Source organism: Salmonella sp. SAL00672, assembly GCF_046552175.1.
In the GTDB taxonomy this organism is placed as follows: Bacteria; Pseudomonadota; Gammaproteobacteria; order Enterobacterales; family Enterobacteriaceae; genus Salmonella; species Salmonella enterica.
On the sequence record NZ_JBGDUQ010000001.1, the window covers coordinates 340512 to 398182 of the forward strand.

The following is a 57671-nucleotide window of genomic DNA, read 5'->3' on the forward strand; positions in this document are numbered from 1 at the left end:
CCAGGATTTTGCACGCAAAAATTCCGCCAATCAGCGAGAATAGCGGCGGGGAGAGCAGAAATGATTGTACGACGCTATAGCCGTTTCCCCATACCGTGGGCGTGAGTAACGACAGTAATCCGACAATAAGCCCGCCCAGCGCCAGTTGCCAGGGCGGGGACAGTTTTAAGCGTAAGAAACTATTATGGCTGGCCGTCATCAGCCACATCAGCAATGGGCCGCACAGACCGGCGACCAGGCCGGTACTGACTATCATGACGTACTCCCGCGCGTGGAGATCAACGGTCAGATGTACGGTATAGAGTAGTGAATCGCTACCGTTTAATAGATGGGTGGTTAGCAGGGCGACGACGGCGGAAACGACAACCGGGCCGAGGGAAGCCAGCATTAAGGTACCGAACAGGATTTCCGCGATAAACAGGCTGCCCGCCAGCGGCGCATGGTAAGCGCCCGCCATGCCCGCAGCGGCGCCGCTGGCGATCCATAATTTCCATTCCTCACGCGGCGTGAAGCGTCGGGCAAAGCTGGATGCCGCCAGCGCGGCGAGGAGGATCATTGCGCCTTCGCGACCAATTGCGCTGCCGCTGACCACGACCAGCAGCGAGGCCAGCGATTTCACCAGACTGGCGCCAACGTCAAATTGCCCGTCGGTTTGCAATGCTTCCATATAGTCAGTGGGCGCATGGGGGCGCTGTTGGTTCATTTTTTGCCACCCCCACAGCAACAGGCCAGCGGCCAGCCCGCCAAGCGCCGGCGTAATCAGCCGTCGCCAGGGCGAAAGCCCCTCAGCCGCATTCACCAGACTGCCGGTGTTATTACTCAGGAAAATCCACTCCAGCAATTGCATCGCATGACGGAAGGCGGCGACAGCCAGCGCCGCGAGAATACCGATGAGCGTAGCGATCAGCAGGCGACGAAACATCGCGCGCAGATCCGGGTAAGCGTGTAAACGATGCATGAGCGGGTAAACAGGGAGTTTCAGGATAGCCTATTCTGCGGGGAAATGGCGTCAGACGCAAAAGCACTATGTGCGATATAATATTGCGTACAATAATGATACTGCCGGATAGCGAGAGGCCATCCGGCGGCAACGTTAGCTGCTTTCGTGAATATTTAGCGCCCGACGCGTGCGGCCTGAGCTGAGATAATCGGCGATGTAATCCTGAGAGATTTCACCGTTATAGCGTCCGTCTTCATCAACGATCGGCATCCAGCTAGTATTACTTTCGTACAATCTGGACAGCACAATACGCAGGTTATCTTCCGCTTTGCCCGTAATACGGAAAGGATGGGTGATATCGGCGCAGATTCCGCTGGCGTTCCGCGCTTCCCGGCGCTTCACAAATCCCAGTGGCTTACCGTCGTTGTCAATGACGGTAATGGCGCGAATATCGTGATCATCCATAATGCCGAACGCCTCGCTTAACGGCGTGGAAGGCCGCGCGGTAATGGTTGGCTGTTGGTCGGTCACATCGCCTGCGGAGACCAGTAGCAAACGTTTTAACGTTCTGTCCTGACCGACAAACGACCCGACAAACTCGTTAGCCGGTTTGGCCAGCAGTTCATCAGGACTGGCGCACTGTACAATTCGCCCCTGACGGAACACGGCGATACGGTCGCCGAGTTTTAGCGCTTCGTCGATATCATGGCTGACCAGCATCACAGTCTTTTTTAGCTTACGCTGCATATCCAGAAACTGGTTCTGGATCACTTCGCGGTTAATGGGGTCCACCGCGCCGAAGGGCTCATCCATCAGCAGTACCGGCGGATCGGCGGCCAGAGCGCGGATCACGCCAATGCGCTGCTGCTGTCCCCCGGACATCTCCTTTGGATAGCGATGCAGAAATTTTCTGGCATCCAGCGCCACCATGTCCATCAACTCTTCGGCGCGTTGCTTGCAGCGCGCTTTGTCCCAACCCAACATGCGCGGCACAACGGTAATATTTTCTTCAATCGTCATATTAGGAAACAGGCCGATCTGCTGGATAACATACCCAATATTGCGGCGTAGCGTTACCGTATCCATATCGTTGGTATTCTCGCCGTTGATAAGAATATTACCGCTGCTGGGCGCGATCAGCCGGTTGATCATCTTTAACGTGGTGGTTTTGCCGCAGCCGGAGGGGCCAAGTAGTACGCACATTTCGCCTTCCGGCACGTTCAGGTTGACGTTGTCGACGGCTTTTAGCGGCTGACCCTTTTTCTGTACAAATTGTTTGGTGAGATTTTCCAGTTTTATCATTATCGTATCCCCTTAGGTGTCAGTACGACTTGCAGACGATGCAACAGCCAGTCAAGCACAATCGCCAGTAGACAGATCATCAGCGCGCCGGCAATTAACATGCGAATATCGCTGCCGCTAATGCCGTTTAACAGTAGCAGTCCCAGACCGCCGGCGCCGATCACCGCGGCAATCGCCATTACGCCGATATTCATCACTACCGCGGTGCGGATACCCCCGAAAATAACCGGTAGGGCCATTGGGATTTCGACCCAGCGCAGCCGTTGCCAGAAAGTCATACCGATGCCGCGTCCCGCTTCACGCAGACCGGGCGGCAAACTATCAAGCGCAGTATGGGTATTACGCACAATCGGCAGTAAAGAGTAGAGAAAAACGGCCGTCACGGCGGGCAGAACGCCAATACCATGTCCGATCAGCGAAAAGAGCGGGATCATTAATCCAAACAGCGCGATAGACGGAATGGTAAGAAGTAGCGTGGCGGCGCCCAGTACCGGCGTTGCCAGCCATTTGTGGCGTACAATCAAAACGCCTAACGGTACGCCGATGATAATCGCCAGACCGACGGCCAGCGCGACCAGCCAGAGATGCTGAAAGGTAAGGCTGGCGAGATAGCCTGCGTTATCCAGCATATAATGTATCGTATCCATAGGCGCTCCTTACAGCAGACCTTTGTCCTGCAAAAATTGATGGGCTACCTGTTGCGGCGTGCGATGCTCGATATCGACCTGGGCGTTTAGGGTCGATATCACATCGTTATTGAGCAGGCCGGAAAGGGTGTTTAAGGCGTCATCAAGGCCAGGATTGGCCTCCAGCACCTCTTTACGCACCACGGGCGTGACAGCGTAACTTGGAAAGAAGCCTTTATCATCTTCCAGCACTTTCAGATCAAACCCTTTCACCCGTCCGTCGGTGGTATAGACCAGCCCGGCGTCAACCAGCCCATCCCGAACGGCGTTATAGACCAGCCCTGGGTCCATCTGTCGTATTTGCGGGCGATCAAGCTGCATTTGGTAGGCTTGCTGAAGGGGCTTCATCCCGTCGCTGCGCCCGGCAAATTCCAGATCGAGACCGAGCATCCAGTTGTGGTCAGGATCGTTCTGCCGGACCTGTTCGATTTTTGCCACCATTTGCGAGATGGTGGTGATATTTTCCGACTCGGCGCGTTTGCGCTGCATCGCGAACGCGTAAGTATTGTTCATGTCAGCCGGTTTGAGCCATACCAGGCCCAGCTTCGCATCCAGGCGTTTTACCGTGTCGTAGGTTTCCTGTGGACTCATGCGCTTATCGATACGGTTGAAAATAATCAGCGATGTACCGGTGTATTCCCAGGTAATATCAATTTGTTTATTCACCATCGCATTACGTGAAATCACCGCGGCGATATTGGTTTGCGGCTGAACCTGAAAGCCTTTCTTCTGCAAATACTGAACGGTCATAGCGGAAAGAATATGCTGCTCGGTAAAGCTTTTGGTGGCGAGAACCAGCGGCGCGGCCTGCGTCTGGCTACTGAACAACAGCGTTGCGGCAAGCCATCCCAACAGGTGTTTTTTGAATCTCATTTAACGCTCCTTATTGTTATTTATGCGTTCAGACGGTATGAGGGCTAAGGCGTCGCCCAAACCAGGCAAGCAGAGTGTCAAGAATCAGCGCGAATAACGCCGTGGCCGTTGCGCCGAGGATCAACGTCGGAAAATCGTTGAGATAAATTCCCGGGAAAATCAGCTCGCCGTAGCTGCTGGCGCCAATTAGAAAGGCCAGCGGCGCGGTGCCGACATTGATGGCGGTCGCGATGCGAATACCGGACAGAATCACTGGCCACGCATTAGGTAGCTCTACCTGGCGAAGCCGCTGCCATTTTGTCATCCCAATCCCGTTCGCCGCTTCAATCAGTGAGGCGGGAACGGAACAGAGGCCCGCATAGGTATTGCGGACGATAGGCAGAAGGGAGGCCAGAAATAGCGCGACAATGGCGGGCGTATCGCCGATCCCGATAATCACCATCGCTAAGGCCAGGACGGCCAGCGGCGGCAAGGTATTACCAACATTAAAGATTTGCATGACATATTCAGCAAATCCCTTTGCCGCAGGACGGCTGAGTAAAATCCCACTCGGGATACCGACCAGTAAAGCAAAAAACATGGACGTAAATACCAGCATCAAATGCCGTTGTCCGAGATACAGCAGATCGACCTGACGCGCTTTCAGCGTCTCCAGACCGATTCCCCAGATAAACAGCGCCAGTAACAGCAGAATGACGATAGTGAACCCAAGTACGCGTTTTAGGGTGTGGGTGTGCATTGCGGTGTGTCTCCCTGTTTGCATGTGTTATGGCGACGTTAAGAGTCGCGTGTTGTTATGCCATGTTCCGGCAGGGTACTTTGAGCTATAGCAACAGGTTGGGAAGGATTCCAGCGAAGCGTGATGTTTAACACTATTAAACATCTATTAACAATTATGCTTTGCCCTTATGCGGCTTAGGGTGAACATTCACGATAAAGAATTATCTTAAAAATAGAAGCGTGGTGTGACGTTGTCACTTTTTGTAGATAAAAATAGGCCGCAATGAGAGAAAAGGCAGGTAAAATCCTGCCTTTTGTGGGGATTAACGGAATAACGGTTTTACAGCGACGGGAATAATAAGTTGAGCTTGCCATTGCGCCAGAGTCAGACGCGCCAGTTGCCCCAACGCCTGATAAAACGGGTGCCCGGCATGATCGATAAATACGTCCAGAAAGCGGGACGACCACGGAAACAGATGCCAGGCCAGGAGTTGTTCGCATTCATGATGACGATCATTCTCGGCAAGCCAGGCCGCCAGCAGCAACAGCGACCCAAAATGATCTTCTGGCTCGTTTTGCTGCATTTCAAACTGAATTCCGTTTTCGCGCATCCACTGACGTAGCGCCAGCGTAGAATCGCCAAATAATACGCTCTCACGATCCAGCCAGACGGAACCCCACGGCGGAGACGGCAGAGCGTAAGGGCCGATAAACAGACGCTGCCAGGCCTGTGGCAACGACTCTTCGCTGTGGGTCTTAAACATAGCCGCCACAGGCGCAAGCGCCTCGGCATCAAGCGGCCACTGCGCCTGCCAGTCGTCGGTTAATAGCGCCTGAACCAGAGGAGCGGTTTCGTGGCTTTCCGGCGAATAATAAAACAACGCGCCAAGAACACGCGCCGTTACTGAAAAATCATCACGTTGTAAAAAAGTGGTCATTCAAACAATCCCGAAAGGTGCGGGTCGCCCCGCACGCATAAATTAACCTGCGACGGCCATACCTACGGTCATATGCAGGCCATAAAAAAGTCCGCGGCCAATAATTTCGCCTGCCAGCACCAGCACGACACCGAGCAGCAAACCAACGGTATGCGGTTCGCGGCGACGGATTAGCGGACATAGCCAGCAGCCTAATCCGGCAGCAAGCAAGACAATGCGCCAGACCTGTAGCATACCGTAATCCGGTACGAGATGGCTGGCCTGTTGCACGGAACTGTGAATGGTTGAGAGAGACAGTCCTTGTAGTACGATGACCGCCACGCACACCACCAATGCCAGGCCGCTAATACTGGCAAACGTCACGCTGCAAAATGGGACGCGCGCGATGCGTAGCAGTAGCGCCGCAAACACAGGACCGCACAGGAATGCCGTGAGGAAAAAGGCCAGCGTGGTGTAGCCATTATACTAGGTTGGCACGGTATCTATCTGATAAACGAGCGTCATTGCCCAGATGAATGCAACGCCGAGCGCCATACTGACCAGCAGCCACACTTTACCCAGCGCCGGGGGCATTTTACCGAGTACCGCCACCAGCCACCAGATGCCGCCTACGGCAAAGAACACCGATCCTGCGGCGATTTCATTACTCAGTGCGGAAGCGCCTACGCGGTTAAGCGAGTTAAACGCGCGCATCGGCGAGCCGAGATGCATAATCGACGCGAGGAATCCCAGTCCCATAACCAGCCACAGAAAAAACATGCTGCGCACGATGCGCTGACGGGCGATGGTATCGTCTTTTGCCGTCAGCCAGCCCATTCCGCTAACGATTAACGCGCCGACCACGCACTGACCAAAGACCGTGAAGATCATCAACGGCCATTCATGCCATCCACTTCCCATCTTATACCTCCTTCGGATTGGCCAGATAACCGGTGGTGTCCCCGGTCGGGCGGCTGTTGGCGTTGGGTTTAATCACAATATTCGGCTTCGTGAAATGCGCGCGCGGCAGCGGCGCGACGGCAGCCAGCTCACCGTGTTTTTTACGCAGTTCGTCTATCGGGCCGAAATCCAGCGCCCGCAGCGGGCAGGATTCGACGCAAATCGGCTTTTTGCCTTCCGCCACCCGGTCATAACAGCCGTCGCACTTGGTCATATGACCTTTGGCGGCGTTGTATTGCGGCGCGCCGTACGGGCAGGCCATGTGGCAGTAGCGGCAGCCGATACAGACCTCTTCGTTCACCACCACAAAACCGTCATCGCGCTTGTGCATCGCGCCGCTCGGGCAGACTTTGGTACAGGCCGGGTCTTCGCAGTGGTTGCATGAAATGGAGAGATAATAGGCAAACACGTTCTGGTGCCAGACGCCGTTATCCTCCTGCCAGTCACCGCCCGCATACTCATAAATGCGGCGGAAGCTGACATCCGGGGTCAAATCTTTGTAGTCCTTGCAGGCCAGTTCGCAGGTTTTGCAACCGGTGCAACGACTGGAATCAATAAAAAATCCATACTGGGTTGTCATCGGTTACTCCTTACGCCTTTTCAACCTGAACAAGATTACTGTGTGACGGATTACCTTTCGCCAGTGGGGAAGGCCGGTGCGACGTCAGAATGTTAATGGAGCCGCCGCGATCGATTTTGTCGCCAAACATATCGGCATTTAACCAAGCGCCCTGGCCGATAGCGGTGACGCCAGGCAATATGCGCGGCGTGACTTTTGCCGGAATGAGCATCTGTCCGTTCTGGTTAAAGACCCGCACGGTGTCGCCGTGCTGAATGCCGCGCGCTTGCGCATCAATCGGGTTGATCCAGATCTCCTGCGGACACGCCTGTTGCAGGATGTCGATATTGCCGTAGCTGGAGTGGGTACGCGCTTTATAGTGGAAGCCGGTTAGCTGTAGCGGGTAGCGCTGACGAAGCGGATCGTCCCAACCGTCAAAGCCTGGCGTATAGGCGGGTAAAGGATGGATAATCTCATCTTTCTTCAGCTCCCACGTGTTGGCGAGGGTTGCCAGACGCTCGGAATAGATTTCGATTTTACCGGACGGCGTTTTCAGTGGGTTGGCGGCAGGGTCTTCGCGGAAGGCGCGGAAAGCGACGTAGTGCTCCTCCGGGCATTTTTTCTTGAAAATCCCTGTCTGTTTCATCTCTTCGTAATCCGGCATTTCCGGGTTACGCGCTTTGGTTTTTGCGTGCAGGTATTTGACCCACTCATGCTGCGTGCGGCCTTCTGTGAAGGTCTGGTATACGTCCGGACCAAGCCGTTTAGCCACTTCACTGAGCGTCCAGTAAATGGGCTTTCTTTCAAATTTCGGCGAGGTGGCGGGCTGACCAAGAATGACATAGCCCATATTGCCTGCGGATTCGTGGGAAATCAGATCTTCCTGCTCGGTCGGCATTAAATCAGGCAGCAGAATGTCGCAATATTTTGCCGACGCGGTCATAAAGTGCTCGATACCGACGATCATTTCACATTTACTGTCGTCCTGAAGCACCTCGTGGGTGTGGGCGATATCGCCATGCTGATTGATCAGCGTATTACTGGCGTAGCACCACAAAAATTTGATCGGCACGTCGAGCTTGTCTTTTCCCCGCACGCCGTCGCGTGTGGCGGTCATTTCCGCGCCATGATCGATAGCGTCGGTCCAGGTAAAGACCGAAATCTGGGTTTTTACCGGGTTCTCCAGCATAGAAAACCATTCGACGCCCAGATCCCAGGTGCCTTCGCGCACGCCGGAATTACCGCCATTTATGCCGACGTTACCGGTGAGTACAGACAGCATGGCGATTGCGCGTGCGGTCTGCTCCCCGTTAGAGTGGCGTTGCGGTCCCCAGCCCTGGCAAATGTAAGCCGGTTTCGCCGAGCCGATTTCCCGCGCCAGTTGAATGATTTTTTCCGCCGGAATACTGGTAATCTGCGCGGCCCATTGCGGCGTTTTAGCAATACCGTCGTCGCCCTGACCCAAAATATAGGCTTTATAGTGCGCGTTACGCGGGGCCGAGGCGGGCAGAGTGGTTTCGTCGTAGCCGATGCAGTATTTATCCAGAAACGGTTTATCAATAAGATCTTCGGTAATCAGCACCCAGGCGATTGCCGCCGCCAGCGCGCCATCGGTACCAGGGCGAATCGGCAGCCACTCGTCTTCGCGGCCGGCGGCAGTGTCGTTATAACGCGGGTCAATGACGATCATCCGGGCGTTGGAGCGCTCGCGCGCTTGTTCGACATAGTATGTCACGCCGCCGCCGCTCATACGTGTTTCCGCGGGGTTATTGCCAAACATCACCACCAGTTTTGTATTGGCGATATCATCCGGACTATTGCCGTCGTTGCCGCCGAACATATAGCTCATGGCCGCGCTGATTTGGGCGGTGCTGTAGCTACCGTAACGGCTGAGATAGCCGCCGCAGGCGTTCATCAGGCGATACGGTACGTTAGAATTGGTAATATTGCCGCCGTCCACGCCGGTACCGTAAAGGACATGTACCGCTTCGTTGCCGTAGTCCTTGAGGATACGTTTCAGGTTATCGCCGATGGTATCCAACGCTTCATCCCAACTGATACGTTCGAATTTGCCTTCTCCTCGTTTACCAACGCGTTTCATCGGATATTTCAGGCGATCGGGATGATTCATCCGGCGACGAATAGAACGACCGCGGAGGCAGGCGCGTACCTGATGGTTGCCATATTCATCGTTGCCCGTGGTATCCGACTCAACCCAATATACGGTGTCATCTTTTACGTGCAGGCGCAGCAGGCAGCGGCTGCCGCAGTTAACGGTACATGAACTCCAGACCGCTTTTTCTGCCACATTGCCAGATGCGAGGTCTGCTGCGGCGTGGGCGATGCGGGAGAACGGAAGGGTGAAAGCGCTACTGGCAAGCGCAAGGCTACCGATAGCGGAGGTTTTCACCAGGCTTCGTCGGCTGATACTGGCCGCCATTAATGCCTCAGGGTTGGTGATTTTCATAACAGCTCACTATGCTCATCCAAAAAAGAGTTTTAAATGTTGTTGTGTTCGCAAAACGGGGAGCTCCGGGCGCGTAAAAACGTCCCGGAGCAGGCGGCTTAGATTTTTTCGATTTCCACCAGATTTGTATGTTGAGGATTCCCTTTTGCCAGGGGGGAAGGACGCAGCGTCGTGAGCGTATTGATGCAGGCGCCGTGGTCAATTTTATCGCCAGCCATATCCGCATTATGCCATGCGCCCTGACCCATCGCGCTGACGCCCGGCAGAATACGCGGCGTGACTTTGGCGGGTAGACGCACCTCTCCACGATCGTTAAAGACGCGAACCTTATCGCCATTCGCGATACCGCGTTTTTGCGCATCGAGCGGATTTATCCACACCTCCTGGCGACAGGCGGCCTGCAGAACATCAATATTGCCGTAGCTTGAATGGGTACGGGATTTATAGTGAAAGCCAAACAGCTGTAGCGGGAAGGTGCTCCGCTTCGGATCGTCCCATCCTTCAAAAGTAGGGGTATAAATCGGCAGTGGGCTTATCACGTCGCCTTCCGCCAGCTCCCAGGTACTGGCGATGTGAGCGAGTTTGCTTGAGTAGATTTCGATTTTACCGGACGGCGTTTTTAACGGATTGGCCTGCGGATCTTCACGAAATTTTTTATAGGCGACAAAATGGCCGTTGGGATCTTTACGTTTATAGATGCCCATTTTTTTTAGATCGTCATACGCGGGCAATGCCGGATCTCTTGCCTGCATTTTGGCGTACAGATATTGCAGCCATTGCGCCTGGGTACGGCCTTCGGTAAACCGCTGATACACATCGTCGCCGAGGCGTCTGGCGATTTCGCTGAGTACCCAGTAGATGGGCTTGCGCTCGAACTTAGGCGTCGTCGCCGGTTGGATAAAAATCAGATATCCCATATTGCCGGCGTAATCATTGGGGATGATATCTTCCTGTTCGACGGTCATGAGATCCGGCAGTAAAATATCGGCGTACTTCGCGGAAGAGGTCATAAAATTGTCGATGACCACAATCATTTCGCATTTTGCTTCATCCTGAAGAATTTCATGGGTTTTATTAATATCCGAATGCTGATTAATCAGGGTGTTGCCAGCGTAGTTCCATAGAAATTTGATCGGGACATCCAGCTTATCTTTGCCGCGTACGCCGTCGCGCAGGGCGGTCATTTCCGGGCCGCGCGCAATGGCGTCCGTCCAGCTAAAGCAGGAGATAGCGGTTTTAACGGGATTCTCCAGGACCGGCAGACGTTCAATGGTAATGGTGTAAGTGGATTCGCGTGCGCCGCTATTACCGCCATGAATGCCGACGTTGCCGGTCAGAATCGGTAACATGGCGATGGCGCGAGCGGTTTGTTCGCCGTTCGCCTGACGCTGCGGGCCCCAACCCTGACAGATGTAGGCCGGCTTGACGCTGCCTATCTCGCGCGCCAGTTTGATAATCCGATCGGCGGGGATGCCGGTAATGTGTGATGCCCACTGCGGCGTTTTGGCGATACCGTCCTCGCCCTGGCCCAAAATATAAGCCTTATAATGGCCATTGGGGGGCGCGTCAGCCGGAAGGGTCTTTTCATCGTAGCCGATGCAATAGTTGTCGAGAAAAGGCTGGTCAACGAGATTTTCGTTAATTAATACCCAGGCAATTCCCGCCACCAGCGCGGCGTCGGTGCCGGGGCGAATCGGTATCCACTCGTCTTCACGTCCGGCAGCGGTATCGGTATAGCGCGGATCTATCACGATCATGCGCGCATTTGAGCGTTCACGCGCTTGCTCCAGAAACCAGGTAATGCCGCCGCCGCTCATGCGTGTTTCAGCCGGATTATTGCCGAACATGACCACCAGTTTACTGTTTTCGATATCAGATGTGCTGTTGCCGTCGTTGGAACCATAGGTGTAGGGCATGGCGCAAGAAATTTGCGCGGTACTGTATGAGCCGTATTGATTCAACGAACCGCCGTAGCAGTTCATCAAACGCTTCACCGGCGAGGCGGCAGGCGACGAGCGGGTTATGTTGCCGCCTACGATGCCGGATGAATAGTGGATATAAACGGCTTCATTGCCGTAGGTCTCTACGGTCTTTTTCAGGCTGGCGCTAATGGTGTCCAGTGCTTCCTGCCAGCTAATGCGTTCAAATTTGCCTTCGCCGCGGCGGCCAACGCGTTTCATGGGATAGTTAAGGCGATCCGGATGGTTAATACGCCGACGGATTGAACGGCCCCGCAGGCAGGCGCGAACCTGATGATTGCCGTAGACATCGTCGCCAGTGTTATCAGTTTCAACCCACCAGACTTCATTATCTTTTACATGCAGACGCAGGGCGCAGCGACTGCCGCAGTTGACCGAACAGGCGCCCCAGACGATTTTATCTTCTTCGTTGCGCATAGCCTGCTGCACCGCCGCGGCCGCGGTACGCATCCCAAACGGTAAAGATACGCCTCCGGCAGCCAGCGCCAGTGAGCCAAGCGCCGCTGATTTCACTAACGTCCTGCGGCTAACGCCTGTTTGTTGCTTTTCTCCGGGCATCACTCACTCCATTGTCGTTATTATTTCGCTATATATTGATAACTATAACGAAATTATTAACATGCTAATGATGTAATGAGTTTACCCCTTTGGGAGTAAGGATTATTAATCCATGTCAAAGAGCGTTACCCTCCGGACCCGGAGGGCAGGAGGAGGTTATTGCGGTTCGGCGGATGAACCGTCCTGAGCGGGAGAGGTATTGGCTGGCGCATTGCCGCTGCTGGTGCGGGTATAAAGAATTTTATGCGTGTCGTTCGCGCAATGGCCCACCACCTGTGAGTCCGGCTGATCGGCCTGGTCGTTAGGAACGATAGTGAGCGTAAAATTATCCGCCGGCACGCCGTTATTGATGATACGTTGTTCAATATCGCTTTTTACTCTCTCGCACGATCCCGGTGCCGCCATCACCAGCGAGGGGGCGCTAACTAACGCCAGAGCGGCTATTGCAGTTGCGATTTTCATCATGAACTCCTGTGATTAATGACGATGTTCTAAGCTTAGCATTTTTCGTGTAAATAACTGTATTTGCTAATATGATGATAAATATCTTTTCATCCTGGTGACACGTGTGAAGAAACCTCTTTTACTGACGTTATTGTGCATGATACTGGCAGGTTGTGATAACCCGAAATCCCTTGAGTCTTTTACGCCGGAAATGGCCAGTTTTTCGAACGAATTTGATTTTGATCCATTACGTGGTCCGGTAAAGGATTTCAGCCAGACATTGATGAGTGAGAATGGCGAAGTGGCGAAGCAGGTCACCGGTACGCTTTCACAAGAAGGCTGTTTTGATACGCTTGAGTTACACGATCTGGAGAATAATACGGAGCTGGCGCTCGTGCTGGATGCCAATTATTACCGGGATGCTCAGACGCTGGAAAAAAAGGTGCAGTTACAGGGGAAGTGCCAGCTGGCGGCGTTGCCTTCGGCGGGCGTGACCTGGGAAACGGACGACAACGGTTTTGTGGTATCGGCGACGGGCAAAGAGATGAAAGTCGAGTATCGCTATGATAGCGAAGGCTATCCGCTAGGTAAGACAACCATAAACTCGCAGAATACGCTCTCTGTGACGGCAAAACCCTCCGCAGACCCGCGTAAAAAGCTGGATTACACGGCAGTCAGCCGGGTGGATGATCGACAGGTCGGCAACGTCACACAGAGCTGCGAATATGATGCGTACGCGAACCCTGTTGACTGCCGGCTTGTTATCGTCGATGAGAGCGTTAAGCCGGCAGTGTCCCACCATTACACCATTAAAAATCGTATCGATTACTACTAAACCGGGCGCGGTGCGACTCTCCGTGACTACCGCGCCGCGTTTACTGCGCGGTGGGTTTCAGGAGCGTAGAACCGGACGTTTTATGTTCATCCAGATACTGCTGCTGGAAGATACACATGCGGATGGTGTTACGGTATTCGCCGTTAATGAAGAACTCATGAATCAGCTCGCCTTCTACTCTAAACCCGAGTTTACGGTAGATGTGAATCGCTTTTTCATTCTCTTTATCGACGATCAAATACAATTTATAGAGATTGAGTACGGTAAATCCGTAATCCATCGCCAGTTTGGCCGCGCGTGACGCCAGGCCTTTTCCCTGGTACTCCGGCGAGATAATAATCTGAAATTCCGCCCGCCGATGCACATGGTTAATTTCCACCAGTTCTACCAGCCCGGCGTTTTCACCGTCGCATTCGACGACAAAGCGCCGTTCGCTTTGGTCGTGGATGTGTTTGTCGTAGAGATCCGACAGTTCGACAAAAGCCTCATACGGCTCTTCAAACCAGTAACGCATAACGCTGGCATTATTATCAAGCTGGTGGACAAATCGTAAATCTTCACGCTCAAGCGGGCGCAGTCTGACCTTGTAGTCACTTGTCATACTGTATCCTTACACTTCCTTTTAGTTATCCTGCATCAGGGCGTAATAACGCGACCTGTACGACGATCCAGACACCGCAGCGTATTGGGCTCCCAATAGGCGTTGATGTTGGCGCTTTGCTCGCATTTATCGCGGTTATCAAAGGCGGCATCGGCTTTGTCCCACTCTTTTTCTGCGCGGGTATTCACTTTCTGGCGCAGACTGCGAGTGTCGTTCCATTGTTCCTTTTCCATCGCCGCTTCCTGACGACTTTGTGCGCTATCTCCCGATTCAATCACCAGTTTACTGGTTTCAGCGAATGCGGAAGTAGTATATACAACGGCCGCCAACGTAAGCATTGCCGTCAGGCACAGGCGTTTGCTCAGCGTATTGTTCATCACAACATCCTTTCATTAGAGGGGAAAAAGCGGTAAACCACCTGTAAATTCTACACCAATCCTTATGCCTGGCATATACACAAGAATGGCCGGATAACCGTAACGATATTCTGTTGTATTATCACTTATCATTTCGTAACCAAATGAATCTCATGCTAAAGACGACTCTGCTTTTCTTTGTCACCGCCCTCTGTGAAATCATTGGATGTTTTCTTCCCTGGCTATGGCTTAAGCGCGGCGCCAGCGTGTGGTGGCTTCTGCCCGCCGCTGCGTCACTTGCGTTATTCGTCTGGCTTTTGACCTTGCATCCGGCGGCGAGTGGGCGGGTTTATGCGGCTTACGGTGGGGTATATGTCTGTACTGCGCTCCTGTGGTTACGTGTTGTCGATGGCGTCCGGCTCACGGTTTATGACTGGTGCGGCGCGCTGATCGCGCTGTGTGGAATGCTGATTATCGTCGTCGGATGGGGACGTACGTAACATTGCCGCGCGACCAGAACATTTTGTGATCTGGCAGCGCTTTTTACATCAATATACTTGTATGGTAGTAGCTCAGTTGGGTAAATTTCCTGCATCCCATAATGCGATGTAAGGAATAAAAATGAAGATTGTAGGGGCTGAAGTTTTTGTTACGTGTCCAGGGCGTAACTTCGTCACCTTAAAGATAACCACGGAAGACGGGATCACCGGTCTGGGGGATGCCACCCTGAACGGACGCGAGCTCCCGGTGGCCTCGTACCTTACCGATCACCTGTGCCCACAGCTCATCGGGCGGGATGCTCGCCGCATCGAAGATATTTGGCAGTTCTTCTACAAAGGCGCGTACTGGCGCCGTGGCCCTGTCACCATGTCCGCCATTTCCGCGGTTGATATGGCGCTATGGGATATTAAAGCCAAAGCCGCCAATATGCCGTTGTATCAGTTACTCGGCGGCGCTTCGCGTGAAGGCGTCATGGTGTATTGCCATACCACAGGCCACACCATCGACGATGTGCTGGAAGACTACGCGCGTCATAAAGAGCAAGGGTTCAAAGCAATCCGCGTGCAGTGCGGCGTTCCGGGAATGAAAACCACCTACGGCATGGCGAAAGGCAAGGGGCTGGCCTATGAGCCCGCGACAAAAGGCCAGTGGCCGGAAGAACAATTGTGGTCAACGGAAAAGTATCTCGATTTTACGCCAAAGCTGTTTGACGCCGTGCGTAATACGTTCGGGTTTAATGAACATCTTCTGCACGATATGCATCACCGACTGACGCCTATTGAGGCTGCCCGCTTTGGCAAAAGTATTGAAGACTATCGTTTGTTCTGGATGGAAGACCCGACGCCGGCTGAAAATCAGGCGTGCTTCCGCCTCATCCGCCAGCATACGGTCACGCCGATTGCCGTAGGCGAAGTCTTTAACAGTATCTGGGATTGCAAACAGCTCATTGAAGAGCAATTGATTGACTATATCCGCACCACGCTTACCCATGCCGGTGGTATTACCGGGATGCGCCGCATTGCTGATTTTGCCTCGCTCTACCAGGTGCGTACCGGTTCGCATGGGCCGTCCGATCTGTCGCCGGTTTGTATGGCCGCTGCATTACATTTCGACCTGTGGGTGCCTAACTTTGGTGTGCAGGAGTTTATGGGCTACTCCGAACAGATGCTGGAGGTTTTCCCGCATAACTGGACGTTCGAGGGCGGCTATATGCATCCGGGCGACAAGCCAGGACTGGGCATTGAGTTCGATGAAAAACTGGCGGCGAAATATCCGTACGATCCAGCCTATTTGCCGGTGGCCCGCCTGGAAGACGGCACACTGTGGAACTGGTAAGGAACGAAAAATGAAAAGCATCGTAATCGAAAAACCGAATACATTAACTATCGAAACGCGCGCGCTTCCGCAGCCTGCGCCGGGCGAAGTTCGCATTAAAGTGAAACTGGCGGGTATCTGCGGTTCCGACAGTCATATTTATCGGGGACATAATCCCTTTGCAAAATATCCCCGTGTCATAGGCCATGAATTTTTCGGTGTCATCGACGCGGTAGGCGACAACGTCAATCACGATCGGATAGGAGAACGGGTATCCGTCGATCCGGTGATCAGTTGCGGGCATTGTTACCCTTGTTCAGTCGGTAAACCCAATGTGTGTACCTCGCTGGTGGTGCTGGGCGTGCATCGTGACGGCGGTTTCAGCGAGTATGCGGTGGCGCCGGCCCGTAATGCTCATCGCATACCGGACAACATCGCAGATCATCATGCCGTCATGGTTGAGCCGTTTACCATTGCGGCAAATGTGACGGGACAAGTGAATCCGACCGAGCAGGACGTGGCGCTTATCTATGGCGCAGGCCCGATGGGACTGACGACCGTACAGGCGCTGAAGGGGGTTTATCAGGTTAAAACGGTCATAGTCGTTGATCGCATTGAAGAGCGTTTAGCGATGGCGAAGCAGAGCGGCGCTGACTGGACCCTCAATAATGGTCAACATTCACTGGCGGAATTTCTACAGCAGAAGGCGCTAAAGCCGACCTTGATTGTCGATGCCGCCTGTCATCCCGCGATCCTGCAAGAGGCGATTACACTTGCATCGTCTGCGGCACGCATTGTCCTGATGGGATTTTCCAGCGACCCGTGTGAGATTGTACAGCAGGGTATTACCGGAAAAGAGCTGGCTATTTATTCATCGCGTCTTAATGCCAATAAATTCCCGGTCGTGATTGACTGGCTGAATAAAGGGCTTATTGATCCGGATAAGCTGATAACGCATACATTTGATTATCAACATGTCACCGACGCGATTGAGCTTTTCGAGAAAGACCAGCGTCAATGCTGCAAAGTCTTACTCACGTTTGTGAAATAATATAAATAATTGCGAGTAAGTGGTACGCATCTTACCTCTTAGAGATTGCCTATATGACACAAATAAAGCATGAACGATCGACTCAGGATTTAGTGCGCGCTGCCGTATCTGGCTGGTTAGGCACCGCGCTTGAATTTATGGATTTTCAGTTATATTCACTAGGCGCGGCTCTGGTCTTCCATGAGATATTTTTCCCGGAACAGTCTGCCGCGATGGCGCTTATTCTGGCAATGGGCACCTATGGTGCAGGTTATATAGCCAGAATTATCGGCGCCTTTGTTTTTGGTAAAATGGGCGACCGCATCGGACGAAAAAAAGTATTGTTTATTACTATCACCATGATGGGGATCTGCACCACGCTGATTGGCGTACTGCCGACGTATGCGCAAATCGGCATTTTTGCGCCAGTATTACTGGTAACATTGCGAATTATACAGGGGCTGGGCGCCGGGGCGGAAATTTCCGGCGCGGGTACCATGCTGGCCGAGTATGCGCCGAAAGGAAAGCGTGGCATCATTTCCTCGCTGGTCGCGATGGGCACCAATTGCGGTACGTTGAGCGCGACGGCGATCTGGGCGGTGATGTTCTTTGCGCTTGAACGCGAACAACTGATCGCCTGGGGATGGCGTATTCCTTTCCTGGCGAGCGTCGTTGTTATGATATTCGCGATCTGGCTGCGAATGAATCTGAAAGAAAGTCCGGTATTCGAAAAAGTAAGCGAAGGTGAAAAATCGCCAGCGTTAACGCCTGCGTCAGAAAATACATTGGGCGCGATGTTTACCAGCAAATCTTTCTGGCTGGCCACAGGTTTACGTTTTGGACAAGCGGGGAATTCCGGACTTATTCAAACCTTCCTTGCCGGATATTTAGTTCAGACGTTATTATTTAACAAATCTATCCCAACCGATGCGTTAATGATAAGTTCCGTAATTGGTTTTATCACTATCCCACTATTAGGGTGGTTGTCCGATAAATACGGCCGTCGGCTGCCGTATATAATATTGAATATCTCCGCGATTATTCTCGCCTGGCCGATGCTGTCTATTGTGGTAGATAAAACGTATAGCCCTGGCGTTATTATGGCAGCGCTCATTGTTATTCATAACTTTGCCGTGCTGGGATTATTTGCGCTGGAAAACATCACCATGGCGGAAATTTTCGGATCGCGTAATCGCTTCACCCGGATGGCGATTTCAAAAGAGGCTGGGGGGCTGGTGGCGGTTGGCTTTGGCCCCGTCCTCGCAGGGATCTTTTGTAACATGACCGATTCCTGGCTGCCCATCTTAATTATGCTGGTGTTCTACTCGTGTATTGGTCTGATTTCTGCGCTGTTGATGCCGGAGGTCAGAGATCGCGACCTGAGTCTGCCTGAGGATGCGGCGGAAGCGACAGCGGCAGAGAAGTTACGCCACTCCGCAACCCAGACGAGTTAAATCGTGTCGACGGTATGGCCGGAACGCTAATGCGGTTTCGGCCATGCTGTCCGGTCACTTTTGTTTAATCAGTGTAAATCCAAATGCACCAGGGCAGGCGTTACTCTGCGACTGCTCCGCTTTCAGAATATAGAGGTTATAAAATGCAAAACAGGCTTTTATCGGCAAAGGCGACGCTTCCTGATTACGATCGCGCGGCGCTGGCGGCGCGGATGGTCCATCTCGGTTTTGGCGCGTTTCATCGCGCGCATCAGGGGGTTTACACAGATATTCTGGCTGCGGAGCAGCATAGCGACTGGGGCTATTATGAGGTTAATCTTATTGGCGGCGAACAGCAGATTGCCGATCTAAAGCAGCAGGATAACCTCTATACCGTGGCGGAGATGTCGGCGGAAGCCTGGACGGCGCGTGTGGTGGGCGTCGTCAAAGCGGCGTTGCATGTCCAGGTTGATGGTCTAGAACGTGTGCTGGCGGCGATGTGCGAACCGCAAATAGCGATTGTGTCTCTGACCATTACCGAGAAAGGGTATTGTCATTCGCCAGCCACGGGCCAACTTCTGCTGGAACATCCCATGATTGCCGCCGACCTGCAAAATCCGCATCAACCGCTAACGGCACCGGGTATTATTGTCGAAGCGTTAGCGCGTCGTAAAGCCGCAGGCTTACCGGCATTTACCGTGATGTCCTGCGATAACATGCCGGAAAATGGGCATGTGACGCGTCAGGTTGTGACGGCTTACGCCCGGGAGGTGGATGCGGAACTGGCGATATGGATCGAGCAAAACGTGACATTTCCGTCAACGATGGTTGATCGGATTGTCCCTGCGGTCACGCCGGAGACGCTGGATAAAATCGAACAACTGACCGGCGTGCGCGATCCGGCGGGCGTCGCCTGCGAACCGTTTCGTCAGTGGGTGATAGAAGATACGTTTGTGGCGGGTCGTCCGCTGTGGGAAAACGCGGGCGCGACGTTGGTCGCCGACGTGGTTCCGTTTGAAGAGATGAAACTGCGAATGCTTAACGGCAGTCATTCATTCCTGGCTTATCTGGGGTATCTTGCCGGCTATCAGCATATTAATGACTGCATGGCTGACGACAACTATCGTCTGACCGCGCAGGCGTTAATGTTACGCGAGCAGGCGTCCACGCTGAAAGTCCAGGGGGTAGATTTACAGCGTTATGCCGATCAGTTGATTGCGCGTTACCGTAATCCGGCGCTGCGTCATCGTACCTGGCAGATTGCGATGGATGGCAGCCAGAAACTTCCGCAGCGTATGCTGGACTCCGTTCGCTGGCATCTTGCTAATCATAGCGATTTTGATTTGCTGGCGCTGGGCGTAGCGGGGTGGATGCGTTACGTTGGCGGCGTGGATGAACAGGGCAAGGCCATCGACATTAGCGATCCGCTATTGCCGGTTATTCAGCGCGCCGTGGCAAACAGTGAAGAAGGCGCCAGTCGTGTTAAGGCGCTGCTGGGAATGGCTGAAATTTTCGGCAACGATTTGCCGCAGGCGGCGCGGTTTACGCAAAAAGTGCAAGAAGCCTATGACAGTTTACTGACATATGGCGCGAAAGCGAGCGTGGCGAAATATGCCGAGCGGTTGAAGTAGCGCAACAGAGACCCGGTAGCATTATGCTACCGGGAAGGCCGGAGCGGTTCTTAGCGGCCAGTGGTATCAGTTCATGCCAAGACGAATCAGTTCGACCGGCGCGAATTTACCTTCACAACCTTCGACAATCACCGTTTTGCCGCGGCGAATTTGACCTGCATCCAGACCTTCGCTCTCAATGGCTTTGATAATCCCGGTATGACCCGTGCCGCTTATCATGACCCGGCTACCGGTAGTGATTGCGTTACGGTTACGATCGTATGTCATCATGGTGTTTTCTCCTTTCAAACTTACAGCCAAAGCCCGCAGGTTTCCCCGCATGAAGGGCGACATATAAATACGCTTATCGTTGCGAATTTTTTTTGTTTTTGATCAAGCTCACGGCTTTTTAGGCGGGAATGTGCAGGGTGAGAAGGCGTCTCACCCCGACGTTAAAGGGAGTTACTCTTCGCTAAACCAGCCGCTGTTTTCCTGACGAATAAGCTGGACGGATTCGCTAATTTCCTGCAAATGTTGGGTCATTGCGCTCTCAACCGCATTGCCGTCACGATTTTCCAGCGCGGAGAAAATATCATGGTGCTGGCGCAACAACATCTCCGGCGGAGAAACATGATCCAGACTCATATAGCGAACCCGGTCGATTGTCGCTTTGATATTTTCAATGGTATCCCACGCTAACTGGCAATCGGCGATCTGCGCCAGCTTTTGGTGGAAATCGTCATCAAGCTGGAAAAAATCATCAATCTGTTTGCGCTCGATGGCAATATGTTGCAGGTGCAGGTTTTGCGCCAGTTGATAGCACTGGTTGTCGGTGATCATCGCCGCCGCACGGCGGACCACCGCACATTCGATCGCCTGCCGAACAAAGCAGCCATTCTGTACCTGAGAAAGCGAAATCTTATTCACATAACTACCGCGCTGAGGGCGGATCTGAATCAACCCATTTTCCGCCAGCTTTATAAAAGCCTCGCGCACCGGTTGACGCGAAACGTTAAAACGGGTTGAGACCTCTTTTTCTGATAGCGGCGTGCCAGGCGGGATAAGACAATGCACGATATCACGCCGAAGAATACGGTAAATTTGCTGGTTGACAGGCTGTGTAGGGTTAAGCTGCGTTTCGACGGTCATTCATTCTTACTTTTTAGGCGGTTGACCCGGATACTCTACCACTTTTCCGTGGTGGTCTATACCGATCATGTTTCTGGTTGCAGATACGTTTGCCAGGGATTACCCGGCCCGCAGACCGGGTATAACCCCTTAGCTACGGTGGACGCTGAGCCCTGCGAAGGATTGGGTAACAGGCATCATTTCAACGGTATTAATATTCACATGCGCGGGGAGTGTGGCCACCCACCATACCGCTTCGGTAATGTCTTCTGGCGTGAGCGCGGTGGTATTTTCGTAGGTTTTACCCGCTTTCTCATCGTCGCCTTTGAAACGGACGCTGGAAAACTCGGTACCGCCAACCAGACCCGGTTCAATGTCGGTCACGCGAACCGCCGTGCCGTGTAAATCCGTGCGCAAATTCAGGCTAAACTGGCGCACAAAGGCTTTCGTCGCGCCATAGACGTTGCCACCAGCATAAGGCCAACTGCCGGCGGTTGAACCGATGTTAATGATATGACCGCGATTACGTTCGACCATTCCTGGCAGCACGGCGCGGGTCATATAAATTAAGCCTTTATTATTAGTATCGATCATAGTTTCCCAGTCTTCTACGCTGGCTTTATGCGCCGGTTCAAGACCCAGCGCCAGACCGGCGTTATTGACCAGCACATCAATATCGCGCCACTGCGCAGGCAGAGAGGCCATCATCTCTTCGATGGCCGCGCGGTTGCGCACGTCCAGTTGGGCGGTCAATACGTTCTCGCCAAGCTCATCTTTTAACGCTTGCAGGCGTTCATGACGACGTCCCGTGGCAATGACTTTATGTCCATTCTCAACAAAACGGCGTGCAATGCACTCGCCAAACCCTGCGGTTGCTCCAGTTACTAAAACGATCATCACACAGTTCCTCAACGCTTTTTGTGTTGTATTACCATAGCACGCGGCGTTTATGAAAGGGTAATCCTGGTTAACACGGTTGCGGTCAGCCTAGGGGGAAGCTTACTCTTATGATCAACCTATTTTCAGGAGTGAAAAATGTCGACGAATCCTTTGTTAGACCAGAGTATGTTGCCCTATCAGGCACCGCGTTTTGATCGGATCAAAGATTGCCATTATCGTCCTGCTTTTGATGAGGGCGTGCGGCAAAAACGCGTGGAAATCGAGGCCATCGTCAATCATCCGGCGGCCCCTGATTTTACGAATACGCTTCTGGCGCTGGAGCAAAGCGGGGCGCTTCTGTCACGCGTCACCAGCGTTTTTTTCGCGATGACGGCCGCGCACACTAACGATGAACTCCAGCGGTTGGATGAGGCCTTTTCTGCCGAGCTGGCGGCGCTCTCCAACGATATTTATCTGAATAGCGCGTTATTCGCTCGCGTGGATGCCGTCTGGCAACAGCGTCACTCACTGGGGCTGGATGATGAGTCGCTACGGTTGGTCGATGTTATCCATCAGCGTTTTGTGTTGGCAGGCGCGCAGCTTGCCGAAGAGGATAAAGCGCGACTGAAAGTATTGAATACTGAATCCGCGACCCTAATGAGTCAGTTTAATCAGCGTCTGCTGGCGGCAAGTAAAGCGGGCGGGCTGGCGGTCGATGACGCGCATTGCCTGGCAGGATTAAGCCCGGAAGAAATGACCGTCGCTGCTGAAGCGGCGCGTGAAAAAGGCCTGGAGGAGCGTTGGTTCATTCCGCTCCTTAATACGACGCAACAGCCTGCGCTTGCTACGCTGCGCGATCGCCAGACCCGCGAAAATTTATTCGCAGCGTCATGGACTCGGGCGGAAAAAGGAGATGCCCACGATACCCGCGCTATCGTTCAGCGTCTGGTAGAGATTCGTCGCTGTCAGGCAAAACTGCTGGGTTTCCCCAATTATGCCGCATGGAAAATGGCCGATCAGATGGCGAAAACGCCGCAAGCCGCACTGAGCTTTATGCGTGGCATTGTGCCGCCAGCGCGTCAGCGTGTACTCAATGAACAGGCGGAAATTCAGAACGTCATTGATGGTGAGCAGGGCGGCTACACCGTTCAGGCCTGGGACTGGATGTTCTATGCCGAACAGGTACGGCGGGAAAAATATGCGTTAGATGAAGCGCAACTGAAGCCCTATTTTGCCTTAAATACGGTGTTGCAAGAGGGGGTTTTCTGGACCGCCAACCAGCTATTCGGCATCACCTTCGTCGAGCGTTTTGACATTCCGGTGTATCACCCTGATGTTCGGGTGTGGGAGATTTTCGACTCCGATGGTGTCGGCATGGCGTTATTTTATGGCGACTTCTTCGCGCGGGACTCGAAAAGCGGCGGCGCGTGGATGGGGAATTTTGTTGAGCAATCCACACTCAATGAAACCCGGCCCGTTATATACAATGTATGTAACTATCAGAAACCGGTTGATGGGCAGCCTGCATTACTGCTTTGGGACGACGTTATTACGCTCTTCCATGAGTTTGGTCATACGTTACATGGTTTGTTTGCCGTCCAGCGCTATGCCACGCTTTCAGGTACCAATACGCCCCGCGACTTTGTCGAGTTTCCCTCCCAGATTAATGAGCATTGGGCGAGCCATCCACGTGTGTTCGAACGCTACGCGCGTCATGTCGACAGCGGTGAAAAAATGCCTGCTGATTTACAGGAAAAAATGCGCAAGGCGAGTTTATTTAATAAAGGTTACGATATGACTGAATTGCTCGGCGCCGCATTGCTGGATATGCGCTGGCATATGCTGGAGGAGAGCGTAGCAGAGCAGTCTGTCGCTGAGTTCGAGCAGCAGGCGCTGGCCGCCGAGCATCTTGATTTACCGGCGGTGCCGCCCCGCTATCGCAGCAGTTATTTTGCCCATATCTTCGGCGGCGGCTACGCAGCGGGATACTACGCCTATCTTTGGACGCAAATGTTAGCGGATGACGGTTATCAATGGTTTGTAGAGCAGGGCGGCCTGACGCGTGAAAACGGGCAGCGTTTTCGTGATGCTATCCTTTCCCGGGGGAATAGTACTGATTTAGAAACGCTTTATTCAGACTGGCGTGGACATGAACCGCATATTGACCCCATGTTGCAATATCGTGGGCTCGATCGCTAAGCTGATACGGTTGTTCGGCACTGTCGAACAACCGCCTGAAAATGAATCCTGCACTTCTGATGACAGCCAGTTAAATTTATGGGGTTAAATTGTCTGAATATAACAAGGGTGTGCATTCGGATTTTTCTACTTATTTTCTCGTGGTGGCTTGATTGCCAAAGATTTATTACCGCTTCGCTGTTGATGTTTTCAAAAAATATATTTTCCGCCATGTGGTGGTATTATGTAAATAATGCAGAAATGAATTTGACACTGCGCACAGGGCGACTAGATTTAGAACTGTATCACATGATATGAGAAGACATATCATATTTAAAACGCAACATCATCATGAGGATTATATTATGGCAGAACATCGCGGCGGTTCCGGTAATTTTGCAGAAGATAAAGAGAAAGCCTCAGAAGCAGGTCGTAAAGGCGGCCAGCATAGTGGTGGGAACTTTAAAAACGACCCACAACGTGCATCTGAAGCGGGTAAAAAAGGTGGCCAGAATAGCCACAGTGGCGGACGGAAATCCGGCAATTAATTTTACTCCTGATATTTCGTAAATATATTCTGAAATATTGCACATACGATGCGGGCCATAGGCTCGCATTTTTTTATTCTGACCGGGAGTTGTTCTGACCGGTCAGATGAAATTATTGTTTATGCTTTCTTCGTTAACAGAAAAAGCAATTCAGCGAGGGCGAAGCGTACGCATTTTTCCAATACTTCCTGACAATCTCCGTTGAAATGTTGTCGGCTTGTAAAAGTTGTATTGTTAATATTCCAGGCAAACCAAACTGTGCCCGCCGGCGTGCCATCTTCGCCGCCTTCCGGACCGCCATAGCCGCTGATTGCTATGCTGATATTGACCTCAGCCTGATCCTTAGCGCCCTGTGCCATTTCAGTAACGACCGCTTCGCTGACGGCGGTATGTTCGGCAAGACTGTGGCGTTGTACGCGTAAGATTTTTGCTTTGGCTTCATCAGTAAAGGTGACATAACCCACACCGTAAAATGAGGGCGTATCTTCTGCTGCGCACAATGCTGAAGCCAGTTTCCCGCCAGTGCAGGATTCTGCAGTGGTCAGACGGAGTTTCTGGTTAACCAGTAAATCACCAAGTTTTTTTGTCAGGCTATCGACGGATTCGGCTTCATCAAGGGTGACAATATCGTGCTGTTCTAATCTCATCGTTTATTTTTCCGTTACAGAGACAAATGAAATATGTTCGTTCTTCTCAAGTATGGCATATTTATTTTATGACATTGGCAGTGAATGATTATTTTATCCAGTTACCAACAAACCCGCTGTTCCATAACTTGCTTACTTTCTTACGGCGATGACTGTCATTGATTATGCGTAAGGCCATTATCCTCAAAAAATAAAGCCGATTATTCTGAATTGCTATCCAGACGTTGATGCATATGACTTCAGCTATGTGGCAAGTTAACTATTACGCCGTTACGCTTTCGCGCTCACCGGCGCTGATATCGGTTGCATATTAATCCGGATGGGTTGATTTTATTGCTTAATATTCTGCGGGTAAATTCATGTTTGTAAAAACTAAAAATAGCGGCCAGACTTAATACGTCAAATAGACGTTATTAAGGAGAGAGCATGAAACTACAGGTGGCTGCATTTTTAAGTTTTCTGATAATGCCTTACGCGCTAGCGGATGATCAAGGGGGATTAAAAAAAGACGTGGCACCGCCGCCGCCTCATGCTATTGAGGATGGTTATCGCGGTACGGATGATGCAGAAAAAATGACCATCGAACAGGCAAAAACCCTGCATGATGGCGCGACCGTTTCGCTGCGCGGCAACCTTATTGATCATAAAGGCGACGATCGCTATGTATTTCGTGATAAATCCGGCGAGATTAACGTGATAATTCCTTCCGCCGTATTTGATGGGCGGGAAGTTCAGCCGGATCAAATGATCAACATTAACGGTAGTCTGGACAAGAAAGCGAAGGAACCGCTTGTTCGCGTGAACCGACTGCAAAAATAACGCGCGCTAACCGGCAATCTCCAGGTCAGCCATACGGGGCATGCGGCTGGCCTGATACCATGGGTCTTGTAAAAGCGCCTGGGGGACAAAAGGTCCCATAATGTCTTATTCAGGTCTGGTTGCGTATCGTTTAAGCTTCATTGATATTGACGGTGCTACAGTCGTTAGCGATCCGTTATCCTCGCAAGAATTTGCCCGGTAGCGTATAAGCAAAACACAAATCTATCCATGCAAGCATTTACCGCTGGTGAACCGGCGGTTTTTTTTGCCTGCCATCCAGACAAAAGCGGCCCCTTGCGCAACGATGCAGCAAGGGGCCGGCTCTGCGAGGGATTATCTCCGTTCATTAATCATCCCATTTGTGACTGAACCAGGCGGCCAGAAATCCGGAAAATAAAATAATTCCTAATACAACGATAAAAAGGTTAATACTGCCTAACATCTCGTTTCTCCTTATTTTAGTGTGCATCCTCTTTTTTAAAAAACCTCGTACAGACTATAGTACTAATTTATACTTAAGCAAAGTCTGAATTGCGTATTTATTTTACTGGAAGGGTAAAGCATTAGAATATTTTCGTCAGCGCCCAGGAATATTCCTGAATTACCGCAATGACAGCAGATAATTAGCCTGCAATATATAGGGTTAACCCAGTGCGCCAGAAACTGCGCACATCACTGGCTGCAGATAATTAACAGGTGATAGCCTGCTGCGTAGGGGTAATCCGCATTCCTTTTAACATCAGTGCCCAGGCGAACACAATGGCGATTATCAGGACAACGAAAAGCGACCAGGCGGGAAGCGTCGTCAGGATGACGCCGCTGGCCAGCGGGTTTACCGCCGCACCCAGCCAGCCCAGCGATTGCGCTGAAAAATAGCTGGCTTTCATCCCGGCAGGCGCAATGTTGTCAATTAACATATATTCGCCGGGGGCATAAATAATTTCGCCAATCGTGAATACTGCCGCTGAAAGCCCCCAAAAAAACAGATTGTCGCCTGAAAAAATAAATCCGATGAGCCCGGCGATAAAAAAGACGGTGCCGGTCGTCATCATTGGTCGAATATTGACGGCGGTAAGTCGACGGCCCACGGCGTATTGCAAACTGACCACAATAACCGCATTAACCGGCAGGACGACGGCTACCACTTTTTCCGCGAAGCCGCTATCGGCAACGACCATAACGTACTGTGAAATACAGGACGCAAAGGCGCCCCCCACAAAGGATGCCAGAAATGCCGAAAGCGTAAACCACAATAATGCTTTGTCGCGCAGCAGAACGGAGGGAGACCAGATAGCGGCATTTTTCCCCTCGCTGGCGGCAACCGAACGTGTCACCCATACCTGAATAAAGACCAGCGGAAATGCGGAGCAGATGGCGGCAAGCCAGAAGGGTAAATTGATGCTTTGCATCACCAGCAGCGTGCCGAGCGGCGGGCCAACCGTCCAGCCGATATTGAGTACGGTATAGTTGAGCGAAAAAATCCGTGTTTTTGTTGTCGCGGTGAGATTATCGGCGAACCAGGCCTTCAGGACGGTAGAAAAAACCGAATAGGCGCAGTTAATAAGCGCAAAAAGCAGGACAACCAGTACGACATTATGCACCATTGGGATGGCGATAAATCCGCAGGCGAAGGCGATAATCGCGAGTAACATGTAGCGCTTTTTATCAAACTTGTCCGCCAGAATCCCAAAGCCAAGACTAAAGACGACGCCAATCGTTAACGCGCTGGTCAGCGCGTAGCCAATCAGATCCACGCCTAAACCGTACTGACGGTTAAGATAGATGGTCATAAAGGGGAGCGTGGCGCCGCGTCCAATTGTCAATAACAGCGATGAGGCGAGTAGAGCCAACGTCGAACGTCTCAATCCTGGATTCATTTTTCCTGCCTGAAATGGAGGTTACGTATCGGGACGTTTTAATCTACCGTGCCCGCAAAAGCATGATGTCTATACGCTATAGCGTAGTCTTAACATACCATAACGCAGGATTTTGCCCATCGTGTGTTGTTCAATGCCATGCTCACGGTAAAAAGAAAAGTCCTGTTATGGCGCACTGATTTCCGATAACTTACCTTTTTACAAAATTTTAATAATGACAGGGGCCGATGATGTCGCGTAAAGACGGTTTTTTGGCGTTACTGGTGGTTGTCGTATGGGGGCTCAATTTTGTTGTCATCAAAGTCGGCCTGCACCATATGCCGCCATTATTGCTGGCAGGATTACGGTTTTTACTGGTGGCGTTTCCGGCAATTTTCTTTGTCGCCCGGCCTAAAGTCCCGCTTACGCTGTTGCTGGGCTATGGCCTGACGATAAGCTTTGGGCAGTTCGCCTTTCTCTTTTGCGCGATAAAGTTTGGTATGCCCGCAGGACTGGCGTCGTTGGTATTACAGGCGCAGGCCTTTTTTACCATGGCGTTAGGGGCGTTTGTTTTTAGCGAGCGGTTACAACGTAAGCAGTTGGCGGGGATCGCCCTGGCGATTATAGGTGTACTGGTATTGATTGAAGCCAGTCTCAACGGACAGCATATAGCGATTTCGGGATTTATGCTGACTCTGGCGGCGGCATTTAGCTGGGCCTGCGGCAATATCTTTAATAAAAAAATTATGCAACATAGTCCGCGCCCGGCGGTGATGTCGCTGGTGGTCTGGAGCGCGCTGATCCCGATCCTGCCGTTCCTGCTGTCATCGCTGCTACTGGAGGGGGCGGATCACATTACGCAAAGCCTTATTACCATCGATATGACGACGATATTGTCGCTGCTTTATCTGGCTTTTGTCGCCACTATACTTGGCTACGGCATCTGGGGCGCGTTACTGGGGCGTTATGAGACCTGGCGCGTGGCGCCGTTATCATTGCTGGTGCCGGTAGTCGGGCTGGCGAGCGCCGCGGTGTTACTCGGGGAAACGTTGACCGGGATGCAGCTTGCGGGCGCAGTACTGATTATGGCTGGACTCTATATCAATGTATTTGGATTTCGTGTGCGCCGTACTGCGCGTGTCAGGGGATGAGGCATTATGTTACTAAGAAGACAAACGCTAATTTCAGACCATGCCGCGGGGTAATAGCGGCGGACTTGTCATAGCCAGACGGTACTAAAAAAATGCCCCGCAAAACGGGGCAAAGAGGTTAAAGGTGTTGGTCGTTATAATAGGGCACGCCTAATTCATCTGACTTATCGCTGTTCACGCTCACGGGGTGAAGGTCATTTGGCGGATCGCCTACACAGGGCAGAAGCATCACATCGCGGCTATTTTGCGCCACAGGTAACAAAGTTTGTTCTGCAATGCCATATCCGGAGGCGATAAGTAACAGACCCGGCAGGGCGGGAAACAGCATTTTCATGGTGCTCTTCGCGTGGCGCATAAACAAACTAGTAGTTGCCATGGTTCAGTGGCAGCATATACCGTGATTCGCCATGCATATTGGTGATCCGGTATTTGTGTGGCGGCACATCAAAGTAGTTTTTGAACGTCCGGGTCAATGTTTGCTGTGACTCAAAGCCATAGCGTTCCGCCAGATAGAGAATGGGCTCGTTGCTCTCTTTTAATTTTTGCGCGATTTCCGTCATTTTACGGCTGCGGATGTATTGGCCTAATGAATGACCGGTCTCTTTTTTAAACATCCGTTGCAGGTGCCATTTGGAATATCCTGAACGCTCAGACACTTTTTCCAGTGAGAGCGGCGACTCCAGGTTATCCTCGATCCAGTCCAAAATGCTATGAATAGTAATAGCGTCAGTGTTGCGTCTGGACATCGTCATACCTCTTTTTTGTCTACGGCAGAATTTTCTTGAGCAAATACTCAAGCGTTGCCACTTCGTCCGCCGTTAAGTTTTTTGTTAATTCCTGATGCAGGTCTTGCCCTGGTCGTTGATGACATTGCTCACAAATTGCCGCGCCGTCCGGCGTTAGCTTCACCAGTACGCCGCGTTTGTCATTAGGATTCGGCAGTCTTTCGATCCAGCCTTTGCACAGCAGGCGGTCGAGCATCCGCGTCAATGCGCCGAGATCGACAGACAGCACTTTTTTAAGTTCAACCGGGGTAATACATCCCGCGCAGCGTATCGAGCACAGCACTTTAAACTGTGTTGCGGTGATATCCAGCGGGGATAAATAGTTATTTAACAGGCGATCTTTTTTTTGATTTACCATGTAGATCAAGCGACCCAGCGGAATGATTTCATTGAACAGATCACTGGTGCTTTTCAAAATGGTTGCCCCGGCAAGTAATTAATTTCGTCAGATACTATTGCCCAGGCAAATATAAGTCAACTAAATGAATTGGCCGATGCCACGATTTGCTAAAAGGCGTCCGGGGTATTGTGCTGTGATAACTTGTAACTAATTGATAATTACAGGTTATAGGTTGTAGAGGATATTAACTTGCACACTGGCGAAATGGCGCGCCTGGGCAATTTCACTTTATACTTCCGGTTCATGAAACGCTGATGGGTAAGAGATAGTATTATGATGGATTTGTTTAAAGCGATTGGATTGGGGCTGGTCGTACTGCTCCCGTTAGCCAATCCGCTAACCACCGTGGCGCTGTTTCTTGGCCTTGCGGGCAATATGAATAGTGCGGAACGCAACCGGCAGTCCTATATGGCTTCGGTTTATGTCTTCGCTATTATGATGGTGGCGTACTACGCCGGGCAGTTAGTTATGAACACCTTCGGTATTTCGATTCCAGGGTTACGGATCGCCGGGGGGTTAATCGTGGCGTTTATCGGCTTCAGAATGCTTTTCCCGCAGCAGAAGGCGCATGAGTCGCCGGAAGCGAAAAGCAAATCGGAGGAGCTGGCAGACGAACCGACGGCCAATATTGCGTTTGTTCCACTGGCTATGCCAAGCACCGCAGGACCGGGGACCATCGCAATGATCATCAGTTCCGCTTCCACGGTGCGTCATGGCGGCGAGTTTCCCGACTGGGTCATTATGGTCGCGCCGCCGATTATTTTTCTTGCCGTGGCGGTGATCCTGTGGGGATGCTTACGCAGTTCTGGCGCTATTATGCGGCTGGTGGGTAAAGGGGGGATTGAAGCGATCTCCCGCTTAATGGGATTCCTGCTGGTGTGTATGGGCGTGCAATTTATTATCAACGGCGTGTTGGAAATTATTAAAACGTACCACTAAGGCGCATTGTCGTCTGCCGAAAACCTGTTCCCGGCAGACGAATGTCTTAATGCGGTTGTTCTTCCAGCGTCACTGGCCATTTGCGGAATATGAGCACAGCCCATACCAGCGCGGCACAGGCGGGTATGGCGCCAATATAGCCGATGGCCGACATTGACCAGTGCAAACTCACCTGATTGCCTACCAGCGCGCCAGCGCCAATACCAATATTAAAGATGCCTGAAAATAGCGCCATTGCGACATCGGTCGCGTCCGGGGCCAGCGCCAGTACTTTCACCTGCATACCGAGCCCTATCACCATAATCGCGATGCCCCAGAAAATGCTCAGTATGGCCAGATGCGCTTCGCTCTCCGCCGCGGGCAGCAGCAGAAGCAGACAGACAACCAGCAGGGCAATAGCGATACTGACGAGCGACGAGGCATGACGATTACCCAGTTTACCAAACACAAGGCTGCCGATGATCCCGGCGCCGCCGAGGATCAGTAACAGGACGGTAGCAAAATTCGCACTGAGCCCGGCGACATTCTGAACGAACGGTTCAATATAGCTATAAGCTGTGTAATGCGCAGTCACCACAACGACGGTTAGTACATAGAGGCTCATTAGCGCCGGGCGTCGGAATAGCAAAGGTAAACTTTTTAGTGAGCCGGAATGCTCGCTCGGCAATTTCGGTAGAAGCTTAATCAGACATAGCAGCGTAATTAATGCGCCCATGCCGATGGCAAAAAAGGTGGTGCGCCAGCCAAAATACTGACCAACAACGCGACCTATGGGCAGCCCAAGCACCATGGCCAACGCGGTGCCGGTCGCTATCAGACTTAATGCCTGCGCGCGTTTCCCGGCAGGGGCCAGGCGGATCGCCAGCGAGGCGGTTATCGACCAGAAAATAGCGTGGGCGAAAGCGATACCAATACGGCTAATGACCAGCACGGTAAAGTTCCATGCCAGAAAGGAGAGCACATGGCTGGCAATAAACAAAACAAACAGATAAATGAGTAGCTTACGGCGCTCCATTTGACTGGTAAGAAGCATAAAAGGCAGCGACATGACGGCAACTACCCAGGCGTAAATGGTTAGCATGATGCCGACCTGCGCGGTTTGCATATGAAAGCTTTCAGCAATGTCTGATAGCAAACCAACTGGCACAAATTCTGTGGTATTGAAAATAAAAGCGGCAATAGCAAGCGTAACTACCCGTAGCCACGCGACCTTGCGGGAAACTGGATTGATTGTCATAAAAATATTTCGGGTTAGTTGCGAGAAGGTGAGACCGCGATCTTAAAACGTTTACTGGCGAAAAGACAATCATTTTGTGACCTGCTTCTCATTTACTTCGCAGGCCGTTTCGTCTTCAGTCGGTGCTCGCCAGTTGGGCGTTAAGTAACTCAATAAAGGCCTCAAGCTGACGCGTCATCGCCCCGCGCCGCCACATTAGCCATGTGTTAAGCCAGCGCCACTTCTCCGCCAACGGCCAGGCTTCCACCTGATGATGTCCTGGCATACTGTTGAGCATACTTGCTGGCATCAGCGCAATACCTGCGCCGGCAATTACGCACGCCAACATTCCATGATATGACTCCATTTCGTGAATCGTACCGGGGGTCGCGCCATCGGCATGAAACCAGCTTTCGAAATGCCGTCGGTAAGAACAGTTGGCGCGAAAAGCATAGATGTTATAACCATTCACCTCGCTGGCCCGCGAAACGACGGAATGGCCGTGTGGCGCGACGATCATCATCTCTTCCTGGTAAGCCGGTATACCTTCCAGCCCCGGATGCATTAGCGGGCCATCAATAAAGGCGGCGTTCAGCTTTCCTTCGAGCACGCCATCCAGCATGGCGCCGGAAGGACCGGTCGTTAACGCGAACTGAATTTTAGGGTAACGCTGGTTATAACCCGCCAGCAGCGCGGGGATACGTACGGCGGCAGTACTTTCTAACGCGCCGAGTGAAAACAGTCCTTGCGGTTCCTCTCCGGCAACCACCATGCGGGCTTCATCGACCAGCGCCAGGATCTGCTGGCTGTAACGTAAAAAGTTATGCCCGGCTGGTGACAGCCTGAGTCGCTGGTTTTCGCGAATAAACAGAGAGACGCCCAGGTCGGCTTCAAGCTGGCGGATACGCGTGGTCAGGTTGGACGGAACGCGGTGTACTTTTGCCGCCGCCTGCGTAATGCTGCCCGTCAGAGCGACAGCGTTAAACATTTCCAGTTGCGTCAGGTCCATGGTTTTCTCAGTTCGTGAATAGTCTGGTTAATATTATTCATTTTTCAGAAAGGGTAAAGGGCGTCATGATGGTACAACTCCCCTGATAACGAGAGAAAGAACATGACCATGATGACTGCAACACAGGCGTTATCCGTGAATCCTGCGACCGGCCAGACGCTGGCGGCAATGCCCTGGGCTAACGCGCAAGAGATTGAACATGCGCTGAATCTGGCGGCGAGCGGTTTCAAAAAGTGGAAATTGACATCGGTAGCGCAACGGGCGCAAACATTACGCGATATTGGTCAGGCGCTTCGCGCTCATGCAGAAGAGATGGCGCAATGTATTACGCGTGAAATGGGTAAACCCATAAAGCAGGCGCGTGCGGAAGTGACGAAATCCGCCGCGTTATGCGACTGGTATGCGGAACATGGCCCGGCAATGCTGAATCCTGAGCCTACGCTGGTAGAAAATCAGCAGGCGGTGATTGAATACCGTCCGCTGGGCGTCATCCTGGCGATAATGCCGTGGAATTTTCCTTTATGGCAGGTGTTACGCGGGGCAGTGCCGATACTGTTGGCGGGGAATAGCTACTTGTTAAAACATGCGCCCAATGTCACGGGTTGCGCGCAGATGATAGCCCGAATCTTGACGGAAGCCGGTACTCCCGCTGGCGTCTATGGATGGGTGAACGCCAATAATGAGGGCGTGAGTCAGATGATTAACGATCCGCGAATCGCGGCGGTGACGGTGACCGGTAGCGTGCGCGCCGGCGCGGCGATTGGCGCTCAGGCTGGGGCGGCGCTGAAAAAGTGCGTACTGGAACTGGGTGGCTCGGATCCGTTTATTGTACTCAATGATGCCGATCTCGAGCTGGCGGTAAAAGCCGCGGTTGCCGGACGCTATCAAAACACCGGACAAGTCTGCGCCGCCGCCAAACGTTTTATTGTCGAAGAGGGCATTGCGCAGGCGTTTACCGATCGCTTTGTGGCGGCTGCCGCAGCATTAAAGATAGGTGATCCTCTGGTTGAAGAGAATGACCTGGGGCCGATGGCGCGCTTTGATTTGCGTGATGAACTCCATCAACAGGTGCAGGCTTCCGTCGCCGAAGGCGCACGGCTACTGTTGGGCGGGGAGAAAATCGCCGGGGAGGGCAACTATTATGCCGCGACCGTTCTGGCGGATGTCACACCTGACATGACTGCATTTCGTCAGGAGCTTTTTGGGCCTGTTGCCGCCATTACCGTTGCAAAAGATGCGGCGCACGCCCTCGTGCTGGCGAATGACAGTGAGTTTGGCCTGTCGGCGACGATCTTTACCGCCGACGATACGCTGGCCGCGGAGATGGCGGCGCGTCTTGAGTGCGGTGGGGTATTCATTAATGGTTACAGCGCCAGCGATGCGCGTGTGGCATTCGGCGGGGTGAAGAAAAGCGGCTTCGGTCGCGAGCTTTCGCACTTTGGTTTACACGAATTTTGTAATGTGCAGACCGTCTGGAAGAACCGCGTCTAATCGCCCTGACGTCGCGTGGCGCCCTCTGCTATACTCGCAGGCCTTTTCAGACCTGCGAGCAAGGAGCATGTTGTGGCCAGGGCCATGGATAATGCAATTTTAGAGACGATTTTACAGCGCGTTCGCCCCCTCATTGGCCAGGGCAAAGTCGCTGACTATATTCCGGCATTAGCGTCCGTCGAGGGTTCAAAGCTGGGGATAGCGATTTGTACCGTGGACGGGCAGCATTATCAGGCGGGCGATGCGCACGAACGCTTCTCTATTCAGTCTATTTCGAAAGTGCTCAGTCTGGTGGTGGCGATGCGTCATTATCCGGAAGAGGAGATCTGGCAGCGCGTCGGAAAAGATCCTTCCGGCTCGCCGTTCAATTCGTTGGTTCAGTTAGAGATGGAACAAGGCATCCCGCGTAATCCATTTATTAATGCGGGCGCGCTGGTGGTATGCGACATGTTGCAAGGCCGGCTTAGCGCGCCGCGTCAGCGGATGCTGGAAGTTGTGCGCGCGCTTTGCGGCGTATCGGATATTACGTATGACGCTACGGTCGCGCGCTCTGAATTTGAGCATTCCGCCCGTAACGCCGCTATTGCCTGGCTGATGAAATCATTCGGTAATTTTCATCATGATGTGCCTACCGTGTTGCAAAATTACTTCCACTATTGTGCGTTGAAAATGAGCTGCATGGAACTGGCGAGGACGTTTGTCTTTCTGGCGAATCAGGGCGAGGCGTTTCATCTCGACGAGCCGGTAGTGACCCCCATGCAGGCCCGGCAAATTAATGCGCTAATGGCGACCAGCGGGATGTATCAGAATGCCGGAGAGTTTGCCTGGCGGGTGGGATTGCCCGCTAAATCCGGCGTGGGCGGCGGTATTGTCGCCATTGTGCCGCATGAAATGGCGATTGCCGTCTGGAGTCCGGAGCTGGATCCTGCGGGAAACTCTCTGGCAGGTATCGCCGCGCTTGAACAATTAACACAAACGTTAGGACGTTCGGTATACTGATGAATGCGCTTGAACCGCTCTTTGCCCGCCTGGCGCGATCGACATTTCGTTCGCGTTTTCGTCTCGGGATAAAAGAAAGACAATATTGCTGGGATAAAGGCGCGGAGGTGATTGATAAACACGCCGCCGATTTTATCGCCCAGCGACTGGCGCCAGCTCACCCGGCGAATGATGGTAAGCAAACGCCGATGCGGGGCCATCCGGTATTTATCGCGCAACATGCGACGGCAACCTGCTGTCGCGGGTGCCTGGCGAAGTGGCACCAGATACCTCAGGGAGAACCGCTGAGTAAAGCGCAGCAACAGTATATTGTCAGCGTTATCCATTACTGGCTGGTCATACAAATGAATCAGCGGTAGAGCAGCGCGTCGTTGCTGACGCTTTCCCTGATAAATTACCCTCATACCACTGATAGCAGCCGTTGACCGTCATATATCTCATGCGCTGAAGCGCATATTTAGTTACAACATACAGTTAGTTGTTTTTTTTCAACGCCTGTCAGCACTGTGCAAAAAAATGTTCTACAGGGCAGGGAACCCGTGTATCGCCAGAAGCTTGCAACCTTGATCTGGATCACGTTTAATGACAGTGCTTTTTCACCTGCTGAAGATAATCATGATCGTTAGACCACAACAGCACTGGATTCGCCTGATATTTGTCTGGCATGGTTCCGTGTTATCTAAAATCTTTTCACGACTGCTCCTTAACTTTCTTCTTTCTATCGCCGTTATTATCATGCTGCCCTGGTACACAATGCTGGGTATTAAGTTTACCCTTGCGCCGTTTAGCATACTGGGCGTCGCTATCGCCATTTTTCTTGGGTTTCGCAATAATGCCTGTTATGCGCGTTACGTCGAAGCGCGACATTTGTGGGGGCAGTTGATGATCGCTTCACGCTCAATACTGCGAGAGGTGAAAACAACCTTGCCTGATGAACGCGGTATCGAGGATTTTGTTCGGTTACAAATCGCTTTTGCCCACTGTTTGCGTATGACATTGCGTCGACAGCCTCAAACGCAAGTTCTGGGCAACTATCTTGACCAGGAGGCGTTACAGAAAGTTGTCGCTTCCCATTCCCCCGCTAACCGTATCTTATTGCTGATGGGAGAGTGGCTGGCGATTCGCCGCCGCAGCGGAAAGCTTTCCGATATTTTATTTCATAGCCTCAACAACCGTTTAAATGATATGTCGTCAGTGTTGGCCGGCTGTGAACGCATCGCCAACACGCCGGTGCCTTTTGCCTATACGTTAATTTTGCATCGTACGGTTTATCTTTTCTGCATTATGTTGCCATTTGCACTGGTGGTTGATCTGCACTATATGACGCCGTTTATTTCGGTACTTATTTCTTATACGTTTATCGCGCTGGATGCGTTAGCGGAAGAGTTGGAAGATCCGTTCGGTACTGAAAATAATGATTTACCGCTGGATGCGATATGCAATGCGATAGAAATCGATTTACTGCAAATGAATGATGAAAGGGATATTCCGGCAAAACGGATACCGGATAAGCACTATCAACTGACCTGAGATCGTCTTAACTGGCGCAGAATGTTCATCTGCGCCATAACCTGAAGAGCAAAGCTTAATAGCCTTCTCCAACGCCGGTTTTGGCTGGACCGGAGTAGTGGACATGAACGATTCGCCATCCTGTGTTTGGTATCTTCGCCCACACCTGGCTTTCGCGGCCTGTCGTGTGTTGAGTCTGCCCATTATCACGGCGTACCGCGGTAAAATGCCAGTCGAACTCTGCAACGGCGGCATTGCCATACACATGAATAGCAGGGGGAGCGTCCAGTTTTAACGTGCGTTTACTGAAAGTTTTACCCATAGTGGTGCCATAAAAATTTTCAGCGATCTGCGACCATCCGCGTTCGTGACCGCGTGGATGAATAAAACTGGTTTCCGGTGAAACATAAAAGAGCTGCTTGCCTAACGTTGGGTCTGCCTTATCTATTGAATAAAGGTAACGGTTAATGCCTTCTGTAATTTCTTGTTTAACGGTCGACGTAGCTTCATTTTGTGCGGCGGTTGGCGTTGCCGCTGATGCCGATGACACCATCAGAGTTAACGTTATCGCGGCGGCCGAAAACAATAGTGACGTTTTTTGCATAATAGTTATACCCATATGGTCTGTTTTTGAGACGCTTTATCTTTCCTGTTACGTTCACTTTTATACTAAAGGAGCATGGCTCACGAACAATAAAAAACATCCTTCTATAAAACTACCCCGAAAAGGGAGTAGTGCAATTAAGAATATCGTATTTGTTTGTAACGACATGACTCAAAATATCAACATTTAGAGTTTCAGTATTGTTGTTGTCCATTGACTTACTTTTATGTTTATTACCGCTGGTAAATAGTTAATCTTATGAATAGTGATACACAAATGACCGTTTGCGCTATGTGATAATTAACCATAGTAAAAATACACGAAGCGAAGAAGTGCTATTTCAGTAGTACTGATATTTTCATAACGCTAATTTAAAAATAAATGTAAACGTAACAAATTATACACAAAAATAAGGAGGGCTATGACCTCAACTTTCTTGATTATGATTCCGTCTTAACGAATGTCAGCAGAGTGTTCAGTGCCATTCTCACCTCGGCATCCCCGACCATAAGCCAGTTCTCTACTGGTAACCCCCTTGTTATTACAGCAGAAAACAGGGCACACCATTGATGTAGCCATGCTTAACTTGCATTTTAACATCACTAATACATAGCAAGCTAATATTACACTTTGAAACTTAACGCACGGTAATTGTTAGTGATATTGTCCTGGACAGTTCCGCGAGCAGGTTTTGCGGAAAGTCCAAAAATAAGACAAATAAGGCATATAAAATGAAAAAAGTAGTGGTGTTATCTGCGGTAGCCGCAGCCGTAATGATGGCTGGAGCCGCCAACGCAGCAGAAATCTATAACAAGGATGGCAATAAGCTGGATTTGTATGGCAAGGTCGACGGCCTGCATTATTTTTCCAGTAATCATAGTACGGATGGCGATCAATCTTATATCCGTATGGGTATTAAAGGCGAGACTCAAATTACCGATCAACTAACCGGTTTTGGACAGTGGGAGTATCAGGTCAACGCCAATCGTCCGGAAGATGGTGACTCCAGCGGTTCCCCGCAAAGCTGGACGCGTCTCGGTTTTGCTGGTTTGGCATTTGCCGATATGGGGTCTGTTGATTATGGTCGTAACTATGGCGTGTTATACGACATTGGTTCATGGACTGACGTACTGCCTGAATTTGGTAATGATTCGTATGAAGCTTCCGATAATTTTATGACCGGACGCGCGAATGGCGTTCTGACTTATCGCAATAATGATTTCTTTGGTCTGGTTGATGGTCTGAATATTGCGTTGCAGTATCAGGGTAAAAATGACGGCCTGTCGAAAGAAGGCGATCCTTTAAGTAATAATGCCAGAAAAAGTATCGCGTACCAGAATGGCGATGGTTTCGGGGCATCAGCGACATATGATTTGGGCATGGGGGTGAGCCTGGGGGCAGCCTATACCAGTTCCAAACGCACGCTTGATCAGATGACGCAAGATAAATACGACAATGGCGACCGCGCTGAAGCCTGGACTGGCGGCGTGAAGTATGATGCCAATAATATTTACCTGGCGGCAAACTACACCCGTACTTATGATATGACCTATATGGGCGATACATTGGGCGGCTTTGCACATAAAACCGATAACTGGGAAATGGTAGGGCAATATCAATTTGATAATGGCTTACGCCCGTCACTGGCGTTCCTGCAATCCAGAGCCAATGATGTTGATGGACTGGGTTCGTTCGACCTTGTGAAATATATTGATGTGGGTTCCTATTACTACTTCAATAAAAATATGTCCGCGTATGTTGACTACAAAATCAATCTGCTAAAAGATGGCAACCCATCGAATCCTAATACAGACAACACCGTGGCGCTCGGCTTAGTCTACGAGTTTTGATAAAACTTGCTGATTAAGACAGTTTAGGGATACCCTCCTTTTCCCAAAACTGTGTCACTGCTTAACCTTTATTATTGTTAATTTATTCTTTTATTATTTCAGGACGCTTCTGGCGTCCTTTTTTATTGACTATTCGTTGACTATTCGACTTCGATCTCGCGAATGCGCATTCTGCTACTGTCATCTATCTGCACTTTGCCTGAATGACAAAAGGGACAACAGAGTGTGGATGTTTGAGAGGTGAAGGGTTGATTACAGGACAGACACCAACCTTGCGCCGGTGCGATAGTAATGTGGAAACTCGCATTGTCAGCAAGGGTATGACGAGAGGCGACGTCCAGGCCAAAATGCAGCGCCGGCACCTCAACACAGGCCATAACGCCAATCTCCAGCCAGACTTGCTTTACCTTGCTGAACTGGTGATTTACTGCCTGTTCCTCCAGCAATTCGATAATATTTTGCGCCAGGGCTAATTCATGCATGGGCCAGCTCCTTCATTCAACAATATTTACGGCGACACAAGGATCAATTACCTGTAACTGTTGCGACCACAATGAGAGTGGAATAGTGGCCAGTTCGCGAGCAATGACGCCGTCAGATTGGGCGTGACGTGTGGTAGGCGAGATAATACGGTAATCAAGAATATTGCCTGACGTCGTCAGTCTGGCCTGATGAACTAACCATCCTCGCGCGGTTTCCACTACCGCTATTTTCCATTCGCCATCATCAAAACGATTCCAGCGCAGGGTAGGAAGGGCGCTCAAACTTCGGGCGAGCGTAATGCAGCGGGCCAGCAGACGTAGCGCAGTCGTTTTTCCGCTAAGACAACAGGCTGACAGTAGCGGATATTCGATAGCCAGAGGCGAGACATCCAGGGGACCATGGGTTATTAACGTATGGTCCGGGGACGATGCCATCGGTAGTGTAGGTGTAATGATATTCTGTACTGCCGCCAGCCAGCGGGCGGTTTCAGAACGCTCTTGCAAAAACCAGGCTTCCCAGCCCTTTACGCCAGCGGCAAGCCAGGTCTGAGGATCATCGTCAAAAAAGATTGTGCTTGCCAGCGGGGATAACTCTCCGCAACGTAACAACGCCCATTCTTCAGCGGTTGCCTGTCGGTGGCTAAACAGGGGGAGCCAGTCGGTCAACGCGCGACGGAGTGTTTCTCGCGCCAGCTCTTGTTGTGCGGCCTGCATATCTGGCTTCTCTTCAGGAAACAACAGTAAAGCCGCCGCCGCGCTGTGCGCCTGAGCGCACAACGTAAACAAACGTGAAATAAGCGTTTTTGCGTATACCGGCGTTGCGCCCTGTAACAAACGACCGATCGGCGCCTCCTGCCAGATAATCCGTAGCGGGTGAGAATAGACGGTCAATCTTTGCACGAACTATTACCTTCATCGATCACCATAAACCCGGACTTACTGGTTTCGCAAACCGGACAGCACCAGTAATCAGGTAACTGGCTGAAGGGCACGCCGGGTGGAATTTGCCATACATCATCGCCCAGCGCAGGGTCGTAAACCCACCAACATACTTTGCACTCCATGCGCACCACTGGCTCATTTTCTGTAACCGGGTATTCTTTCAACCATTCCAACGTATTTTTTAGCCCCGCGTAGGCATCTTCGATATCATCGATGCCTGCAACGGCGATATCAGGAATGTCCGCTATCTCAATCATATCTTGCAGTAATGTGTTCATGTCATTGAAATAATTGACCCGCCATACGCCGGGAAAATGCGTGCTTACAATCCGGCATTTACCATATCCGCGTGAAAAAATAGCGCTACAGCCTTCGCCTAAAAAATGATCCAGATACTCGCGATCGGCATCGTTTACTGGCAACAGCGTTAAGTTAATGATATGCGGCTCTTTTACCGGCTGTTTTACGCGCTCGGCTATTTCATGCGCGATAAAGGCGCCATTCATCAATCCCGCCGGTTGTGGCGGCAATTCTGGCGTAATCGGCGGCTGCGGATGCGTCTGCCTGATGCTCTCCGGGATCGGGCCAATGATAATTTCATCGGCAACCCGTTGCTGGTCAGCGTTATATTCACGCACACGCCAGACGCCCGTAAAAACCGTCTCCTGAATACGCTGTTCTTTTCCATCGGATAATAGTACCCGGGCGGAGATTTCACCTTCGCCGAGCAGTTGATCCAATAAACCGCTATTCTGTTGCTCAGTGGCATTCAGCTTATAGCTCAGGGGAAAGGGGAGCGTTGCCACTGGGTTATCCATATCGCGAATAAGCGTAGTCAGGATGTGTCTGGCAACACGGAGCTCAGCGGGCAGCGCCTGTTCCGGTAAAACCGGCGTCAGCGGGAGATTAATGCCGGCGGGGATAGGAAGAAAGTTAAAGTCTTCCTCTTCTGGCTGCGAGCCTGGTCCGGCAATATTAACGACTGGAATAGTTCTGGAATGATTCACGTGTGTTACCTTTCATTCTATTGCGTGATAACGGGAATATCCTGACGATAGCCCGGTGTGGTCAGCAATGCGGCCACCCGCTGAGAGTATTCTTGCCAGCTATATAATCCCGCCAGACTGCCGACAAAACGGTGCTGGCGAAAGAAAAGCAGCGCCGGATATTTCAGAATGCGATACTCCCGGGCGATCAGTTCACTCTGTTCGCTATCCGCAAATGCCGCGGTATAAGACGTCGCCGGAAATTGCTTGAGGATCTCCGGGATGATGACCCAACTGTCGGCGACTTCCGGATGTTTGTTGGGGTCGCTTTGCAGCAAAACCAGCAGAGTCGGATGCGCATTAATCAACGACGGGAGCGTTTGCGCATCGGTAACCAGAAAGCCTTTATCCGCCAGTGGACAAACAGGATTTTGGGGTGAGATAGTCATTTTTTTAAATGCTCCGGTAATTCAGGCGTGCGAGACAATAAATCGGCAAAACCGGTCAGCGGATCGCTTTGCGTGAGCATGGCCTGTTCCAGTGAGTCCAGCGCCGCCAGTACCTCAGCGGCTTCCGCTTCGTCCATTTCTCGTCGTGCTGCGCCGCCAAATGTCAGCAGCCATGCGCCTGCTAAGGGGGGAGCCACAAGCCGAATATCAACGTCGATAAGCTCGCCGTGTCGGTCGCGGCATTTGGCGAACCACTGACCGGGTGAAATAACCTGCACAGGAACGCCGATACACATTATGATTTCTCTCTCTGTAGCACCCGAATATCGCCGACCCGGCAAGCGCTTTGCGCATCTGGGCGTTCATCTTCGTAGCGTTCCATACACAGGCTGTAATGATTGAGTCTTTCAGTGGGCAAGGCCGCTGAAGAGGCGGTGATACCCCATTGCGCCAGCACTTCCTGCGCGAGATAGACCGCAGGCATCAGTTGCGCCTTTACCTGCGGCGTAAGACTCCCGCCATAGTCATCCAGACATTCCGGCTGCACGCCAATCAGCACAATCTCCGATAACTGGCCGCCGGTTAATTGCAGCAATGCCAGCACTTCAGAAAAACTGGTCTGATGTAAACTGAGTTTTTTCGCCGTCAGATAGGCGGGAACCTGTTCATCACGAAACATCGCCAGCGAACCTGGCGCCATACCAAAATCGATAGCATCCATGATTAACAGTTTTTCGGTCTGTTGCAGCCAGGGCAGCAGCGCCAGCCCCTGCGTACCGCCATCAACAACGTCAACTTTCTCGTTATCGGCATACTGTTCAAACAGCTTTTCCGCCGCTCTGACGCCGAACCCTTCATCTGCCCAAAGCAGGTTGCCAAGCCCTAAGATTGTTACTTCTGCCATTGTTATCACCTGAACCAGCGCCAGCCGCTTATCATGACGGAAATCACGCTTTGTCGGCTCATAATGTCTTCGCGGATAGCGGTATAAACATGCGCAATGACGAAGGCGATAATGAACCACATGCCCAGCCGGTGCCAGAAATGCAGCGCGAGGCTATCGTTGCCAGTCAGGCGAATCATCCAGCCAAACCATTGATACGCCCAACTGTCTGTTCCAAGCCCTTCGCCATAGAGCGCAAAGCCGCTACACACCATCAGTACGGACATCCAGAAATAGAACATTACCGCCAGTCCCGCTACCGGATTATGTCCATAGTAACGATGGGCCTCTTTTTCGAGGAAAAAATACCAGCGGATTTCGCTGATAACGCCTTTACGCCAGGCGCGGCGCCAGAACGGAACCAGAAACATCTCCCTGGCGTACTCATTGCCGACACATGCCCAGTAAATACGAAACAGCAGCGCGACAGTAAAAATATACGCCGTGGTAAAATGGATCAGTCGTATCCAGCCCATCCAAAACATAAAGGTCGCTTCACCTTGAATCGATGGCAGGGGGCGGCCAATGAAATATCCTGTAACAGCCAGGACGACAATGGATAACGCCGTGATCCAGTGCCATAAACGGACCGGCGCTTCATAGATATAGTACCCCTGGCTGGTTATTTCTTTGAGATGCATTGAGACCTCCGAATCGTCGTCATCGTACCTGAACCCTGACCAGCTCCCCTCCATGATTATCAATAACATGGGTGGAGCAGGCCAGGCAGGGATCGAAGCTGTGCAGAGTACGTAAAATCTCCAATGGTTGATCGGGAACGGCGAGTTTAGTCCCCATTAACGCCGCTTCGTACGCGCCAATTTGACCTTTATCGTCACGTGGCCCGGCATTCCAGGTTGTCGGTACCACACACTGATAGCTGTCGATTTTCTGATTTTCAATTTTTATCCAGTGCCCCAGCGCGCCACGCGGCGCCTCGCTGAAACCAACGCCTTTTGCCGATGTAGGCCAGGTATCGGGTTCCCAGAGCGTGACGTTTGCCGTCGCCGTATCGCCGGACTTGAGGTTACGCATCAGACGATCGAAGAAATATTGCAGCGTATTGCCTGCCCATACGGATTCCAGCGCACGCGCGGCAGTACGTCCTAATGTAGAAAAGAGCGCTTCTTTAGGCAGCTTTAATACACTAAGCAGTTGATCCACGGGTTCTTTAAATTCCGGTTTATTTTGATGATATCCAATCAGATAACGCGCCAGCGGACCTACCTCCATCGCATGTCCCTTCCAGCGCGGCGATTTAATCCATGAATATTTAGCGGACTCATCCACCTGTTCGATAAAGGTTTTTGTGCCTTTATAGTGTTCGCCCATGACCAGTTGCGGTTCGGTCAGACCATCCCACGGATGCAGGCCCTTATCGTTATTGCCGTTACCATAGGTATACCAGGAGTGAGTGACAAACTCCTGAATCTCATCGGGGGCGGTTAAATCGACAGGATGAATTTCGTCGAAACGACCGTTAATGATAGCCCCACGCGGAAGCAGAAGATTACTGGCGGAATAATCGTTAGGGTTATCCGGAAACTCGCCATAAGCCAGCAGGTTCATGCTCGATAACCCGCCGCCGATTTTTGCCCAGTCTTTGTAATAACTGGCAATCAGCAAGACGTCCGGAAGATAAACCTGTTCGCAGAACTGGCGAGCTTTTTGGATGATGGAACTGACAAGGTTCAGGCGTTCCATATTCACTGCGCCGACCGCGCCCGTTTCGTCAAGGTTGATGGCGCAAGGAACGCCGCCCACCAGCCAGTTAGGATGCGGGTTTTTACCACCGAAAACGGTGTGAATTTTTACGATCTCTTTTTGAAAATCGAGCGCTTCAAGATAGTGGGCGACCGCCAGCAAATTGGCTTCCGGCGGAAGTTTCATCGCCGGATGTCCCCAGTAGCCATTACGGAAAGGGCCAAGTTGACCGGACTCGATAAACCGCTTCAGTCGATTTTGCAAATCGCGGAAATATCCCGGCGAGGATAGCGGCCATGCGGAAAGGCTTTGCGCGATGGCGGAGGTCTGATGCGGGTCGGCTTTCAGGGCGGCAACCACATCAACCCAGTCCAGCGCGTGCAGATGATAAAAATGCACCAAGTGATCGTGAACGTGTAGCGTAGCCTGCATCATATTACGGATACAGTTTGCGTTGTCCGGAATCGCGATTCCCAGCGCATTTTCTACGGCACGGATTGAGGTCAGAGCGTGTGTACCGGTGCAGACGCCGCAAATGCGTTCAACAAATGCCCAGGCGTCTCGCGGATCGCGACCTTTCAGGATAACCTCCAGGCCGCGCCACATGGTGCCGGTCGACACGGCGTTAGTAATAACATTATTACTGTCGATATTCACTTCGCAACGCATATGCCCTTCGATGCGAGTAACCGGATCGACCACAATTCGCCGTCCGCTATTGTCCAGCGTAAAACCCTGAGTCTGATAAGGATATGCCATAATTATTTTTTCTCTTCCGGAGCGTTTTCTGATGACGTGTTGTTTTTATTGCGGGCATGTTTTATGGCGCTCACCGTGGCGTGAGCGATGGCGGCAGCGCCCGCGACGCCAGCAACGCCCAGTCCGATTTTATCGGCGGTAGCCTCAATGCCGGTTTGCGGAATGCCCGTTGCCCGGCTGTAAAAAGAACCGTAATCCCAGAATCCATCTTCCGAGCATCCGAGGCATCCATGACCCGACTGGATAGGAAAAGACACGCCATCATTCCAGCGAACGGTTGAACAGGCGTTATAGGTGGTCGGGCCTTTACAGCCCATCTTGTACAGGCAATACCCTTTTCTGGCGCCTTCGTCATCCCACGCTTCCACAAACTGACCGGCATCGAAATGCGCGCGTCGGTAGCATTTGTCATGAATTCGCTGGCCATAAAACATTTTTGGTCGTCCAAGACGATCAAGGGGAGGGATGCGATCAAATGCCAGCATATAGGTGATAACGGCGGACATCACTTCAGGTATAGGCGGGCAGCCTGGCACTTTAATAATGGGTTTATCGGTAATTAATTTGTGAACCGGCGTGGCTTTAGTTGGGTTGGGACGGGCTGCCTGCACGCAGCCCCATGATGCGCAGGACCCCCAAGCGATAATCGCTTTAGCATCCGCGCTGACGCGTTTTAACTTCTCCAGGAACGGCTCGCCAGCCAGTATGCAAAACATCCCATCTTCATTCAGCGGCGCGTTACCTTCCACGGCAACGATATAATTTCCTTTGTACTCACGCATCACATCCGCCAACGCCTGCTCAGCTTGTTGCCCTGCGGCGGCCATAATGGTGTCGTCATAATCCAGGGAAATGAGCGACAAAATGGCATCTTTTGCCAACGGGTGCGCAGAGCGAATGAAAGATTCGGTACAGCAGGTACATTCAAGACCATGCAGCCATATCACTGGCGTACGCGGTTTATTCTCCAGGGCATAAGCTATCTGAGGAATCATCGAACTGCTCAGGCCTAAAGACGTTGCGGTAAGGCTGCAAAACTTGAGGAAGCTACGCCTTGTCACGCCGTGTCTACGCATAACTTGATAAAATGTATCTTGTGTTTGCATAACGTTTATCCCAAACCACTATAGTTAGTGTGGGCATCATATGTTGCATTTCTTGTCTTTCTCAACGTGTTTTAGTAGCAATTATGTTTCTAATTCGTAACAACTGATTACATGTGTGCTACTCACATTACTCAAAAACATAAATTAATTTAATGTTATTGGTGATGTTGAGTAAATATAGCGTTGTGATGGCATCTCTTAATGTTGATAAGAAACCGTGTTTTTTATTTATAACATGATGGGATTTTTTTAAATGGTCACACGGATAACGCGTTTCATATTAGTTCGCTGTGTTTAACTCTCCTTTAAACCCGTCAGTTAAATTTATTAGCTTGTAAAATAAGATCACAATTAATTACGTGCTGCATAACCATTGATAGGTTTAATTTAACATATTCATCCAATCCATTTTACAAACAAGGAGAGCATGATGAAAAAAAGTAAAGCAATGTTATTTATCGCTCCGGCGCTGTTTTCATACGCCCTGGCGGCACAGGCCTGCACAACCCTTGCTATTCAGGATAAACAAGGCGATATTTTTCATGGGCGTACGCTGGAATATATGCAGGATTTACCCTCATGGTTAACGTATTACCCGGCGGGAACACAGTTTGATAAAAAAACGCCGGATGGCAGCCAGGGGATAAGCTATCAGGCGAAGTATCCGATACTGGCCATTACTTCCACCATTACTGATGGCGATAGCAGAGACATACTTGAAGGCATGAATAGCGCGGGATTGTCATTTAGTGAAAACATGATCATGAATGCGCAGTTGCCGCCATTGCCCGCGAGTGAATATAAACAGGCAATTCCTGTCACCTCGTTGGGAGAATGGGCGCTGGCCCGTTTTGCTACTGTCGGCGAGGTAAAACAGGCAATAAAAGAGGGCAAATTCTGGTCACCGGAGCTGCATCGGTTTGGCGATCTGAAATCGCCATTTCATTACGCGTTTTACGACAAGAAAGGAGGAAGCATTGTCGTTGAAGTGGAAAATGGCAAATTCCATGTCTATGACAATCCCACTCGCGTGATGACAAATGGTCCCGCATTCCCCTGGCATCTGACAAATCTGAATAATTATACGCAATTAACCAATGTGGACCGCTCTTCAGGCACATTGGGCGGGATAAAAGTGATGCAGCCTGATAGCGGGATTGCTATTGCAGACTTGCCATCGTCCGATACGTCGGTTTCCCGTTTTATACGCGGCGTTTATTACACCACATATGCGCCGCAAGCGACATCCGCCCACGATGCAATGAATACGCTTGCGCATATTATGAGCCGTTTCGATCGTCCGAAAAATATTACGGTTGATTATATGGGGAGTGAAGGGGAAGGCAACGCCACCCGCAAACCGGTCTCAGAATATACGGTCTGGACAACGCTGTCTGACTTGACGCACGGTGAGATGATGGTGCGCGGCTACAATGATATCAACTATAAAACCTGGTCCCTTTCTCAGTTTAAGAACGCGACTGCGCCCGTGTTCGAGAAAATCAACGTCAAAGGATAAACCGCTCGTCTCTGTTTAGTTTCCCCGGTAGTCTCGGCGAAGGTAATGGAGGCTACCGGCGGTTGCTTCTCTTTATCATGCACGGTAATTAATTATCACGATCACCAGCGCCAGGATGGTATGCTAAATCCATTCAAAATCCCCTGGATATGGATTGGAGGGCGCATGGTTATACCTGAGGTCAGGCAGGAGAGGCTCTATCAGAAGATAGCCAACCTCATCATTAAGCTGATCAATGATAATATTTTTCCACCGGGAACTTTTTTACCGCCAGAACGCGAACTGGCAAAACAGCTTGGCGTGAGCCGCGCCTCCTTGCGAGAAGCCCTTATTGTACTGGAGATCTCGGGATGGATCGTGATTCAGTCCGGTAATGGGGTTATCGTTTCAGATAAAAAACACCTTGCCAGCGACTATACCATTGAAGAAATTCTCTCTACTCGCGAGCTGGTCGATAGCCATTGTGCGCGCTTAGCCGCACAAAACGATAACGTTGACGTCATCAACCAAATAGAGGCGATTTATCATCGTATGGATCAAGCCATTAACGATAATAACGTCCACGGCTTTTACTCGCTGGATAAAGAGTTTCACCTTGCGATCTCTGAGGCCAGCCGTAACCGGGTGTTGTTCGATATGTCCCGTATGTTATGGGAACAACGGATTAATATCCCTTATGCCGGGCTTGATGAGCAGTCTGGAGACAGAAATGTTTTACTTAATCTCAACAAACAACATAAAGCGATAGTGGATGCGATGCGCCAGTCTGATGCTGACAGCGCCTATGAGGGATCTCTGGAACATTTACGCTATGTGAGAAAGATTGTCGGCGGCTAAGTTTGTCGGTAAATAACACCGCATGGCGGATATGCCATGCGGTGGAGCTTGCCGTAAATCAATGGAAAACAGCATTAATCTTTAAGTAGCGCTCCGGATAGCGATCAAGTTCTTTAACTGCATCAGGGATCTCATCAAGATTGACGACCTTACTGACAACATCTTGCGGATTAATCTCCAGCGTTGACAGCATGCGTAATGCCTCATCAAATTCACCGGCACTGGTGCGGGAACCGCGTAAATCCAGTTCTTTGTAGGTGATCAGGTTCGTCGGCAGCGACGTTTCCTGTTTTGGCCATCCGGTAAACGAAATACGACCAGCAAACGATGCTAAATCAAGCGTATTTCGAATAGCGCTATTTGCGCCGGAGGCTTCTATCACGACCTGCGCCATGGTGCCGTGGGTGATATTTTTAATAGCGTCGATAACCTGATCGTCAGCGGCGTTCAGCACATAGGGAACGCCAAGCTTTTGCGCATAGCGTAGCCTTTCTTCCACAATATCGATCAGAATAGGCGTTGCCTTGTAATGACGCGCGCTTAATGCCGCCATAAGACCAATGGCCCCCGCGCCGATGATGGCAACATATTCCCCAGCCTTAACGTTTGCCCGATGCAGCGCGTGCAGAGCGATAGTCAGCGGTTCTGCCAGCGGCGCCATTTCAGAAGGCACATTATCTGGTATTTTATGAATTAAATGTGCGGGATGAGTAACCACCTCCTGCATTGCGCCATCGACATGCACGCCAATGACGTTTAAATTTTCACAACAGTTAGTTCTGCCGACAGAGCAAGGGTAGCAGTGACCACAATAAATATAGGGGTCAACAATCACGCGGTCGCCTTTTTTAATATTGTCCGGCATTCCGGTACCTTCCTGAAGAACAATTCCGGTCACTTCATGCCCAATAATTCTTGGGTAAGTAACCAGTGGGTTCGTTCCACGAAAAGCCCCGATATCCGATCCGCAAATGCCTGCAGCATCAACCTTAATTAATACTTCATTTTCTTTCTTATGGGGATAATCCACCCAGCGGGTTTCAACTTCACCAGGCTTATTAATGAACACAGCTTTGACTTTCATTGGCTTTGAATCCTTTACTTTTTACAAACACGAAGACCAACAGGCTTGAAACGATAGCGATAGCACCAGCCAGATAGAACGCATAGTCATATTTACCGCTAAATTGAACGATAAAACCGGTGACAAGCGGACCGATAATACCGGATATATTAGCCAGGCCATGCATGGCTCCGCCGACGCTCCCTACCTTATCTTTATGAACAACATCCTGAATAACCGCCCAATAAATTGGGCCTGTTAAATAGAGCAGGAAGAGTGAAACTGACATGAGCGTAATTGCGCTACCAATAGTGCTAACAGTACCGGAAACGGCAACACATACCGCCGCGCCTGCCAGACATACGCCCAGAATAAGTCGACGTGAGAGCAGAGCATTACCGGTAATCCGATAAATTACATCAGAACAGACGCCGCCGAGCACCATACCAATGGCACCGATGACCCAGGGAATTACCGTGGCGATACTAATTTCTTTAATATCGAGATGTAACGAATGGTTCAGGTAACTTGGGAACCAGGTCAGGAAGAAAAAAAGAATATAGTTGTAGCTGAAAAAAGCCAGAGTTGTCGCCCATACCATTGGTTGTTTCATGTAATAGCCGAGTGAAGGTGTAGCCCGGCCATCATCAGATAAAATAACGTCCTCATGATTTTCAAAATCAATGCGTTCTTCCGGCGCCAGGCGTTTACTCATTGTTGGTTTATCGCTAACGATAAAGTACCACAGCAGTACCCAGACCAGGCCAAATAAGAAAATAATGCCAAATGCGGGGCGCCAGCCTAAGGATAACGCCAACAGGCCCACAATCGGCCCGGACACCGCGCCGCCGAGCGGGGAACCGGCGCTAAAAATTCCGATCGCCGTGGCAGACTCCTTTCGGGAAATCCAGTTATTGATGATTTTATTTCCGGCAGCGCTGACCGGTCCTTCAGCCATACCGAAAAGAACGCGCACGATAAGCATTGTCCACAATCCGGTGACCAAACCAGTTAAGCCACAAAATACAGACCATAGTAACGCTGCGATGAGAAAAACCGTTTTTGGCCCAACTTTATCGCTGGCCCAGCCACCAATAAAATTAAACAGGGCGTATCCGATAAAAAATGCGCTGAAGATCATTCCCATCTCCGCGGCGTTAAATCCTAACTCCTTTTCGATCAAGGGGGCAGTTATCGACAATGCTGAACGATCCATATAGTTGAGCATGTAAACTATAAATAGAAGAAAAACGATAAGCCATCCCATTGTTTTTCTTTTCATGATTAATCCTCTTATTGTGGTCTAGCGGCCTGACCACAATATTTTAAGGTTATTTTCAAATCACCTCTCTTGTGGTTAGAACGTGATCAATATAACAAAAATTTATCGCAGAGGATTTTTATCCATCGCAAGCGTGATGGATAAAGTTCTTTAAAATCAGACAATTACTTGAAAATTCAATCGAGACTATCGTTTTCCCCTAATCCACGCCCCGGTAACGTTTGACATGCAGCGTTAACAGAAGGTGGCGCTGTCTGTGGGTATTTTTCATCGGGCGTAATATAAACCTGACTCGTGGCGACATAGCCATCATTAAAAGTGGCTTCGATATAGGTAGCTTCCCAACCTGTCTTCGGTTCATTTAACGTAATACTGATCTTATTGTTGGCGGGGATATCTATTGTAAGTGGCTGATAGCGGATGCCACAGGCATAACGAAAATCACGCGCATTTGGATTGTTGGCTATCCAGCGAACGACTTTTACCGGCGCTTCTGAGAAATAGACCGTAAGAAGATGGTGGTGAATAAGGCCGATCAACTGTGGTAATGTTTTTTTACTTTGAAACCTATTAATAAAAGGAACGAGGCTTTCTTCAGCGAACTGGTTAATTGAGTAGTGGTTCATATTAGGCACTATACGTAATGATTTTACGCCAGGAAGTTTGCTATAATAAAAGCGAGTATTGTCTGGTACGAAAAAATCATCGCCGCTTGCATTAATAATATATTTCGGTATTGCAAGGCGGGGTTGATAAATAGTGTTGAGATATCTTAGCGGATCTATTATTTGCCTTAGCTGGGTAAATGTGGGGGATTTTATTTTCTCATCTATGCCTTGCTGGTAGTAGGGGTAGAATGTAATGGGCCAATTTCCACCGTATGATTGATAAATATGCTCAAGTGAAGCATCAATATCAAGTAGATCAATGGCGAAGGGAACAATTGCTTCAACATCAGGATCGGCAATAGCTGACAACCAGGTGGTCCACCCACGCTTTGAAATACCTGTAATGATAAAGGAATTTATATTCCATTGCGTTAACTCCTTTTTTGCTAATCTCATCGCTTGCGATAGGGCAGTGACCATAGGAATATTTAAAGGCATTAACTTACGTTGCTCCGGCGCTTCCATAAATAATGCCCAGCTTCGGGAAACGCTTTCGTCCTCTTTCAGTGGTTTTTTATCATCCTGAAAGGTTAAATATTGGTTAGGTATATCACTCACTGATATTACGATGGTATTCGTATCACGGGAGATGCTTGCCAGTGTTTCCTGGGGGAGATCACCGGGTTTACCAGTGATTTGTACGCCTTTATCATAATTAATTCCGTTGTTTACAACCACCAAAGCATGGTGCTCTTTTGCCGTTTCAGGGATATAAATATCAACGTTATGTCGCCATTGCGCAGGGGTTACCATGTCATCTGGCGACCAGTGTTGCGATAATAATTCATAGTGTCTGACTACCACCTGTGCTAATGGAGCTGTATTAATCAAGGTATATTTTAGCGGTGTGCCTGAAATCTGCTCCCGGTAGTCGGGGAGAACATGAGACAAATCACACTCCGGGCTGTTTCGACAAAAGAAGATGTTGTTATGAAGTAGTGTATAAACTTTTGTAGAAATGAAAAACAGTACGATAACAACGAGATATGTTTTTTTCATGCTTTCCCCGCGCTTTACAAGGGCAAATGCCAGCCAGCATAATTTCCATAAATACCTCTTAAACATTCAATATAAGTACAATACTTTTGATAAATAAGGGAAGAAGGGAACAATAATGTTTGTGACGTTGTCACATTATTCTGTTTCTGGTTTCACTATTAGCACTGAACTTTTTGAAAGGTAAATCATTGCCGTCACCAGACCAATAATGGCGACAGAGATAGCTATACCGATCCAGACGCCATACAGAGCATAACCCAGGACAAATCCGCCCAATACGGGGGATATAAAATCAGCGATTGCGATTAATGCCTGCGCCGTTCCGATGACGATACCTTGTCGGGCAGGCGATACATGGACGGACAAGGCGGCAAGATAAGTGGGTTTGGCTAGCGCATCAGCGATGCTAATACAAACGATAGCAAAAACAAGCACAGGTATGGTCGTGGCGATACCCGCAGTGAGAAATCCAGTACAAAGAAGGGCGAAGATGAGGATAATTAGCTTTCGCTCCGAAAAATATTGGCTCACCCAACCTAACAGAAATAGCTGAACGAAAATATTAATAACCCCGTCCGCCATTAACAGATAGCTTAACGCTTTTGGCCCAAAGGGAAGCCCATTCCAGATGAAGGTGTCAGAAAGAAAAACAGGTAATTGTGAAGAGTACATGCCATAGGCGAAGAAATGACAAAGCATTACGATGATTAAGACGCGAAGGACTGGCATCTTTAAAATAGCGCGGGCAGAGAACGACGCTATTTTATCTGTGGTACGTGATGTTGTGGAAGGGTCTTTTAACCCCCAAATCGCGACCAGGGCAGACCCAAGGACAAGTATAAAGGCGGCGTAGATCGGCGCGCCCAGACTGATACGCGATAGCCACCCGGAAACGCCTGCCCCGACAATACCGCCTAAACCAATGCAGCCTGTGAGGATACCGATTGCCTGACGCCGATTTCTGACGTGCGTACAATCGGCAATATAGGCTGCGGCGGCTGACAAATTCCCGGCGCTAATGCCAAAAAGCGTGCGGGCGAGCAGGATAAACAGGATACATTGCGCGTTGGCGAGTAATAGTAAACTTATCGCCGCAATAGCCAGCGTGACAATCAGTATTCGCTTGCGGCCAACGCGATCGGAAAGGTGGCCAATCAGGGGCGCCGCACAAAATTGGCTAAAAGCTTCAGTGGCGATGATGATTCCAATGATAAGCGGCGAACCGCCCATCTCGCGGATATAAAAAGGCAGTACCGACATTACAGCCGCTGTACTGGCGGCATAAAGGCCGACAAGCAGGAAAACAGGCAAAATACGCCGCTTGTTGAGCGGGGTGATAGTTTCGCTGTCGGTGTTCTCATAGACATTAGTATTCATCTTTAATCCCTATGGCAAAACGAGAGAGATAATTTTCAATATCGTTGCTCTGTTTGCCGTGAAAGAATGCGCCGACATAGCCATCGGGTCGGATCAGCACGCATTGACCCGGCGCCAGTTGATAGGACTCCCGGAAGTGCCCCAGGGTATCGATGAGCTCGTCCTGCTCGCCAATGTGATGAATACGCAGTCCTCGCCGCGCATTGATGACCTTACCGTGGGTTTCGTAGGCCAACAGATTCCAGTCCGGACCTTGTAGTAACTGAAATAATCGTAATGATTGGCCGCCGGCGCCCAAAAGAGGAGCATCCGGAGCTCTTTCTCCCGCTTGTAACCCATGCTGACGTTCGGGCAACGTGTGGGCTAAGGGGGAGTCGGTATACTGGATGTCAAGTTGTTGAACGTCGCGTTCTCGTTTGATGCCACCCTGTTTTTGAGAGTCAAGTAATCGGGTCGAAAGGTGGAGCAGTGATTCGGCTACCGGGCGGCGTTCCTGTTCATAGCTATCGAGAAGCTCTTCTCCTGCGCCCCGCAGCGAGGCTGCCATTTTCCACCCCAGGTTATAGGCATCCTGGATGCTGGTATTTAATCCTTGCCCACCCGTCGGCGGATGCACATGAGCGGCATCACCGGCTAAAAATACCTTACCCACACGGTAATGTTCCGCTATGCGCGCATTCATCTGGTACTTCGATACCCAGGGAATCGAATGGATGCGAACATCCGTCCGCCCGATTCGTTCAGTAAGAAAAGCCGTGAGCACGTCGGCTGAGAAATTCTGCGAGTCGTCCGGGGCCAACAACGCCTGGATTTGAAAGAGCTGCGTGCCGGCGAGAGGGCAAATCGTTATCATCCGCGTCATATCGCCATCGTTAAAATGGTGCCATACATCCCGGTTCAGACCGGAAAGTGAAGCGTCAGCCACAAGCGCATGGATTCCCAACATACGACCGGGGAAGCTGACGCCTAATTTTTTTCTGACAAAGCTTCCGCCGCCATCCGCACCTATCAAATAATGCGCGATGATGACCTCTTCTCCAGCCGGCCCGGCAACATACGCGGTGACTGTGCGTGGGGTTTGCGCAAAATGTCGTAACTCGCAGCCGAACTCCACCCGATGTCCCCATGCTTTTAATTGCTCTCGCATAATCGTTTCTGTCACGTTCTGTGGAACCATCAATGGCAGATGGTAGGGTTCGGCGTGGGTCGGTTTTGTATGATGCGCAATATCTGAATCTACGTAGCTTCCGTCATGACGGTAGGTTCGTAGTCGGGGATAGAGCCCGCCGGCGGCGACCACTTTATTGAGTATTCCAAGATCCTCGAAGATTTCTTGCGTTCGCGGCTGAATACCTTTACCGCGGGAGCCGATAAAAGGCGTCGTTCTTTTCTCAATCAGGCGAAATGAGACCCCGTGACGCGCCAGTTCGATGGCTAAAGTAAGCCCGGTAACGCCAGCGCCGCAGATCAGTACATCTGTAGTGGTGTATCTTGTCATCGTCTCTCCGATATGTGTATTATGCACATAAGAGGAGACATGCTATGTCAGAAAATAAAAATGTGCAAGATACACACATTTCCGAGCAAATGAAGGCGCTTCACGGTGCGTTGATTCGCGTGGTGAGCGCGCTTAACCGGCCTCGTAATGATGAGAAATTAATTGCAGAGGCGGGGATACAACTCGATCGTGCGCTATTTTCGATCCTTATTAGTATCGAACGTTTAGGGCCGATTGGCGTTGTTGAGTTAGCCGAACGTGCCGGTCGTGATTATACGACGGTAAGCCGACAGGTCGCCAAACTGGAGAAGCTGGGGTTGATAATACGGCAGCATAATGCCATCGATCGTCGTATACGCGAGGCCGTTATCTCCCGTACAGGAAAGGCGATGACGGAGCGTATAGACGCTGCGCGAGAGCAAATGGGCAAAGTTGTTTTTAAAGACTGGCCTCAGGATGAACTTGATGTCTTTGTTCGGCTAATGCAAAAGTTTGCCGATGCAATGGATAGCGATGCTTCAATGCCGGAATAAGCAAAAGAAAAGGGCGGTCAAATCCGATCGTCCAGGCTAATATCGGTATCTGACATTGATTAAATAGCCAGCAAAGTAAATATAACAACAACATTTATCGAGTTAATTTTCACCCTTTGAAAGGCCAACGTATACTGCAGAATACGGCTATATAACAATCGCCGTATCAATGGTTTTTCAAAGGGTAAATATATGCTTACCGAAAAATATGATTTTCGCATTACCGATCAGATGACTATCCCACTCAGACCTCATTGGATAGCCAATGATTCATACAGGGAAAAGTGTAAAATGCTTGTCCTCAACCGGAGTAAAGGGGAAATTCATAAGGTAGACTTTAGTAAAGTAACAGATTATATCAAAGAAGGTGATGTAATCTGTTTTAACGACAGTACTATAATAAACCATATGTTTATCTGTAAAACAAGACA

At 50.8% G+C, this 57671-nt stretch carries 58 protein-coding genes and 1 pseudogene (2 of these 59 cut by a window edge); 20 read left to right on the forward strand and 39 right to left on the reverse strand.

The features are described from left to right. From clcB to ACLJTG_RS01850, 11 genes and pseudogenes are all read right to left on the reverse strand, one after another. Positions 1-958 carry the 5' portion of a voltage-gated ClC-type chloride channel ClcB gene (gene clcB, locus ACLJTG_RS01800; protein ID WP_079951574.1) on the reverse strand. It extends 332 nt beyond the left edge of the window, so only the first 958 of its 1290 coding nucleotides appear in the window; the start codon lies at positions 956-958; the stop codon falls past the left edge of the window. A gap of 135 nt (positions 959-1093) precedes the next feature. Continuing rightward, positions 1094-2242, reverse strand: coding sequence for an osmoprotectant ABC transporter ATP-binding protein OsmV (gene osmV / locus ACLJTG_RS01805; RefSeq protein ID WP_000593093.1), 1149 nt, complete (start codon positions 2240-2242; stop codon positions 1094-1096). Beyond that, entirely contained in the window at positions 2242-2889 is a 648-nt protein-coding gene (osmW, locus tag ACLJTG_RS01810; protein WP_000379677.1) for an osmoprotectant ABC transporter permease OsmW, read from the reverse strand. Before osmW ends, osmV begins: the two co-directional genes overlap by 1 nt. A 9-nt stretch (positions 2890-2898) precedes the next feature. Beyond that, positions 2899-3801, reverse strand: coding sequence for an osmoprotectant ABC transporter substrate-binding protein OsmX (gene osmX / locus ACLJTG_RS01815; protein ID WP_001211193.1), 903 nt, complete (start codon positions 3799-3801; stop codon positions 2899-2901). Positions 3802-3829: 28 nt separating this feature from the next. Then, a complete protein-coding gene (gene osmY / locus ACLJTG_RS01820; protein ID WP_021000321.1) occupies positions 3830-4540 on the reverse strand; it encodes an osmoprotectant ABC transporter permease OsmY in 711 nt (236 codons plus the stop codon). Between the two features lie 304 nt (positions 4541-4844). Next, entirely contained in the window at positions 4845-5459 is a 615-nt protein-coding gene (dmsD, locus tag ACLJTG_RS01825) for a Tat proofreading chaperone DmsD (protein ID WP_000206571.1), read from the reverse strand. Between the two features lie 42 nt (positions 5460-5501). Next, positions 5502-6359: pseudogene (locus ACLJTG_RS01830) on the reverse strand (dimethyl sulfoxide reductase anchor subunit family protein). Between the two features lies 1 nt (position 6360). Next, entirely contained in the window at positions 6361-6978 is a 618-nt protein-coding gene (dmsB, locus tag ACLJTG_RS01835; protein WP_000213069.1) for a dimethylsulfoxide reductase iron-sulfur subunit DmsB, read from the reverse strand. Positions 6979-6988: 10 nt separating this feature from the next. Next, positions 6989-9424: a selenate/tellurate reductase subunit YnfF gene (gene ynfF, locus ACLJTG_RS01840; RefSeq protein ID WP_021000324.1), complete on the reverse strand. Its 2436-nt coding sequence runs from the start codon at positions 9422-9424 to the stop codon at positions 6989-6991. A 98-nt stretch (positions 9425-9522) separates the two neighbouring features. Further along, complete coding sequence (gene ynfE, locus ACLJTG_RS01845; RefSeq protein WP_001117604.1) at positions 9523-11961, reverse strand: selenate/tellurate reductase subunit YnfE; 2439 nt, start codon at positions 11959-11961, stop codon at positions 9523-9525. A 156-nt stretch (positions 11962-12117) separates the two neighbouring features. After that, positions 12118-12426, reverse strand: a complete 309-nt coding sequence (locus tag ACLJTG_RS01850) for a DUF1161 domain-containing protein (RefSeq protein WP_000975516.1) — start codon at positions 12424-12426, stop codon at positions 12118-12120. A 103-nt stretch (positions 12427-12529) separates the two neighbouring features. On the opposite strand from ACLJTG_RS01850, the gene ACLJTG_RS01855 reads away from it, so the two are divergent. Further along, positions 12530-13240: a YnfC family lipoprotein gene (locus ACLJTG_RS01855; protein ID WP_011264284.1), complete on the forward strand. Its 711-nt coding sequence runs from the start codon at positions 12530-12532 to the stop codon at positions 13238-13240. A 40-nt stretch (positions 13241-13280) separates the two neighbouring features. On the opposite strand, the gene speG is transcribed toward ACLJTG_RS01855, so the two are convergent. Both speG and ACLJTG_RS01865 read right to left on the reverse strand, forming a co-directional pair. Further along, positions 13281-13841 carry a spermidine N1-acetyltransferase gene (gene speG, locus ACLJTG_RS01860; RefSeq protein ID WP_000199997.1) on the reverse strand — a complete coding sequence of 187 codons (561 nt, stop codon included), beginning with the start codon at positions 13839-13841 and terminating at the stop codon, positions 13281-13283. Between the two features lie 35 nt (positions 13842-13876). Beyond that, entirely contained in the window at positions 13877-14218 is a 342-nt protein-coding gene (locus ACLJTG_RS01865) for a DUF1283 family protein (protein WP_001066440.1), read from the reverse strand. Between the two features lie 152 nt (positions 14219-14370). Here ACLJTG_RS01865 and ACLJTG_RS01870 point away from each other — a divergent pair, with 152 nt between their 5' ends. The 5 genes from ACLJTG_RS01870 (at position 14371) to ACLJTG_RS01890 (ending at position 20106) form a co-directional block, all read left to right on the forward strand. Continuing rightward, positions 14371-14697: a YnfA family protein gene (locus tag ACLJTG_RS01870; RefSeq protein WP_000921389.1), complete on the forward strand. Its 327-nt coding sequence runs from the start codon at positions 14371-14373 to the stop codon at positions 14695-14697. A 121-nt stretch (positions 14698-14818) separates the two neighbouring features. Next, entirely contained in the window at positions 14819-16033 is a 1215-nt protein-coding gene (gene rspA, locus ACLJTG_RS01875) for a starvation-sensing protein RspA (RefSeq protein ID WP_000706269.1), read from the forward strand. A 10-nt stretch (positions 16034-16043) separates the two neighbouring features. Then, the gene (locus ACLJTG_RS01880; RefSeq protein ID WP_079951433.1) at positions 16044-17063 is read left to right on the forward strand and encodes a Zn-dependent oxidoreductase; all 1020 of its coding nucleotides are present in this window, start codon (positions 16044-16046) and stop codon (positions 17061-17063) included. Between the two features lie 53 nt (positions 17064-17116). After that, positions 17117-18496: an MFS transporter gene (locus tag ACLJTG_RS01885; protein WP_023237916.1), complete on the forward strand. Its 1380-nt coding sequence runs from the start codon at positions 17117-17119 to the stop codon at positions 18494-18496. A 143-nt stretch (positions 18497-18639) separates the two neighbouring features. Further along, positions 18640-20106: a mannitol dehydrogenase family protein gene (locus tag ACLJTG_RS01890; protein ID WP_079951432.1), complete on the forward strand. Its 1467-nt coding sequence runs from the start codon at positions 18640-18642 to the stop codon at positions 20104-20106. Positions 20107-20172: 66 nt separating this feature from the next. On the opposite strand, the gene ydfZ is transcribed toward ACLJTG_RS01890, so the two are convergent. From ydfZ to ydfG, 3 genes are all read right to left on the reverse strand, one after another. Further along, on the reverse strand, positions 20173-20376 hold the full coding sequence (gene ydfZ / locus ACLJTG_RS01895; protein WP_000989267.1) for a putative selenium delivery protein YdfZ: 204 nt from the start codon (positions 20374-20376) through the stop codon (positions 20173-20175). A gap of 171 nt (positions 20377-20547) precedes the next feature. Next, positions 20548-21234: a GntR family transcriptional regulator gene (locus ACLJTG_RS01900; protein ID WP_000215563.1), complete on the reverse strand. Its 687-nt coding sequence runs from the start codon at positions 21232-21234 to the stop codon at positions 20548-20550. A 129-nt stretch (positions 21235-21363) separates the two neighbouring features. Further along, positions 21364-22110: a bifunctional NADP-dependent 3-hydroxy acid dehydrogenase/3-hydroxypropionate dehydrogenase YdfG gene (ydfG, locus tag ACLJTG_RS01905; protein WP_000636564.1), complete on the reverse strand. Its 747-nt coding sequence runs from the start codon at positions 22108-22110 to the stop codon at positions 21364-21366. Positions 22111-22248: 138 nt separating this feature from the next. On the opposite strand from ydfG, the gene dcp reads away from it, so the two are divergent. Beyond that, positions 22249-24291, forward strand: a complete 2043-nt coding sequence (dcp, locus tag ACLJTG_RS01910; protein ID WP_000106262.1) for a peptidyl-dipeptidase Dcp — start codon at positions 22249-22251, stop codon at positions 24289-24291. Between the two features lie 344 nt (positions 24292-24635). Then, positions 24636-24818: a general stress protein gene (locus ACLJTG_RS01915; protein WP_000807642.1), complete on the forward strand. Its 183-nt coding sequence runs from the start codon at positions 24636-24638 to the stop codon at positions 24816-24818. A 119-nt stretch (positions 24819-24937) separates the two neighbouring features. Here ACLJTG_RS01915 and ACLJTG_RS01920 read toward each other — a convergent pair whose 3' ends face one another. Beyond that, the gene (locus tag ACLJTG_RS01920) at positions 24938-25465 is read right to left on the reverse strand and encodes a 2-oxo-tetronate isomerase (RefSeq protein ID WP_001235357.1); all 528 of its coding nucleotides are present in this window, start codon (positions 25463-25465) and stop codon (positions 24938-24940) included. Between the two features lie 426 nt (positions 25466-25891). On the opposite strand from ACLJTG_RS01920, the gene ACLJTG_RS01925 reads away from it, so the two are divergent. Beyond that, a complete protein-coding gene (locus ACLJTG_RS01925) occupies positions 25892-26284 on the forward strand; it encodes a YdeI family stress tolerance OB fold protein (RefSeq protein WP_000776348.1) in 393 nt (130 codons plus the stop codon). 346 nt (positions 26285-26630) lie between these two features. Here ACLJTG_RS01925 and mgtS read toward each other — a convergent pair whose 3' ends face one another. Next, on the reverse strand, positions 26631-26726 hold the full coding sequence (mgtS, locus tag ACLJTG_RS01930; RefSeq protein WP_000901531.1) for a protein MgtS: 96 nt from the start codon (positions 26724-26726) through the stop codon (positions 26631-26633). Between the two features lie 247 nt (positions 26727-26973). Beyond that, on the reverse strand, positions 26974-28161 hold the full coding sequence (gene ydeE, locus ACLJTG_RS01935) for an efflux MFS transporter YdeE (RefSeq protein WP_001068056.1): 1188 nt from the start codon (positions 28159-28161) through the stop codon (positions 26974-26976). Positions 28162-28388: 227 nt separating this feature from the next. On the opposite strand from ydeE, the gene eamA reads away from it, so the two are divergent. Further along, the gene (gene eamA, locus ACLJTG_RS01940; protein WP_000987749.1) at positions 28389-29291 is read left to right on the forward strand and encodes an O-acetylserine/cysteine exporter; all 903 of its coding nucleotides are present in this window, start codon (positions 28389-28391) and stop codon (positions 29289-29291) included. A 118-nt stretch (positions 29292-29409) separates the two neighbouring features. Here eamA and marB read toward each other — a convergent pair whose 3' ends face one another. From marB to marR, 3 genes are read right to left on the reverse strand one after another with little or no spacing between them, the layout of a single operon-like run. Further along, the gene (gene marB / locus ACLJTG_RS01945; RefSeq protein WP_000783049.1) at positions 29410-29625 is read right to left on the reverse strand and encodes a multiple antibiotic resistance protein MarB; all 216 of its coding nucleotides are present in this window, start codon (positions 29623-29625) and stop codon (positions 29410-29412) included. A 28-nt stretch (positions 29626-29653) separates the two neighbouring features. After that, positions 29654-30037, reverse strand: coding sequence for an MDR efflux pump AcrAB transcriptional activator MarA (marA, locus tag ACLJTG_RS01950; RefSeq protein ID WP_000091194.1), 384 nt, complete (start codon positions 30035-30037; stop codon positions 29654-29656). Between the two features lie 19 nt (positions 30038-30056). After that, positions 30057-30491, reverse strand: coding sequence for a multiple antibiotic resistance transcriptional regulator MarR (marR, locus tag ACLJTG_RS01955; protein ID WP_000843434.1), 435 nt, complete (start codon positions 30489-30491; stop codon positions 30057-30059). Between the two features lie 258 nt (positions 30492-30749). On the opposite strand from marR, the gene ACLJTG_RS01960 reads away from it, so the two are divergent. After that, complete coding sequence (locus tag ACLJTG_RS01960) at positions 30750-31415, forward strand: MarC family NAAT transporter (RefSeq protein ID WP_000968968.1); 666 nt, start codon at positions 30750-30752, stop codon at positions 31413-31415. 46 nt (positions 31416-31461) lie between these two features. Here ACLJTG_RS01960 and ACLJTG_RS01965 read toward each other — a convergent pair whose 3' ends face one another. Next, a complete protein-coding gene (locus ACLJTG_RS01965) occupies positions 31462-32652 on the reverse strand; it encodes a sugar transporter (RefSeq protein ID WP_000154625.1) in 1191 nt (396 codons plus the stop codon). A gap of 115 nt (positions 32653-32767) precedes the next feature. Then, on the reverse strand, positions 32768-33640 hold the full coding sequence (gene ptrR, locus ACLJTG_RS01970) for a putrescine utilization regulator PtrR (RefSeq protein WP_000366538.1): 873 nt from the start codon (positions 33638-33640) through the stop codon (positions 32768-32770). Positions 33641-33742: 102 nt separating this feature from the next. Here ptrR and sad point away from each other — a divergent pair, with 102 nt between their 5' ends. From sad to ACLJTG_RS01990, 4 genes are all read left to right on the forward strand, one after another. After that, positions 33743-35131, forward strand: a complete 1389-nt coding sequence (gene sad, locus ACLJTG_RS01975) for a succinate-semialdehyde dehydrogenase (RefSeq protein ID WP_023239619.1) — start codon at positions 33743-33745, stop codon at positions 35129-35131. A gap of 72 nt (positions 35132-35203) precedes the next feature. Next, a complete protein-coding gene (glsB, locus tag ACLJTG_RS01980) occupies positions 35204-36130 on the forward strand; it encodes a glutaminase B (protein WP_000090081.1) in 927 nt (308 codons plus the stop codon). Further along, on the forward strand, positions 36130-36489 hold the full coding sequence (locus ACLJTG_RS01985; RefSeq protein ID WP_000992451.1) for a DUF4186 domain-containing protein: 360 nt from the start codon (positions 36130-36132) through the stop codon (positions 36487-36489). Before glsB ends, ACLJTG_RS01985 begins: the two co-directional genes overlap by 1 nt. A gap of 256 nt (positions 36490-36745) precedes the next feature. Then, the gene (locus ACLJTG_RS01990; RefSeq protein ID WP_001562768.1) at positions 36746-37660 is read left to right on the forward strand and encodes a bestrophin family protein; all 915 of its coding nucleotides are present in this window, start codon (positions 36746-36748) and stop codon (positions 37658-37660) included. A 55-nt stretch (positions 37661-37715) separates the two neighbouring features. Here ACLJTG_RS01990 and ACLJTG_RS01995 read toward each other — a convergent pair whose 3' ends face one another. Then, positions 37716-38258 carry a YybH family protein gene (locus tag ACLJTG_RS01995; RefSeq protein ID WP_000513126.1) on the reverse strand — a complete coding sequence of 181 codons (543 nt, stop codon included), beginning with the start codon at positions 38256-38258 and terminating at the stop codon, positions 37716-37718. Between the two features lie 716 nt (positions 38259-38974). Here ACLJTG_RS01995 and ompC point away from each other — a divergent pair. Further along, positions 38975-40093 carry a porin OmpC gene (gene ompC, locus ACLJTG_RS02000; RefSeq protein ID WP_000758335.1) on the forward strand — a complete coding sequence of 373 codons (1119 nt, stop codon included), beginning with the start codon at positions 38975-38977 and terminating at the stop codon, positions 40091-40093. 140 nt (positions 40094-40233) lie between these two features. Here ompC and hypA read toward each other — a convergent pair whose 3' ends face one another. Genes hypA through ACLJTG_RS02045 form a run of 9 tightly spaced genes read right to left on the reverse strand, consistent with a single transcriptional unit; the run spans position 40234 to position 47464 of the window. Further along, on the reverse strand, positions 40234-40575 hold the full coding sequence (hypA, locus tag ACLJTG_RS02005) for a hydrogenase maturation nickel metallochaperone HypA (RefSeq protein ID WP_000544778.1): 342 nt from the start codon (positions 40573-40575) through the stop codon (positions 40234-40236). A gap of 12 nt (positions 40576-40587) precedes the next feature. Beyond that, positions 40588-41475, reverse strand: a complete 888-nt coding sequence (locus ACLJTG_RS02010; RefSeq protein ID WP_001189390.1) for a hypothetical protein — start codon at positions 41473-41475, stop codon at positions 40588-40590. Then, entirely contained in the window at positions 41463-42524 is a 1062-nt protein-coding gene (locus tag ACLJTG_RS02015) for a hydrogenase expression/formation C-terminal domain-containing protein (RefSeq protein ID WP_001016741.1), read from the reverse strand. The genes ACLJTG_RS02010 and ACLJTG_RS02015 overlap by 13 nt, the downstream gene beginning before the upstream one ends. A gap of 17 nt (positions 42525-42541) precedes the next feature. Beyond that, positions 42542-42952, reverse strand: coding sequence for a hydrogenase (locus ACLJTG_RS02020; RefSeq protein ID WP_000155978.1), 411 nt, complete (start codon positions 42950-42952; stop codon positions 42542-42544). Then, positions 42949-43248, reverse strand: coding sequence for a HypC/HybG/HupF family hydrogenase formation chaperone (gene hypC / locus ACLJTG_RS02025; protein ID WP_000334904.1), 300 nt, complete (start codon positions 43246-43248; stop codon positions 42949-42951). The genes ACLJTG_RS02020 and hypC overlap by 4 nt, the downstream gene beginning before the upstream one ends. After that, entirely contained in the window at positions 43248-43856 is a 609-nt protein-coding gene (gene hybD, locus ACLJTG_RS02030; RefSeq protein WP_000852664.1) for a HyaD/HybD family hydrogenase maturation endopeptidase, read from the reverse strand. The genes hypC and hybD overlap by 1 nt, the downstream gene beginning before the upstream one ends. 5 nt (positions 43857-43861) lie before the next feature. Then, a complete protein-coding gene (gene cybH, locus ACLJTG_RS02035; protein WP_000924456.1) occupies positions 43862-44605 on the reverse strand; it encodes a Ni/Fe-hydrogenase, b-type cytochrome subunit in 744 nt (247 codons plus the stop codon). After that, a complete protein-coding gene (locus ACLJTG_RS02040) occupies positions 44556-46358 on the reverse strand; it encodes a nickel-dependent hydrogenase large subunit (protein WP_000331200.1) in 1803 nt (600 codons plus the stop codon). Before ACLJTG_RS02040 ends, cybH begins: the two co-directional genes overlap by 50 nt. 2 nt (positions 46359-46360) lie before the next feature. After that, positions 46361-47464, reverse strand: a complete 1104-nt coding sequence (locus ACLJTG_RS02045; protein ID WP_001194448.1) for a hydrogenase small subunit — start codon at positions 47462-47464, stop codon at positions 46361-46363. 427 nt (positions 47465-47891) lie between these two features. On the opposite strand from ACLJTG_RS02045, the gene ACLJTG_RS02050 reads away from it, so the two are divergent. Together ACLJTG_RS02050 and ACLJTG_RS02055 are read left to right on the forward strand one after the other, a co-directional pair. Further along, positions 47892-48983: a choloylglycine hydrolase family protein gene (locus tag ACLJTG_RS02050; protein ID WP_000976500.1), complete on the forward strand. Its 1092-nt coding sequence runs from the start codon at positions 47892-47894 to the stop codon at positions 48981-48983. A gap of 45 nt (positions 48984-49028) precedes the next feature. Then, positions 49029-49820, forward strand: a complete 792-nt coding sequence (locus ACLJTG_RS02055; RefSeq protein WP_000388417.1) for a FadR/GntR family transcriptional regulator — start codon at positions 49029-49031, stop codon at positions 49818-49820. A gap of 58 nt (positions 49821-49878) precedes the next feature. Here ACLJTG_RS02055 and ACLJTG_RS02060 read toward each other — a convergent pair whose 3' ends face one another. The 5 genes from ACLJTG_RS02060 to ACLJTG_RS02080 all read right to left on the reverse strand — a co-directional run bounded on the left by ACLJTG_RS02060 (position 49879) and on the right by ACLJTG_RS02080 (position 56707). Further along, a complete protein-coding gene (locus tag ACLJTG_RS02060; protein ID WP_000864935.1) occupies positions 49879-50904 on the reverse strand; it encodes a zinc-binding alcohol dehydrogenase family protein in 1026 nt (341 codons plus the stop codon). Next, entirely contained in the window at positions 50879-52165 is a 1287-nt protein-coding gene (locus ACLJTG_RS02065; RefSeq protein WP_000824240.1) for an MFS transporter, read from the reverse strand. The genes ACLJTG_RS02060 and ACLJTG_RS02065 overlap by 26 nt, the downstream gene beginning before the upstream one ends. 176 nt (positions 52166-52341) lie before the next feature. Next, positions 52342-53898 carry a PhoPQ-activated pathogenicity-related family protein gene (locus ACLJTG_RS02070; protein WP_410958877.1) on the reverse strand — a complete coding sequence of 519 codons (1557 nt, stop codon included), beginning with the start codon at positions 53896-53898 and terminating at the stop codon, positions 52342-52344. A 69-nt stretch (positions 53899-53967) separates the two neighbouring features. Further along, on the reverse strand, positions 53968-55209 hold the full coding sequence (locus tag ACLJTG_RS02075; RefSeq protein WP_001095731.1) for an MFS transporter: 1242 nt from the start codon (positions 55207-55209) through the stop codon (positions 53968-53970). Beyond that, positions 55199-56707: an FAD-dependent monooxygenase gene (locus ACLJTG_RS02080; protein ID WP_198898127.1), complete on the reverse strand. Its 1509-nt coding sequence runs from the start codon at positions 56705-56707 to the stop codon at positions 55199-55201. Before ACLJTG_RS02080 ends, ACLJTG_RS02075 begins: the two co-directional genes overlap by 11 nt. Before the next feature lie 44 nt (positions 56708-56751). Between ACLJTG_RS02080 and ACLJTG_RS02085 the strand changes: the two genes are divergently transcribed. Then, complete coding sequence (locus ACLJTG_RS02085) at positions 56752-57240, forward strand: MarR family winged helix-turn-helix transcriptional regulator (protein ID WP_001293634.1); 489 nt, start codon at positions 56752-56754, stop codon at positions 57238-57240. Between the two features lie 192 nt (positions 57241-57432). After that, a protein-coding gene (locus ACLJTG_RS02090; protein WP_079951428.1) for an S-adenosylmethionine:tRNA ribosyltransferase-isomerase crosses the window boundary here: on the forward strand, positions 57433-57671 show its start. 841 nt of this gene lie beyond the right edge of the window; 239 of the gene's 1080 nt are visible here — the first part of the coding sequence; it begins with the start codon at positions 57433-57435; the stop codon falls past the right edge of the window.

Coding starts and splice junctions, on each gene's coding strand:
- osmY (WP_021000321.1), bottom strand. CDS start 4,540: ATGCACACCCACACCCTAAAACGCGTACTTGGGTTCACTATCGTCATT.
- dmsB (WP_000213069.1), bottom strand. CDS start 6,978: ATGACAACCCAGTATGGATTTTTTATTGATTCCAGTCGTTGCACCGGT.
- osmW (WP_000379677.1), bottom strand. CDS start 2,889: ATGGATACGATACATTATATGCTGGATAACGCAGGCTATCTCGCCAGC.
- ACLJTG_RS01995 (WP_000513126.1), bottom strand. CDS start 38,258: ATGGGTATAACTATTATGCAAAAAACGTCACTATTGTTTTCGGCCGCC.
- ACLJTG_RS01920 (WP_001235357.1), bottom strand. CDS start 25,465: ATGAGATTAGAACAGCACGATATTGTCACCCTTGATGAAGCCGAATCC.
- marA (WP_000091194.1), bottom strand. CDS start 30,037: ATGTCCAGACGCAACACTGACGCTATTACTATTCATAGCATTTTGGAC.
- osmX (WP_001211193.1), bottom strand. CDS start 3,801: ATGAGATTCAAAAAACACCTGTTGGGATGGCTTGCCGCAACGCTGTTG.
- ACLJTG_RS01960 (WP_000968968.1), top strand. CDS start 30,750: ATGATGGATTTGTTTAAAGCGATTGGATTGGGGCTGGTCGTACTGCTC.
- ACLJTG_RS02055 (WP_000388417.1), top strand. CDS start 49,029: ATGGAGGCTACCGGCGGTTGCTTCTCTTTATCATGCACGGTAATTAAT.
- ynfE (WP_001117604.1), bottom strand. CDS start 11,961: ATGCCCGGAGAAAAGCAACAAACAGGCGTTAGCCGCAGGACGTTAGTG.
- ydeE (WP_001068056.1), bottom strand. CDS start 28,161: ATGAATCCAGGATTGAGACGTTCGACGTTGGCTCTACTCGCCTCATCG.
- ACLJTG_RS01870 (WP_000921389.1), top strand. CDS start 14,371: ATGCTAAAGACGACTCTGCTTTTCTTTGTCACCGCCCTCTGTGAAATC.
- ACLJTG_RS01865 (WP_001066440.1), bottom strand. CDS start 14,218: ATGAACAATACGCTGAGCAAACGCCTGTGCCTGACGGCAATGCTTACG.
- ACLJTG_RS01885 (WP_023237916.1), top strand. CDS start 17,117: ATGACACAAATAAAGCATGAACGATCGACTCAGGATTTAGTGCGCGCT.
- eamA (WP_000987749.1), top strand. CDS start 28,389: ATGATGTCGCGTAAAGACGGTTTTTTGGCGTTACTGGTGGTTGTCGTA.
- ACLJTG_RS02060 (WP_000864935.1), bottom strand. CDS start 50,904: ATGAAAGTCAAAGCTGTGTTCATTAATAAGCCTGGTGAAGTTGAAACC.
- speG (WP_000199997.1), bottom strand. CDS start 13,841: ATGACAAGTGACTACAAGGTCAGACTGCGCCCGCTTGAGCGTGAAGAT.
- ompC (WP_000758335.1), top strand. CDS start 38,975: ATGAAAAAAGTAGTGGTGTTATCTGCGGTAGCCGCAGCCGTAATGATG.
- marB (WP_000783049.1), bottom strand. CDS start 29,625: ATGAAAATGCTGTTTCCCGCCCTGCCGGGTCTGTTACTTATCGCCTCC.
- ACLJTG_RS01890 (WP_079951432.1), top strand. CDS start 18,640: ATGCAAAACAGGCTTTTATCGGCAAAGGCGACGCTTCCTGATTACGAT.
- ACLJTG_RS02045 (WP_001194448.1), bottom strand. CDS start 47,464: ATGCAAACACAAGATACATTTTATCAAGTTATGCGTAGACACGGCGTG.
- ACLJTG_RS01915 (WP_000807642.1), top strand. CDS start 24,636: ATGGCAGAACATCGCGGCGGTTCCGGTAATTTTGCAGAAGATAAAGAG.
- cybH (WP_000924456.1), bottom strand. CDS start 44,605: ATGTTATTGATAATCATGGAGGGGAGCTGGTCAGGGTTCAGGTACGAT.
- ACLJTG_RS01900 (WP_000215563.1), bottom strand. CDS start 21,234: ATGACCGTCGAAACGCAGCTTAACCCTACACAGCCTGTCAACCAGCAA.
- ACLJTG_RS02050 (WP_000976500.1), top strand. CDS start 47,892: ATGATGAAAAAAAGTAAAGCAATGTTATTTATCGCTCCGGCGCTGTTT.
- hypC (WP_000334904.1), bottom strand. CDS start 43,248: ATGTGTATCGGCGTTCCTGTGCAGGTTATTTCACCCGGTCAGTGGTTC.
- ydfZ (WP_000989267.1), bottom strand. CDS start 20,376: ATGATGACATACGATCGTAACCGTAACGCAATCACTACCGGTAGCCGG.
- ACLJTG_RS02065 (WP_000824240.1), bottom strand. CDS start 52,165: ATGAAAAGAAAAACAATGGGATGGCTTATCGTTTTTCTTCTATTTATA.
- hybD (WP_000852664.1), bottom strand. CDS start 43,856: ATGGCAGAAGTAACAATCTTAGGGCTTGGCAACCTGCTTTGGGCAGAT.
- ACLJTG_RS02080 (WP_198898127.1), bottom strand. CDS start 56,707: ATGACAAGATACACCACTACAGATGTACTGATCTGCGGCGCTGGCGTT.
- ACLJTG_RS02070 (WP_410958877.1), bottom strand. CDS start 53,898: ATGTTTAAGAGGTATTTATGGAAATTATGCTGGCTGGCATTTGCCCTT.
- ACLJTG_RS01880 (WP_079951433.1), top strand. CDS start 16,044: ATGAAAAGCATCGTAATCGAAAAACCGAATACATTAACTATCGAAACG.
- dmsD (WP_000206571.1), bottom strand. CDS start 5,459: ATGACCACTTTTTTACAACGTGATGATTTTTCAGTAACGGCGCGTGTT.
- ACLJTG_RS01965 (WP_000154625.1), bottom strand. CDS start 32,652: ATGACAATCAATCCAGTTTCCCGCAAGGTCGCGTGGCTACGGGTAGTT.
- ACLJTG_RS01925 (WP_000776348.1), top strand. CDS start 25,892: ATGAAACTACAGGTGGCTGCATTTTTAAGTTTTCTGATAATGCCTTAC.
- ACLJTG_RS02075 (WP_001095731.1), bottom strand. CDS start 55,209: ATGAATACTAATGTCTATGAGAACACCGACAGCGAAACTATCACCCCG.
- dcp (WP_000106262.1), top strand. CDS start 22,249: ATGTCGACGAATCCTTTGTTAGACCAGAGTATGTTGCCCTATCAGGCA.
- hypA (WP_000544778.1), bottom strand. CDS start 40,575: ATGCATGAATTAGCCCTGGCGCAAAATATTATCGAATTGCTGGAGGAA.
- ACLJTG_RS01985 (WP_000992451.1), top strand. CDS start 36,130: ATGAATGCGCTTGAACCGCTCTTTGCCCGCCTGGCGCGATCGACATTT.
- ynfF (WP_021000324.1), bottom strand. CDS start 9,424: ATGAAAATCACCAACCCTGAGGCATTAATGGCGGCCAGTATCAGCCGA.
- osmV (WP_000593093.1), bottom strand. CDS start 2,242: ATGATAAAACTGGAAAATCTCACCAAACAATTTGTACAGAAAAAGGGT.
- ACLJTG_RS01850 (WP_000975516.1), bottom strand. CDS start 12,426: ATGATGAAAATCGCAACTGCAATAGCCGCTCTGGCGTTAGTTAGCGCC.
- sad (WP_023239619.1), top strand. CDS start 33,743: ATGACCATGATGACTGCAACACAGGCGTTATCCGTGAATCCTGCGACC.
- ACLJTG_RS02085 (WP_001293634.1), top strand. CDS start 56,752: ATGTCAGAAAATAAAAATGTGCAAGATACACACATTTCCGAGCAAATG.
- ydfG (WP_000636564.1), bottom strand. CDS start 22,110: ATGATCGTTTTAGTAACTGGAGCAACCGCAGGGTTTGGCGAGTGCATT.
- ACLJTG_RS02020 (WP_000155978.1), bottom strand. CDS start 42,952: ATGACTATCTCACCCCAAAATCCTGTTTGTCCACTGGCGGATAAAGGC.
- mgtS (WP_000901531.1), bottom strand. CDS start 26,726: ATGTTAGGCAGTATTAACCTTTTTATCGTTGTATTAGGAATTATTTTA.
- ptrR (WP_000366538.1), bottom strand. CDS start 33,640: ATGGACCTGACGCAACTGGAAATGTTTAACGCTGTCGCTCTGACGGGC.
- ACLJTG_RS01990 (WP_001562768.1), top strand. CDS start 36,746: ATGATCGTTAGACCACAACAGCACTGGATTCGCCTGATATTTGTCTGG.
- rspA (WP_000706269.1), top strand. CDS start 14,819: ATGAAGATTGTAGGGGCTGAAGTTTTTGTTACGTGTCCAGGGCGTAAC.
- ACLJTG_RS02040 (WP_000331200.1), bottom strand. CDS start 46,358: ATGGCATATCCTTATCAGACTCAGGGTTTTACGCTGGACAATAGCGGA.